General features: G+C 67.2%; 53 protein-coding genes, 1 tRNA gene and 1 pseudogene (1 of these 55 cut by a window edge). 26 read left to right on the top strand and 29 right to left on the bottom strand.

From position 1 onward, the window contains the following. Positions 1-1,350: the 5' portion of a potassium-transporting ATPase subunit KdpA gene (gene kdpA, locus G3N64_RS14760; protein ID WP_205784614.1), read on the bottom strand. It extends 354 nt beyond the left edge of the window; the window shows 1,350 of its 1,704 coding nt (coding positions 1-1,350); it begins with the start codon at positions 1,348-1,350; the stop codon falls past the left edge of the window. Here kdpA and G3N64_RS39740 point away from each other — a divergent pair. The 4 genes from G3N64_RS39740 to hutC all read left to right on the top strand — a co-directional run bounded on the left by G3N64_RS39740 (position 1,330) and on the right by hutC (position 4,405). Continuing rightward, positions 1,330-1,695: a hypothetical protein gene (locus G3N64_RS39740; protein WP_241020973.1), complete on the top strand. Its 366-nt coding sequence runs from the start codon at positions 1,330-1,332 to the stop codon at positions 1,693-1,695. The genes kdpA and G3N64_RS39740 overlap by 21 nt on opposite strands. 210 nt (positions 1,696-1,905) lie before the next feature. Then, on the top strand, positions 1,906-2,220 hold the full coding sequence (locus G3N64_RS14750; protein ID WP_241020972.1) for a hypothetical protein: 315 nt from the start codon (positions 1,906-1,908) through the stop codon (positions 2,218-2,220). Between the two features lie 179 nt (positions 2,221-2,399). Then, positions 2,400-3,527: a porin gene (locus G3N64_RS14745; RefSeq protein WP_205784613.1), complete on the top strand. Its 1,128-nt coding sequence runs from the start codon at positions 2,400-2,402 to the stop codon at positions 3,525-3,527. A gap of 182 nt (positions 3,528-3,709) precedes the next feature. Continuing rightward, positions 3,710-4,405, top strand: a complete 696-nt coding sequence (hutC, locus tag G3N64_RS14740; RefSeq protein ID WP_205784612.1) for a histidine utilization repressor — start codon at positions 3,710-3,712, stop codon at positions 4,403-4,405. A gap of 23 nt (positions 4,406-4,428) precedes the next feature. Here the strand turns inward: hutC and G3N64_RS14735 are convergent, their stop codons facing one another. Then, positions 4,429-5,670, bottom strand: a complete 1,242-nt coding sequence (locus G3N64_RS14735; protein ID WP_205784611.1) for a glycosyltransferase — start codon at positions 5,668-5,670, stop codon at positions 4,429-4,431. A 94-nt stretch (positions 5,671-5,764) separates the two neighbouring features. Here G3N64_RS14735 and G3N64_RS14730 point away from each other — a divergent pair, with 94 nt between their 5' ends. Continuing rightward, positions 5,765-6,412 carry a TetR/AcrR family transcriptional regulator gene (locus G3N64_RS14730; protein WP_205784610.1) on the top strand — a complete coding sequence of 216 codons (648 nt, stop codon included), beginning with the start codon at positions 5,765-5,767 and terminating at the stop codon, positions 6,410-6,412. A 100-nt stretch (positions 6,413-6,512) separates the two neighbouring features. On the opposite strand, the pseudogene G3N64_RS14725 reads toward G3N64_RS14730, so the two are convergent. Next, positions 6,513-6,699, bottom strand: a pseudogene (locus G3N64_RS14725) (TetR/AcrR family transcriptional regulator); the annotation flags it as partial. 509 nt (positions 6,700-7,208) lie between these two features. Between G3N64_RS14725 and G3N64_RS14720 the strand changes: the two are divergent. Then, complete coding sequence (locus G3N64_RS14720) at positions 7,209-7,562, top strand: hypothetical protein (RefSeq protein ID WP_205784609.1); 354 nt, start codon at positions 7,209-7,211, stop codon at positions 7,560-7,562. Between the two features lie 34 nt (positions 7,563-7,596). Here G3N64_RS14720 and G3N64_RS14715 read toward each other — a convergent pair whose 3' ends face one another. The 5 genes from G3N64_RS14715 to G3N64_RS14695 form a co-directional block, all read right to left on the bottom strand. Then, complete coding sequence (locus G3N64_RS14715) at positions 7,597-8,487, bottom strand: alpha/beta hydrolase (RefSeq protein ID WP_205784608.1); 891 nt, start codon at positions 8,485-8,487, stop codon at positions 7,597-7,599. A 109-nt stretch (positions 8,488-8,596) separates the two neighbouring features. Beyond that, positions 8,597-9,514, bottom strand: a complete 918-nt coding sequence (locus tag G3N64_RS14710) for a LysR family transcriptional regulator (RefSeq protein ID WP_021157347.1) — start codon at positions 9,512-9,514, stop codon at positions 8,597-8,599. A 178-nt stretch (positions 9,515-9,692) separates the two neighbouring features. Then, complete coding sequence (locus G3N64_RS14705; protein ID WP_011355988.1) at positions 9,693-9,938, bottom strand: DUF3717 domain-containing protein; 246 nt, start codon at positions 9,936-9,938, stop codon at positions 9,693-9,695. Positions 9,939-10,202: 264 nt separating this feature from the next. Continuing rightward, the gene (locus tag G3N64_RS14700; RefSeq protein WP_205784607.1) at positions 10,203-11,738 is read right to left on the bottom strand and encodes an amino acid permease; all 1,536 of its coding nucleotides are present in this window, start codon (positions 11,736-11,738) and stop codon (positions 10,203-10,205) included. A gap of 408 nt (positions 11,739-12,146) precedes the next feature. Next, positions 12,147-12,389, bottom strand: coding sequence for a hypothetical protein (locus tag G3N64_RS14695; RefSeq protein ID WP_205784620.1), 243 nt, complete (start codon positions 12,387-12,389; stop codon positions 12,147-12,149). On the opposite strand from G3N64_RS14695, the gene G3N64_RS14690 reads away from it, so the two are divergent. The 5 genes from G3N64_RS14690 to G3N64_RS14670 all read left to right on the top strand — a co-directional run bounded on the left by G3N64_RS14690 (position 12,328) and on the right by G3N64_RS14670 (position 18,598). Beyond that, positions 12,328-13,860 carry a sensor domain-containing diguanylate cyclase gene (locus tag G3N64_RS14690; RefSeq protein ID WP_205784606.1) on the top strand — a complete coding sequence of 511 codons (1,533 nt, stop codon included), beginning with the start codon at positions 12,328-12,330 and terminating at the stop codon, positions 13,858-13,860. The two genes, G3N64_RS14695 and G3N64_RS14690, sit on opposite strands and share 62 nt — an antisense overlap. Positions 13,861-14,023: 163 nt before the next feature. Further along, complete coding sequence (locus G3N64_RS14685) at positions 14,024-15,094, top strand: FUSC family protein (RefSeq protein WP_205784605.1); 1,071 nt, start codon at positions 14,024-14,026, stop codon at positions 15,092-15,094. A 318-nt stretch (positions 15,095-15,412) separates the two neighbouring features. Further along, on the top strand, positions 15,413-16,747 hold the full coding sequence (gene argG / locus G3N64_RS14680) for an argininosuccinate synthase (protein WP_085040753.1): 1,335 nt from the start codon (positions 15,413-15,415) through the stop codon (positions 16,745-16,747). A 222-nt stretch (positions 16,748-16,969) separates the two neighbouring features. After that, positions 16,970-17,467, top strand: coding sequence for a shikimate kinase (locus G3N64_RS14675; RefSeq protein ID WP_205784604.1), 498 nt, complete (start codon positions 16,970-16,972; stop codon positions 17,465-17,467). 336 nt (positions 17,468-17,803) lie between these two features. Then, positions 17,804-18,598: a polysaccharide lyase family 7 protein gene (locus tag G3N64_RS14670; RefSeq protein ID WP_205784603.1), complete on the top strand. Its 795-nt coding sequence runs from the start codon at positions 17,804-17,806 to the stop codon at positions 18,596-18,598. Between the two features lie 77 nt (positions 18,599-18,675). On the opposite strand, the gene G3N64_RS14665 is transcribed toward G3N64_RS14670, so the two are convergent. Both G3N64_RS14665 and G3N64_RS14660 read right to left on the bottom strand, forming a co-directional pair. After that, positions 18,676-19,986, bottom strand: a complete 1,311-nt coding sequence (locus G3N64_RS14665; RefSeq protein WP_205784602.1) for an MFS transporter — start codon at positions 19,984-19,986, stop codon at positions 18,676-18,678. A 232-nt stretch (positions 19,987-20,218) separates the two neighbouring features. Continuing rightward, a complete protein-coding gene (locus tag G3N64_RS14660; RefSeq protein WP_205784601.1) occupies positions 20,219-21,301 on the bottom strand; it encodes a tartrate dehydrogenase in 1,083 nt (360 codons plus the stop codon). 108 nt (positions 21,302-21,409) lie between these two features. Here G3N64_RS14660 and G3N64_RS14655 point away from each other — a divergent pair, with 108 nt between their 5' ends. After that, positions 21,410-22,318, top strand: coding sequence for a LysR substrate-binding domain-containing protein (locus tag G3N64_RS14655; RefSeq protein WP_205784600.1), 909 nt, complete (start codon positions 21,410-21,412; stop codon positions 22,316-22,318). Positions 22,319-22,339: 21 nt separating this feature from the next. Continuing rightward, positions 22,340-22,618, top strand: a complete 279-nt coding sequence (locus G3N64_RS14650) for a hypothetical protein (protein ID WP_205784599.1) — start codon at positions 22,340-22,342, stop codon at positions 22,616-22,618. 25 nt (positions 22,619-22,643) lie between these two features. Here G3N64_RS14650 and G3N64_RS14645 read toward each other — a convergent pair whose 3' ends face one another. From G3N64_RS14645 to G3N64_RS14635, 3 genes are all read right to left on the bottom strand, one after another. Next, on the bottom strand, positions 22,644-23,639 hold the full coding sequence (locus tag G3N64_RS14645; RefSeq protein ID WP_346778817.1) for a LysR family transcriptional regulator: 996 nt from the start codon (positions 23,637-23,639) through the stop codon (positions 22,644-22,646). A 95-nt stretch (positions 23,640-23,734) separates the two neighbouring features. Continuing rightward, positions 23,735-24,154, bottom strand: coding sequence for an ATP--cob(I)alamin adenosyltransferase (locus tag G3N64_RS14640; RefSeq protein ID WP_205784598.1), 420 nt, complete (start codon positions 24,152-24,154; stop codon positions 23,735-23,737). 125 nt (positions 24,155-24,279) lie between these two features. Further along, complete coding sequence (locus G3N64_RS14635) at positions 24,280-25,080, bottom strand: helix-turn-helix transcriptional regulator (protein ID WP_205784597.1); 801 nt, start codon at positions 25,078-25,080, stop codon at positions 24,280-24,282. 180 nt (positions 25,081-25,260) lie between these two features. On the opposite strand from G3N64_RS14635, the gene G3N64_RS14630 reads away from it, so the two are divergent. Both G3N64_RS14630 and G3N64_RS14625 read left to right on the top strand, forming a co-directional pair. Beyond that, on the top strand, positions 25,261-25,887 hold the full coding sequence (locus G3N64_RS14630) for a LysE family translocator (RefSeq protein ID WP_205784596.1): 627 nt from the start codon (positions 25,261-25,263) through the stop codon (positions 25,885-25,887). A 13-nt stretch (positions 25,888-25,900) separates the two neighbouring features. Then, on the top strand, positions 25,901-26,662 hold the full coding sequence (locus G3N64_RS14625) for a class I SAM-dependent methyltransferase (RefSeq protein WP_205784595.1): 762 nt from the start codon (positions 25,901-25,903) through the stop codon (positions 26,660-26,662). A 24-nt stretch (positions 26,663-26,686) separates the two neighbouring features. Here G3N64_RS14625 and G3N64_RS14620 read toward each other — a convergent pair whose 3' ends face one another. From G3N64_RS14620 to G3N64_RS14605, 4 genes are all read right to left on the bottom strand, one after another. Further along, the gene (locus G3N64_RS14620; RefSeq protein ID WP_205784594.1) at positions 26,687-27,376 is read right to left on the bottom strand and encodes a DUF2848 domain-containing protein; all 690 of its coding nucleotides are present in this window, start codon (positions 27,374-27,376) and stop codon (positions 26,687-26,689) included. Positions 27,377-27,448: 72 nt separating this feature from the next. Further along, positions 27,449-27,835, bottom strand: a complete 387-nt coding sequence (locus tag G3N64_RS14615) for a cupin (protein WP_205784593.1) — start codon at positions 27,833-27,835, stop codon at positions 27,449-27,451. Positions 27,836-27,878: 43 nt separating this feature from the next. Beyond that, positions 27,879-29,357, bottom strand: coding sequence for a 4-hydroxyphenylacetate 3-hydroxylase family protein (locus G3N64_RS14610; RefSeq protein ID WP_205784592.1), 1,479 nt, complete (start codon positions 29,355-29,357; stop codon positions 27,879-27,881). Between the two features lie 36 nt (positions 29,358-29,393). Then, on the bottom strand, positions 29,394-29,921 hold the full coding sequence (locus G3N64_RS14605; protein ID WP_241020970.1) for a flavin reductase family protein: 528 nt from the start codon (positions 29,919-29,921) through the stop codon (positions 29,394-29,396). Between the two features lie 275 nt (positions 29,922-30,196). On the opposite strand from G3N64_RS14605, the gene G3N64_RS14600 reads away from it, so the two are divergent. Beyond that, on the top strand, positions 30,197-31,408 hold the full coding sequence (locus tag G3N64_RS14600) for an IscS subfamily cysteine desulfurase (protein ID WP_205784590.1): 1,212 nt from the start codon (positions 30,197-30,199) through the stop codon (positions 31,406-31,408). 58 nt (positions 31,409-31,466) lie between these two features. On the opposite strand, the gene G3N64_RS14595 is transcribed toward G3N64_RS14600, so the two are convergent. After that, positions 31,467-32,009, bottom strand: coding sequence for a MarR family winged helix-turn-helix transcriptional regulator (locus G3N64_RS14595; RefSeq protein ID WP_205784589.1), 543 nt, complete (start codon positions 32,007-32,009; stop codon positions 31,467-31,469). Positions 32,010-32,137: 128 nt separating this feature from the next. Here G3N64_RS14595 and G3N64_RS14590 point away from each other — a divergent pair, with 128 nt between their 5' ends. Further along, positions 32,138-32,731: a nuclear transport factor 2 family protein gene (locus G3N64_RS14590; RefSeq protein ID WP_205784588.1), complete on the top strand. Its 594-nt coding sequence runs from the start codon at positions 32,138-32,140 to the stop codon at positions 32,729-32,731. Positions 32,732-32,794: 63 nt separating this feature from the next. On the opposite strand, the gene rtcR is transcribed toward G3N64_RS14590, so the two are convergent. Beyond that, the gene (rtcR, locus tag G3N64_RS14585) at positions 32,795-34,411 is read right to left on the bottom strand and encodes an RNA repair transcriptional activator RtcR (RefSeq protein WP_205784587.1); all 1,617 of its coding nucleotides are present in this window, start codon (positions 34,409-34,411) and stop codon (positions 32,795-32,797) included. 335 nt (positions 34,412-34,746) lie between these two features. Here rtcR and G3N64_RS14580 point away from each other — a divergent pair. The 5 genes from G3N64_RS14580 to G3N64_RS14560 all read left to right on the top strand — a co-directional run bounded on the left by G3N64_RS14580 (position 34,747) and on the right by G3N64_RS14560 (position 39,788). Then, positions 34,747-34,817: transfer RNA gene (locus tag G3N64_RS14580), tRNA-Phe, on the top strand. A gap of 258 nt (positions 34,818-35,075) precedes the next feature. After that, on the top strand, positions 35,076-36,215 hold the full coding sequence (locus tag G3N64_RS14575; RefSeq protein WP_205784586.1) for a slipin family protein: 1,140 nt from the start codon (positions 35,076-35,078) through the stop codon (positions 36,213-36,215). A gap of 62 nt (positions 36,216-36,277) precedes the next feature. Next, entirely contained in the window at positions 36,278-37,501 is a 1,224-nt protein-coding gene (locus G3N64_RS14570; protein ID WP_277399107.1) for an RtcB family protein, read from the top strand. 55 nt (positions 37,502-37,556) lie between these two features. Further along, positions 37,557-38,369 (top strand): nucleotidyltransferase domain-containing protein, encoded by an 813-nt coding sequence (locus G3N64_RS14565; protein ID WP_205784585.1) that lies wholly within the window; start codon positions 37,557-37,559, stop codon positions 38,367-38,369. A gap of 258 nt (positions 38,370-38,627) precedes the next feature. Continuing rightward, positions 38,628-39,788: a DUF1176 domain-containing protein gene (locus G3N64_RS14560; protein WP_241020969.1), complete on the top strand. Its 1,161-nt coding sequence runs from the start codon at positions 38,628-38,630 to the stop codon at positions 39,786-39,788. A gap of 9 nt (positions 39,789-39,797) precedes the next feature. On the opposite strand, the gene G3N64_RS14555 is transcribed toward G3N64_RS14560, so the two are convergent. Then, positions 39,798-40,466, bottom strand: coding sequence for an O-methyltransferase (locus G3N64_RS14555; RefSeq protein ID WP_205784583.1), 669 nt, complete (start codon positions 40,464-40,466; stop codon positions 39,798-39,800). A gap of 132 nt (positions 40,467-40,598) precedes the next feature. On the opposite strand from G3N64_RS14555, the gene G3N64_RS14550 reads away from it, so the two are divergent. Together G3N64_RS14550 and G3N64_RS14545 are read left to right on the top strand one after the other, a co-directional pair. Beyond that, positions 40,599-41,894, top strand: a complete 1,296-nt coding sequence (locus G3N64_RS14550; protein WP_205784582.1) for an aminotransferase class I/II-fold pyridoxal phosphate-dependent enzyme — start codon at positions 40,599-40,601, stop codon at positions 41,892-41,894. Positions 41,895-42,080: 186 nt separating this feature from the next. Beyond that, positions 42,081-42,254, top strand: a complete 174-nt coding sequence (locus tag G3N64_RS14545; protein ID WP_205784619.1) for a hypothetical protein — start codon at positions 42,081-42,083, stop codon at positions 42,252-42,254. 22 nt (positions 42,255-42,276) lie between these two features. On the opposite strand, the gene G3N64_RS14540 is transcribed toward G3N64_RS14545, so the two are convergent. Then, positions 42,277-42,789 (bottom strand): hypothetical protein, encoded by a 513-nt coding sequence (locus G3N64_RS14540; RefSeq protein WP_205784581.1) that lies wholly within the window; start codon positions 42,787-42,789, stop codon positions 42,277-42,279. Between the two features lie 65 nt (positions 42,790-42,854). After that, on the bottom strand, positions 42,855-43,130 hold the full coding sequence (locus tag G3N64_RS14535; RefSeq protein ID WP_205784580.1) for a DUF4148 domain-containing protein: 276 nt from the start codon (positions 43,128-43,130) through the stop codon (positions 42,855-42,857). 316 nt (positions 43,131-43,446) lie between these two features. On the opposite strand from G3N64_RS14535, the gene G3N64_RS14530 reads away from it, so the two are divergent. Beyond that, a complete protein-coding gene (locus G3N64_RS14530; RefSeq protein ID WP_205784579.1) occupies positions 43,447-44,607 on the top strand; it encodes a porin in 1,161 nt (386 codons plus the stop codon). A gap of 202 nt (positions 44,608-44,809) precedes the next feature. Here G3N64_RS14530 and G3N64_RS39735 read toward each other — a convergent pair whose 3' ends face one another. Further along, a complete protein-coding gene (locus G3N64_RS39735; RefSeq protein WP_241020968.1) occupies positions 44,810-45,205 on the bottom strand; it encodes a hypothetical protein in 396 nt (131 codons plus the stop codon). 141 nt (positions 45,206-45,346) lie between these two features. Here G3N64_RS39735 and G3N64_RS14520 point away from each other — a divergent pair, with 141 nt between their 5' ends. Beyond that, positions 45,347-45,631 (top strand): DUF4148 domain-containing protein, encoded by a 285-nt coding sequence (locus G3N64_RS14520; RefSeq protein ID WP_205784578.1) that lies wholly within the window; start codon positions 45,347-45,349, stop codon positions 45,629-45,631. Positions 45,632-45,724: 93 nt separating this feature from the next. Here the strand turns inward: G3N64_RS14520 and G3N64_RS14515 are convergent, their stop codons facing one another. The 6 genes from G3N64_RS14515 to G3N64_RS14490 all read right to left on the bottom strand — a co-directional run bounded on the left by G3N64_RS14515 (position 45,725) and on the right by G3N64_RS14490 (position 55,442). Further along, complete coding sequence (locus tag G3N64_RS14515) at positions 45,725-47,155, bottom strand: heavy metal sensor histidine kinase (RefSeq protein ID WP_205784577.1); 1,431 nt, start codon at positions 47,153-47,155, stop codon at positions 45,725-45,727. Beyond that, positions 47,152-47,835, bottom strand: a complete 684-nt coding sequence (gene irlR / locus G3N64_RS14510) for a heavy metal response regulator transcription factor IrlR (RefSeq protein WP_021157388.1) — start codon at positions 47,833-47,835, stop codon at positions 47,152-47,154. The genes G3N64_RS14515 and irlR overlap by 4 nt, the downstream gene beginning before the upstream one ends. After that, positions 47,835-51,047: a CusA/CzcA family heavy metal efflux RND transporter gene (locus G3N64_RS14505; protein WP_205784576.1), complete on the bottom strand. Its 3,213-nt coding sequence runs from the start codon at positions 51,045-51,047 to the stop codon at positions 47,835-47,837. The genes irlR and G3N64_RS14505 overlap by 1 nt, the downstream gene beginning before the upstream one ends. A gap of 137 nt (positions 51,048-51,184) precedes the next feature. Continuing rightward, positions 51,185-52,660: an efflux RND transporter periplasmic adaptor subunit gene (locus G3N64_RS14500; RefSeq protein WP_205784575.1), complete on the bottom strand. Its 1,476-nt coding sequence runs from the start codon at positions 52,658-52,660 to the stop codon at positions 51,185-51,187. A 34-nt stretch (positions 52,661-52,694) separates the two neighbouring features. Continuing rightward, on the bottom strand, positions 52,695-54,008 hold the full coding sequence (locus G3N64_RS14495; protein ID WP_205784574.1) for a TolC family protein: 1,314 nt from the start codon (positions 54,006-54,008) through the stop codon (positions 52,695-52,697). Positions 54,009-54,251: 243 nt separating this feature from the next. After that, positions 54,252-55,442, bottom strand: coding sequence for a phosphotransferase (locus G3N64_RS14490; RefSeq protein WP_205784573.1), 1,191 nt, complete (start codon positions 55,440-55,442; stop codon positions 54,252-54,254). Between the last annotated feature and the right edge of the window lie 110 nt (positions 55,443-55,552).

The raw sequence follows: 55,552 nt of genomic DNA, 5'->3' as shown, positions 1-55,552 counted from the left end.
GTTCGCGAGGCTGTCCATCGTCGTATGCAGCATCGACGCCAGCGCGGTGAAGCCAAGGATGCTGAACGGATGCGCGAGCACCGCGAGCATCACGAACTTCATCTCGCGCGCCTCGATCTTCTTGCCGAGGAATTCCGGCGTGCGCCCGATCATCATCCCGACGAGGAACACCGTGAGGATCGCGAACGTGAACAGGTTGATCAGCCCGACGCCGTCGCCGCCGAACACGTTGTTCAGCATCATCTGCGCGATCGGCACGAGCCCGCCGAGCGGCGTCAGCGAGTCGTGCATCGCGTCGACCGACCCGGTGGTCGCGGCCGTCGTGACGGTGGCGAACAGGCTCGTCTGCGCGATGCCGAAGCGCATCTCCTTGCCTTCCATGTTGCCGCCCGGCTGCACGGCGCTCATCTGCGGGTCGACGCCGAGCCCGGTCACGAGCGGATTGCCGTGCTGCTCGGCCGAATAGATCACCGCGAGGAAGCCGACGAACATCACGACGAACGCACCGAGGATCACCCAGCCCTGGCGGCGCCGGCCGATCATCGTGCCGAGCGTGTACGTCAGCGCGGACGGAATCAGCAGCATCGACAGCATGTGCAGCGTGTTGGTGAGCGGCGTCGGGTTTTCGAACGGATGCGCGGCGTTCATGCTGAAGAAGCCGCCGCCGTTGGTGCCGATATGCTTGATCGATTCGAGGCTGGCAACGGGCCCCATCACGATCTGCTGGCGCGCGCCTTCGAGCGTGGTCGCCCATGCATCGGACGCCAGTGTCTGCGGCATGCCCTGCCATACGTACACGAGCGCCATCACGAAGCTGAGCGGCAGCAGCACGCGATAGGTCACGCGCGTGAAGTCGACCCAGTAGTTGCCGAGGTCCGCCGCGCGCTTGCGGCTCAGCCCGCGGATGAAGCCGCCCGCGGCCGCGACGCCCGTTGCCGCGCTGACCACCATCAGGAACGTGATGACGGCCATCTGCGAGAAGTTCGACAGGCTGCTCTCGCCCGCATACGCCTGCCAGTTCGTGTTCGTGACGAACGACGCGGCGGTGTTGAACGCGAGGTCGGGGCTTTGCGCGGCGCGCTGCAGCGCGTCGAACGGCAGCGCGTCCTGGATGCGCAGCAGCAGGTAGCCGACCAGCATCATCCCGGCATTGCTGAGCAGCAGCACCATCCCGTAGCGCTGCCACGACATCGCTTCGTCGGGATTCACGCCGAGCAATGCATAGGTCCGGCGTTCGACCCACGCGTGGCGCGGGCTCGTAAAGGCGTGCGCGAGCCATTTCCCGACGATGGGCACCAGCGCCAGCATGATCGCGAGAACGATCGCGAATTGAATGAGATTGTTGAACATGTCGACGCTCGCTCAGATCCGGTCAAGGCCGGCGATGAAACCGGCCGTCAAGGCAAAGAACGCGAGCGTGAACAAAATGAAAAGCAGATCGCTCATGACATTCACCGATATTTTCGAATTCCTGTTGAATCGCGCCGATCAATACCGCTCGGGCTTGATCAAGGCATGAAACAGATAGATAAAGAGCGCGAGCGACAATGCGCCGGTGATCCACAACATGGCTTTCCCCTTTTTTCGTATGCGCGGCAACGCCGCGCGATCGTCGGCGTATCGGGCCTTGCCGTGCCGGCGCAGGCCCGTATGACGCCCCCATGCTCATCTGGCGAATGGGATGCGACAGTGTAGAAATCCGCGTATCAAAGCGGTGTTCAATTTCTTTACAAGGAATAAAAAAGCTGTAAAGACGAAAGCCGGTGGCGATGGCGTTTTTATGCGTTCTTTTCAGGGCCGGTTCGAGTCTATACACCGTATCGTCACCGCGATTCCTAGAATGGGCGGCATGTCCAAGACGAAATCTCCGCGGTGCGGAGCACGATGCGACCCGGGGGTGCCAGCATGAAACCGACCAGAACCGAATCCACCCGTTCACGCGCACTGCCGCCTGTTCGTTCGCGGCGCCGGTACCCTGCCGACGAACGCGTGCTGCTGTCGATCCGCGTCGAATCGGACAACCTCGCCGTCGTGCGGCGCCTGCTGCATCAGGCCGTCGGCGCCGCGCTCAATTTCTACACGGCCGCGATCGACAACCGCACCGGGCGCGCCTGCATCGAACTCGAAGTCGCGCGATCGCAAGCGTCGCCGGCCATCCTGTCGATCCTCCGCCTGCTGCCGGCCGCCGAGTTCGGCACGATCCGCCTGCTTCAGCACTAGCCGGCGTCCGTTGCGGCCGCGCGTGACACGCGTCACGCGCCCGCTCCCCTTTCATCGATTCGAACGCGCGTCTCCGGTGCGAGCGCGCGCGGTTCGTCACGAGCCGCGCCCGTTCGCCGCCGGTGCGCGCAACGGATCGCCGTTCCCGTCGCTACGGGCCTTTCCAGGAAGCATAGACAATGAAAAAAGCAGTCGTCGGTACCCTCTCCCTCGCGTTCCTCAGCGCCGCCGCGCATGCGCAAAGCAGCGTCACGCTCTACGGGATGCTGGATGCCGGTATCGCCTATACGAACAACCAGTCGGGCAAAAGCGCATGGCAGCAAGGCAGCGGGCTGCTGTCGAATACGGTCTTCGGGCTGAATGGCAACGAGGATCTCGGCGGCGGCCTGCATGCGCTGTTCCGACTCGAAAGCGGCTTCAACCTGAACAACGGCACGCAGTCCTACCGGAACACGATGTTCGGCCGCCGCGCGTACGTCGGCCTGCAGAGCGACCGATACGGCACGCTGACGCTCGGCCGCCAGTACGACGCCGTGGTCGACTATCTCGGCCCGCTCGCGATGGCGAACAACGGCGACGGCAACAATCTCGCATCGCATCCGTTCGACAACGACAACATCGACGATTCGTTCTACATCGACAACGCGGTGAAATACACGAGCCCGACGCTCGCCGGCTGGCAGTTCGGCGGCCTGTACGGGTTCAGCAACGCGGCCGGCGGCTTCGCGAACAACCGCGCGTACAGCGCGGGCGTGTCGTATGCGAACGGGCCGGTCAGCCTCGGCGCCGCGTACCTGCAACTCAACCGCGGCGGGCTGACGGCCGGCGGTGCGCTGTCGACCAACGACGGCCCGAACTTCCCGGCCGTGCGCCAGCGCGTGATGGGCGCGGGCGGCAGCTACGCGTTCGACCGGCTGACGGTCGGCGCGCTGTGGACGCATTCGATGTTCGACGAAACGGCCGCCTCGTCGCTGCCCGGCGCGCTGAATGCGCTGCGCTTCGACAACTACGAACTCAACGCGCGCTATGCGCTGACGCCGGCCGTCTCGTTCGCGCTCGCCTATACGTTCACCAACGGCCGCTACGACGACGCAACCGGCAGCCACCGGCCGAAATGGCACCAGGTGACGTTGATGGCCGACTACGCGCTGAGCAAGCGCACCGACGTGTATGCGGAAACCGTCTACCAGCACCAGTTCGGCGTGCCGTCGGGCGCGACGCTCGGATTCGCGAACGTCACGGGGCTCGCGGCTTCGTCGACCAATACGCAGGTGGTCGCGACGGTCGGCATCCGGCATCGGTTCTGACCGCGCGCCGGCCGTTGACGGCCGGCCGCTCTGTGCAATCCCGCATGGACGCGCGCCGGCCGAACAGGGATCATTCGGGAAATCCGGGCCCGCGCGCCCGCGAAACCGGTACACTCGGCGCCGGGCGCGCGCCGGATCGGCATTCGGCGGCGGGCCGCTGCCGACTCTGGAATCGTGATCCCATGACCACACCGATCTATCAGGAAATCAAGGACTTCATCCTCTCGCGCATTCATGCCGGCGAATGGGCGGAAGGCGACCAGGTGCCGTCGGAGAACGAGCTCGCGCGCGAATTCAACGTCGCGCGGATGACCGTCAACCGCGCGCTGCGCGAGCTGACCGCCGAGCAGGTGCTCACGCGCACGCGCGGCTCCGGCACGTACGTCGCATCGCCGAAGTACGAATCGACGCTCGTCGCGATCCGCAGCATCTCGGACGAAGTCGCCGCGCGCGGCCACGGCTATCGCGCGCAGGTGCTGCTGGTGGGCGCGGCCGTCGCCGATGCGAAGCTCGCCGACGAGCTGCAGCTCGACACGGGCAGCCCGATCTTCCATTCGCGCGTGCTGCACTTCGAGAACGACACACCCGTGCAGCTCGAGGAACGCTGGGTCAATCCGGCGTGTGCGCCCGAATACGCGTTGCAGGACTTCACGACCACGACGCCGAACCAGTACCTGACGCGCGTCGCGCCGCTGCAGCGCGTCGAATACCGGATCGAGGCCGCGATGCCCGACACCGAAACGCGCCGCCATCTGACGATGGACGACCGCGAGCCATGCCTGCTGCTGCATCGGCGCACGTGGTCGCAAGGGTTGGTCGCGTCGATCGCCAATTTGTGGCACCCGGGCAGCCGTTACCGGTTCACCGGGCACTTCTGAATTTCTGAGGTGAATGCGCGGGCTTACCGCGCGCCCGGCTGCCCCCATCGCTCGATCGCACTGACGGCCCGCTTCAAACCTTTCTCTTGCGCGATGCGCGCGCCGAGTTCCAGCGCGCGCGCTTTCGTGTCGCCCCGTTCGGCAAACGCGATGGCCCGCGCCAGCGCGGCAGCACCTACGCGCCGCCCCGCGACCGGCGCATCGGCCACGCCGAGCCGCTCCAGCCGGTTCGCCCAGAAGAACTGATCGCCCGCGAACGGCACCACGACCGACGGAATGCCGGCCCGCGCAGCCGAGTGCGCGGTGCCCGATCCGCCGTGATGGATCGCCATCGACACGCGCGGGAACAGCCGGTCATGCGGCGACTCGCCGATCACGTGAACGTGCGCCGGCAGCATCGACGCGTCGATATCGCTCCAGCCCGGGTAGAACAACGCTCGCCGGCCGGCGAGCGCGTGCACGAGCGCATCGACCATCGCGGCGCGATCGAAGCCGGCCATGCTGCCGAAACCGATATATACGGGTGGATCGCCCGCCTCAAGAAAAGTCGAGAGTTCAGGCGGCGGCGCCCAAGCATCCGCATCGATTCGCCACTGACCACAGGCGAGCACCTGCGAAGGCCAGTCTGCCGGGCCCGACAGCAGTGCCGGCGACACGCCGTACAGCATCGGATGATCGGTCCACACATGCCTGCGCGGCGGCAACCCGCACACGCTGGCGCGCGCCGCATTCGTCGCCCTTTTGAACGCTTGCCACAACAGTGCGTTCACGAACCGATGGCTCGCGCGGTTCAGCCAGCGCGGCAGCTTTCCCGGCGGCAGGAACGGCGACGCGAATGCGGTAGTGGGCGTGATCGGGATCATGCCGGTGCCGATCGCCGGCACGCCGCGAAACTCGGCGGCCGACAAGCCGACGAACGATGCGAGCCCCGACACGAGGATCGCATCGCAGCCTTCCGACGCGTCCGCGATTTCCCGCATCCACGCGGCCGTGTTCGCATTGGCGATCGCCGCGAGCGCCTTCGACGTGTCGTTGAAGCCGCCGCGCCCGCGCACCGCATCCGCCAACGTGCCATCCGGCGCAATCGCACGGCGGATATCGCCGGACAACGGCGCCGACGGCACGCCGAGCGCGGCAGCCGCCCCGAGCGTCGCCGCGTCGGCCAGCAGCCGGACATCGTGGCCGGCATCGATCAGCGCGCGGCCGAGCGCCGCGAGCGGGCGCGTGTCGCCTTCGGTGCCGTAGGTGGCGATGACGAGCTTCATGGGCAACTCCTCGTGCACGGCGGCAATGGGTGGATTCATAAAAATGCACGTCGTATACTAATGCAACTCGTACACTTTCAGTCAATCCCCCTCCATGCCGACTCCGACCGACGATCCGGGCCGCCGCGCGCGCAAGCGCATCCAGATGCTCGCGCATCTCGCCGCCACCGGCGCACGTCTGTTCGACGCGCACGGCTACGAAGCCGTCACGATGGAGCAGATCGCCGCGCAGGCCGATGTCGCGAAACGCACGCTGTACAACCACTTTGCGACGAAGGAAGCCGTGCTCGCGTACTGGCTCGAAGGTGAACTCGCACGCGATCTCGCGCATCTGCAGCGCGATGTCGCGCGACGCAAGACCTTCGCGTCGCGCATCGGCTGCGTGCTCGATGCGTCGGCCGCGTGGTGCGATCAGCATCCCGCGTACCTGCTCGCGTATTTGCGCCATCGCTTCCTGAGCATCGGCGCGATCGAACCGGCGAGCGGTGGAGAGAACGGCAGCGATATCGCGCTCGTATGGCAGCAACTGATCGTCGCCGGGCAGCAATCCGGCGAACTGAACGGCACGTTGCGCGCCGACCAGCTCGCGACGTGGTTCCATCACCTGTATCTCGCGGCGATGCTGCGCTGGCTGACCGTGCCGGGGTTGTCGCTGAAACGGGAGTTCCAGGCGGTCGCGAAGCTGTTTGTCGAAGGCGCGGAAGCGAAAAGCCGAGCGGCGCCGGTGGCCGGGGCCCGGTGACCAGTCAAGTGCTCACCGGATCACAAGCGCCCGGGCACGACCGCGAGCAGCGAGCGCCCGAAGCGGGCGACCGCCATCCCGCAGGCGACGAACGCGCGCTTCATTTCTTCCGCGACGATTTCGCGGCCTGCGCGGCAGTGGGCGCCACCCGACGGCCATTGCGTCCCGTCGAGCAGCCGGTCGAACAGCCGCGCCCGCTCGTCGGCCGACAGCGCGCACGGCCCGAACATCGCCGATAGCGCGAGCCCCCGGGCCGCCTTCCAGCACAGCAGCGCAAGATCGGGATCGCCGGGCGCGGATCTGAACGCAGCGCTCGTGAATACCGATGCGCTGTTCAAGCAACGCGATACCGAACTCGCACCGCATGCACGCGCACGCGTGCGCTGGGCACCGCGCGGCAATCATTCGCGGCCGTGCAGACAATGCGCGTACAACAAGGTGCCGATACATCTAACGTTCGCCGCACGCCGACGCAATTCGCGCGAACCTCAAGCGCGCTGCGCGCGTTGGCCGGCGATCTGGAGCAACATCCGGAGTGGTGGCTGCCGAATGCATCGGGTGCCACAGAGCCGGCCGGCGCAGCGCATCGGGCGAATACGGCGAATACGACGCGATGAACGCGTCGCACGGCGCAGATGCATTTTTACGACGAACGCACACATCGCATGCCAAATTTCCCGTGCAGCAGTATGCTGATGTCGTACGGCCGCGCACGACGCCTCGGGTAATCCCTTCATTGACACGTTGTCGCGCCGCCGTCGCGACCGTAATCATGCGTTGCAAGGAGGGATTCGTGATGGCCACCACGCATCAGCACTTCCACCTCGAACTACGGCACGCCACCGCGCCGACCTATTTCATCAGCTACCTGTTTCCCGCCCTGCTGTTCGTGTACGAACTGCTGCGCGTCGGCCAATGGATCCGCGATCACGGGATGCAATTCGCCGCGTTCAAGCAGATGGGTTACGAGTATCTGCTGATGCTGCTGTTCATCGGACTGCAGATCGTTGTCGAGGCGATCTTCCTGCTCGGCGCCGCGATGCGCCGCGACAATCGCGACTTCGAGCACCGGCTGCCGAACGTGGTTCTCGGTATCGGCTGCTCGATCGCACTGCTTGCGATCGATCTCGTGATCCAGCTCGCGTTCTGATGGCCGGCGGGCCCACGCCCGCCGGCAGCCGCGCTCAGGCGAGCGCGTCGCGCAGGAACGTCGTGACAGCGGCCAGCACGTCGCCGGTCCGCTCACGGTGCGGCATGTGCCCGCACTGCCCGAGCAACAGATACGACGACGGCCCCGCGACGCGCGCGGCGATCCGCTTCGGATGCACGTCGGACCCGTATTCGTCGTCTTCGCCGTGAATCGCGAGCGTCGCGCATTGCACATGCGGCAATTCGCCGTCGAGATTCCAGTCGCGGAAAGCCGGCGACAGCCACGTGTCGACCCACGCGCGCAGCACCCACTCGGCCTTGTCGCCGTGATAGCGCGCGAGCCGGTCGAGCTGCCCAGGTTCGTCGAACTGCTGCCCCGCGTCGCGAATACCGGCCAGCGTGCGATCCTCGACGAACGCCTGCGCGGCGATCGTCACGAGTGCGCGGCAACGCGCCGGATGCGCGGCGGCACATCCGACCGCCATCCCGCCACCGACGCTGTGCCCGAACGCGACGAACGCATCGACGCCCAGTTGCTCGAGCAGTGCCGCGAACGCATGATCGGCCTCGTCGCGCACGAACGTCGTGCCGAGTGTCCCCGGATGACGATCGGAACGACCGAAGCCGAGGCGATCGTATGCGATCACGTCGCGCTGCGTGGCACGCGCGAGCTGCGCGGGGAAGTCGCGCCACAGTTCGACGCAGCCGAGCGAATCATGCAGCAGCACGATCGGCGCGGCCGGCTCAGGCGCGGCCGGCTCAGGTGCGGCCGACCCAGGTGCGGCCGGCCCAGGCGCAGCCGGCTCAGGTGCATTCGCCTTCGGCACACCCGCCGCCTGTTGCGCCGGGCCGTCGCGCCAGCGTTTCGCAAAGAGGCGCCCTTGCGGCGTCTCGACGGTTGTCTCCTCGATCAGGATGTCGGTCATGTGTCGGTCGTCTGCATGAAGGCGGCCGCCCCTCGGCGGCCGTATCGGATCCTGCGATGTTGGCCCGCGCCCGCCCGCAGCGTCAAGCAAGCCCCCACCGCCCGCGCGTTCATTCGGGCTGCGGCGGCAGATACTCCATCTGCGCCTCGTCGTACAGCCGGTAGATCAGCGCCTGCATCGCGCGGATGTCCTCCGATTCGTCGAGCATCCGCATGCTCATGATGATCGGCGACACGAGGTTCGGATCGTCGAGCGGCTTGTAGCTGATGTCGTCGCGCTTCAGCCCGTACACGCTGTGCGGCACGACCGACACGCCCTCGCCCATCGCGACGAGGCCGAGCGCGATCTGCAGTTCGCGCGTCTCGTAAATCTTGCGCGGCTGCAGTGCGCGATCGTGGAAGGCCGCGAGCACCTGGTCCGCATAGCTCGGGCGCGGCGCTTTCGGAAAGATGATCAGCGTGTCGTTCACGAGATCGTGCAGCGACAGCACGGGCTTCGCGCTGTCGAGCACATGGCCGACCGGCAGCGCGACGATCATCCGCTCCTCGCGCAGCACGACGCGCCGCACGCTCGGATCCTCGTGGCGGATGCGCCCGAACCCGACGTCGATGCGCCCTTCCTTCAGCGCCTTGATCTGGTCCATCGTCGACATCTCGTGCAGGCTCAGTTCGACGGCCGGATATTCGCTGCGAAAGCGCCGGATGATCTTCGGCAGCATCCCGTACAGCGTCGAGCCGACGAAGCCGACCGACATGCTGCGTTCGATCTTGCCGACCCGCTTCGTCATCGATTCGAGCTCGGTCGTCTGCGCGAGCAGCTGCACCGCGTGCGAATAGAAGAAGCGCCCCGCGTCGGTCAGCTTCAGCGGCCGCGCGTTGCGCTCGAACAGCGGCACGCCGAGCGCTTCCTCGAGCTGCTGGATCTGCCGGCTCAGCGGCGGCTGCGCGATGTGCAGCCGTTCGGCCGCCCGCGTGAAATTCCGCTCTTCGGCGACCGCGACGAAGTAGCGGAGGTGTCTCAACTCCATGTTCGATGCCTCCCGGACAGCGATCCGGCGTTCAACCCCGGCCGGATGATGTCATCACGATACCGCAGGCGGCGCAAACCGCCACGCATGACCCAGCGCCGCCCAAAGCAAAACGGGAAGCCCGCGAGCTTCCCGTTGCTTCATCGACGCCGCGGCACGGCGGCGTCACGACCGCCGGTCACACCTCGGTCGCGTAGAGCGCGTCGCGCTGTTCGTCGCTCAGCGAGTCGAGCGGCACGTCCGGCAGTTTGTAGCAGATCATCGTGCCGTACAGCTCCGCGAGACAATTGCTGCCGGCGTCGAGCGCGTAGCCGTCCTCGCCGTCCGGCGCCGGCGGGTACACTTCGCGCCACGCGTTGATCGCGGCTTCGAGTCGCACGATGGAAACGGGTCCGGCCTTCCGCTCGGCGGGTGATGCGCTCATGGATTCCTCTGGGTTGCGCGCTCCGCGGGCCGTATCGGCCCGGATGGAACGATGAAAACGCCGGGCATCTCGCCGGCCGGCGCACCTCGCGCGCGCCGGATGCCGATCCGCGCTGCGCGCCTCGCGCCGGCCGGGCCGTGGCCCGGTAGGGTCGGGCAATATAACCGGCTTTGACCCCGTGCAGGCAAAAGCCGGGCAAAAAAAACGGGAAGCGCGAGGCTTCCCGTTTCGTCGCACGTCACGCGGCTGCCGGCCGCACCCGCGTCAGCCCGCGGTTTCGCGGTTCGCCACCGGCTGCCGCTGCGCGCCGCGGCTCGCGGCGATCCACGGCGCGATGTCCATGTCTTCGTAGCGCACGAAGCGGCTCTTCTTCAGGAACCGGAAGCCGAGCCACACGACGAGGAACAGCGGAATGCCGACATAGGTCGCGGCCACGCCCGCCCAGTCGATCCGGTTCGAGAGGAACGCCTGATAGTCCTGCCCGAGCGCGATCACGAGGCACAGCACGAACGCGAACAGCGGGCCGAACGGGAACCACTTCGACTGGTACGGCAACTGGTCGAGCGCGTAGCCCTGCTTCACGTAGCCCTTGCGGAACCGGTAATGGCTGACCGCGATGCCCAGCCACGCGATGAAGCCCGTCATCCCCGACGTGTTCAGCAGCCACAGGTACACGGTCTTGTCGCCGTACAGCGACGTGAAGAAGCACAAGGCGCCGACGGCCGTCGTCGCATACAGCGCGTTGCGCGGCACGCCGCCGCGCGACAGCTTCGCGAAGATCTTCGGCGCACGGCCTTCGGTCGCGAGGGTGTAGAGCATCCGCGTGGACGCATACATGCCCGAGTTGCCGGCCGACAGCACGGCCGTCAGGATCACCGCGTTCATCACGCCGGCCGCGAACGCGAGGCCCGCGTGGCGGAACACGAGCGTGAACGGGCTCACGCCGATGTCGGTCACGTCCGTCTTCAGCAGGTTCGGGTCGGTATAGGGAATCAGCACGCCGATCACGAAGATCGCGAACACGTAGAACAGCAGGATCCGCCAGAACACCTGGCGCACCGCGCGCGGGATCGTCGTGCGCGGGTTTTCCGATTCGCCGGCCGCGACGCCGATCAGCTCGGTGCCCTGAAACGAGAAGCCCGCGATCATCGCGACGCCCATCAACGCCGGCAGGCCGCCGGCGAACGGTGCGTCGCCGATCGTCAGGTTGCCCCAGCCGTTGCTCGGCGCGCCCTTCAGAATGCCGAAGATCATCAGCAGCCCGACGCCGATGAACGCGACCACGGTGACGACCTTGATCAGCGCGAACCAGTATTCGGCTTCACCAAAGCCGCGCACGGTCAGCGCGTTGAGCAGGAACATCACGCCGAGGAACGCCGCGCTCCACCACACGCCCGGCACGTCCGGAAACCAGTAGTGCATCACGAGCTGCGCGGCGACCAGTTCCACCGCGATCGTCACGGCCCAGTTGTACCAGTAGTTCCAGCCGAGCGCGAAGCCGAAGCCTTCGTCCACGTATTTCGCGCCGTAGGTCGCGAACGAGCCCGACACGGGCATGAACGCGGCCATTTCGCCGAGGCTCGTCATCAGGAAGTAGACCATCAGGCCGATCAGCATGTACGCGACCATCGCGCCGCCGGGGCCGGCCTGCGAGATCGACGCGCCGGACGCGACGAACAGGCCGGTGCCGATCGAACCGCCGATGGCGATCATCGTCAGGTGGCGCGCCTTCAGCGCGCGATGAAGCTTGGGTGGGTTCGCTGGCGAACCGGGTGGGTCGGATTTCGGAATTGCGGACATAAACGAGACGAACGTTGAGCGGGCCGGCATCCGTAGCCAGCGCATGCGGAATCGGAGCGCGGTGCGCGTCCTGCGATGCATTCGATGCGGCCCCGATTCGCGTTGCGCGGCGGGCGCCTGCGGCGAAGCGCGGATTCTACCTGATTCGTCACGGGGGCAGCTCAGGTGCCGCCGCCCGCCGCCGCCGTGGAGAATTCGCAGAATCAAGGAGTTGGCGCGTCGAAGCGGGCCGTGGCCGCATGCCGCCGTCAAAACCACGCGCCATGGATGGCTATCCGGTTTTCCGATCCGCCCGGTGTTTCGCCGCCGCCCTGTCGCCATCCTCCCGATACCGCGCCGACGTACAAAATCACCGGGTAATCACGCCATTAGTCAGACAAAACACCCGATATCGCCACTTGATTCAAATCAAATCGCCCATCCGCAAAGCGGTAACGATGCGTAACCGTTTCGAATCGCCGAATCCGCATGCGTGTTTTGCATGCGCGCACGAATATCAGGAATTCGCGAGATAATGCGGCTCAATTCGAAATAAGCAGCGTACGGAATCGCCAACGACGCGAGAATCCGCCGCCCCCCACCCCCGAGGATGAAGTCATTCACGCTGCCCGCCGCGCTGCGCCGCCATACCGCGTCGATCGTGGCACGCATTCTGTCGCCCCGCGGCGTACTCGTTGCGGGGATCGTGCTGTTGACCTTCAGCTGGGGGCTTTCCACGTCGCTGTTGATCGAGACGCGGCGCGATGCATATGGCCATGCGGTCGAAAATGCACGCAACCTGATGCTGCTGATCGAACGTGATATCGCGCGCAATATCGAACTCTACGATTTGTCGCTGCAGAACGTCGTCGACGGCATTGCCGACCCGGAACTGATGACCCTGCCGCCGCGCCAGCGCCACCGGCTGCTGTTCGACCGCGCGTCGACCGGCGAATATCTCGGGTCGATCTTCGTGATGGACGCGCACGGCAATATCGTGATCGATTCGAGCACGTCGCCCGCGCGGCAAGGCAATTTCGCCGACCGCGACTACTTCGGCGTGCATCGCGACGGGCTCGCGCAGGGCCTCTACATCAGCCGGCCGTATGCGTCCCGGCTGCGCGGCGGCGCCCTGACGATCGCGCTCAGCCGCCGGATCAACCGGCCCGACGGCACGTTCGCCGGCATCGTCGTCGGCACGCTCAGCATCGACTACTTCCGCGCGCTGCTCGACGGCCTCGCGGTCGGCAAACACGGCAGCGCGGCGATCGTCGAGGACAACGGCGCGCTCGTGTCCCGCCTGCCGTACGACGCGCGCGTGGTCGGCCTCGACCTGCACAACTCGCCGCTGTTCATCGAATCGCAACGCGCCCGCAACGGCGCGCTGACCGGCACCGGCGCGATCGACGGCGTCCGGCGCGTCTATGTTTACAAGCATCTCGCCGGCCTGCCGCTGATCGTCGACGTCGCGCCCGCCGAGATCGACATCTACGCGCCGTGGCGCCACCGCGCGATCTGGACCGTCGTGCTGATGTGCCTGTTCACCGGGTTCATCGCGTGGGGGTCGCTGGCGCTGTCGCGCGAACTGAAGCGCCGGCAGGTCGCCGAATCGAAGCTGTACCACCTCGCGCGCACCGATGCGCTGACGGGCCTCGACAACCGCGGCACGTTCGACACGGTGCTCGCGAAGGAGGCGCAGCGTGCGTCGCGCAGCGGCCGCCCGCTGTCGGTGCTGTTCGTCGACGTCGATCACTTCAAGGCGTTCAACGACTACTACGGCCACCCGGCCGGCGACGACGTGCTGCGGCGCGTCGCGCAGACCGCGTCGCGCTGCCTGCGCCGCGACAGCGATCACGTCGCGCGCTACGGCGGCGAGGAATTCGTCGTCACGCTGCCCGACACCGATGCGCAAGGCGCGTTGACCGTCGCCGAGGGCATCCGGCGCGCGATCGCGGAACTTGACATCGAGCACGTGCAAAGCCCGTACGGGCGTGTCACCGCGAGCATCGGCGCGGCGACCGCCGACGACGGCCGCCTGAGCGCCGCGACGCTGCTGGGGCGTGCCGACGAGGCGCTGTACCGCGCGAAGTCCGGCGGCCGCAACCGCGTGCTGGAAGCGCAGCCGAGCAGCGCGGGCGCATGACTTCACCATGACGGGGTGCGGAGTCGCGCGACGGCCGGCCAGGCCGGACGACCGCGCCGTGGACAGTCCTGCCGCGTTCGGCTAGCGTTACGTCTGCTGCGCATGCGGCGCGGCGCCGGCCCGCGCACGCCGCCGTGCGCGTTCCGGCCACTCCAGCTCCACCATGACCACCCCGTTCCCTACCCGGCTGCCGCCGCTCCTGCGCAACGTGCTCCGCCCGTTGCTCGACCCGTACCGCCGCTACCGGCACGCGAAGCTGATCCATGCGGCGCGCGTCGCGCTCGCCATTCTCGCGTCGATCGCGCTGTCCACGGGGCTGAACGTGCCGCATGGCGAATGGTCGACGATCACCGTGCTGATCGTCGTCGGCGGGCTGCAGCACCACGGCAACATCCGCAAGAAGGCGGCCGAGCGCGCGCTCGGCACGTCGATCGGCGCACTGGCGGGGCTCGGGCTGATCCTCCTCTACTCGTTCCTGCACGCGCCGTTCGCGATCTACCTGCTGATGGCCGTTGGGTGCGGTATCTGCGCGTATCACGCGATCGGCAAGGCCGGCTACATCGCGCTGCTGTCGGCGATCACGATGGTGATCGTCGCTGGGCACGGCGACAACGAGATCGTCGACGGCCTGTGGCGCGCGGTGAACGTGCTGGTCGGCATCGTGATCGCGCTGGCGTTCTCGTTCGCGTTGCCGCTCTACGCGACCTATTCGTGGCGCTACAAGCTCGCCGACGCGCTGCGCGCATGCGCGGCCGTGCATGCGCGGCTCGCGGGCGACCGCCACGTGAGCGACGACGCGCACCTGAAGGAAATGGCCGCGCTCAGCGCGCTGCTCGTGCAGTTGCGCTCGCTGATGCCGTCGGTGTCGAAGGAATGCGATATCCCGGTCACGCAGCTCGAGGCGATTCAGCGCGGCCTGCGCCTGTGCATCGGTTATCTGGAGATCCTGTCGAGCGCGCTGCCGGCCGCCGACGACGTGGCGGCCCGCGAATACACCCGGATCGAGATGAAGGGCGTGCACCGGCGCATCCGCGACACGCTGGTCGGCGCGAGTCGCGCGCTCAAGTTCGGCACGCCGAGCCGGCTCGCCCCGCGCCGCCGGCCGACGGACGTGCCGCACGACGCGCCGCCGCCGCAGTTGTCCGGCTACGTGTCGATCACGGCCAAGCTGGCCGGGGAAGTCGACCAGTTGCGCGACCGGCTGCTCGATACCGCGCAGGCGTGGAATATCTGAGGTTCCGGTTTCGCGCGCCAGCCTTTCATATATCTTTCTATGCGGCGAGGCGGCGCACTGGCGAGTGCGACCCGGGTTGACGGCCGATCCGGCCCCGGAAATCCGGCCGGCGCCCGGTGCGTCCGCGCGTGTTTCGGCGGCGATGCAACGCCGTCCGGCATGGCGTTCTCCACCCGGTTAACCGCCCGCCAGGCCCGCCGCGACAGGCCGGACGACGGTTCCGCACGAAAATCAGCCCTTGCCCCAACCTCCCGGACAGCCGATACTCGCATATTCCGCGAAATACGATCCCACCGGCTTCAATCCACGGTAATTCCTATGAGCACGATTCTCGAAAGCCTCCCGACCGGCCAGAAGGTCGGTATCGCCTTCTCCGGCGGCCTGGACACCAGCGCAGCGCTGCACTGGATGAAACTCAAGGGCGCCGTCCCGTACGCATACACGGCGAACCTCGGCCAGCCCGACGAAGACGATTACGACGCGATCCCGAAACGCGCGATCGAATACGGCGCAGCCGGCGCCCGCCTGATCGACTGCCGCGCGCAGCTCGTCGCCGAAGGCATCGCGGCGCTGCAAAGCGGCGCGTTCCACATCACGACGGCCGGCGTCACGTACTTCAATACCACGCCGATCGGCCGCGCCGTGACGGGCACGATGCTCGTCGCCGCGATGAAGGAAGACGGCGTCAACATCTGGGGCGACGGCAGCACGTACAAGGGCAACGACATCGAGCGCTTCTACCGCTACGGCCTGCTCGTGAACCCGGATCTGAAGATCTACAAGCCGTGGCTCGACCAGACGTTCATCGACGAGCTCGGCGGCCGTGCCGAAATGTCCGAATTCATGAACCAGGCCGGTTTCGCGTACAAGATGTCGGCCGAGAAAGCCTACTCGACCGATTCGAACCTGCTCGGCGCGACGCACGAAGCGAAGGATCTCGAAAGCCTCGAAAGCGGCATCAAGATCGTGAACCCGATCATGGGCGTCGCGTTCTGGCGCGACGACGTGAAGATCGCCGCGGAAGAAGTGACGGTGCGCTTCGAAGCCGGCCAGCCGGTCGCGCTGAACGGCGTCGAGTTCACCGACCCGGTCGAGCTGCTGCTCGAAGCGAACCGCATCGGCGGCCGCCACGGCCTCGGCATGAGCGACCAGATCGAGAACCGCATCATCGAGGCGAAGAGCCGCGGCATCTATGAAGCCCCGGGCCTCGCGCTGCTGTACATCGCGTACGAGCGTCTCGTCACCGGCATCCACAACGAAGACACGATCGAGCAATACCGCGAGAACGGCCGCCGCCTCGGCCGCCTGCTGTACCAGGGCCGCTGGTTCGACCCGCAGGCGATCATGCTGCGCGAAACCGCGCAACGCTGGGTCGCACGCGCGATCACCGGCGAAGTGAAGATCGAACTGCGCCGCGGCAACGACTACTCGATCCTGAGCACGAAGTCGCCGAACCTCACGTACCAGCCGGAACGCCTGTCGATGGAGAAGGTGGCGTCGACGTTCTCGCCGCGCGACCGGATCGGCCAGCTGACGATGCGCAACCTCGACATCACCGATACCCGCGACAAGCTGCGCGTGTATTCGCAAGTCGGCCTGCTGACGCCGGGCGAATCGTCGGCGCTGCCGCAGATCAAGGGCGACGACAAGTAAGTCGCTCCGCTCGACGCCGTGCCGCATCGCTCGATGCGGCACGGCCGGGCAGGTTGCGTGGGCGTATCCTCTTCGCGCACGCAGCCTGCCGCTCCCTCCGCCTCTCCCCCGCCGTTCCGCTTCCCCTTCCGCAATCGCATCACACCGCTCGACGCACCAACGGCCCTGCACCACCGCGCCAGTCATGGCAAGCTGCGAGTCTTCCGATTCCAGCGCTCATTCATGACCGCCCTTACCGTCATCCACCTGAACGGCCCGATCAACAGCGGCAAGACGACCATCGGTCTCGCACTCGCACGCGTGCTGCCCGACGCGCGCTTCATCGACGGCGACGATCACGATGCGCCCGAAGATGCACCGTTCGACGTGCAGTGGGCGATCGCGCTCGAACGTCTCGTCACGCAGATCACGGCAGCCCGCGAGCGTCACCTGGTCATCGCCTATCCGATCGGCGAAACGGAATTCGAGCGGCTGCGCGCCGCCTGCGATGCGCGTGATGCGCGGTTGTTCGTCGTCACGCTCGCGCCGCCTGAAGCGATCGCCGCGTCCGATCGCGGCTCGCGTGCATTGACGGACTGGGAGCGGAACCGGATCGCCGAGATGTATCGCGAAGGCTATGCGTCGCGGCCATTCAGCCAGTTGGTGCTCGATACGTCCGACGCGACGCCCGACGCTTGCGCGGCGCGTATCGCGCAGCACGTCACGGCGACGAAGTCGTAACGCCCGCACGCGCACGTCACGCCGATACACGAATCGCGCTTGCCGCGACCCGGCGGCAAAGCGCTACATTACCCAAGAAGGAAAACGTTTACTCTTTTAGCGCCTCTTGCTAGCATCGTTCCCGATCGGCCGATCCAGACACCCGGAAAGCCGATCGAAAGCTCCATTATCCGCGATACGCTGCATCTTTTTTATTCACCGTCGAGCCACACCCGCTTTCTGTATTTTGGAGTGCTTTCTACGGGCGACCGATCTCGTTTCGACGATCGCACGCCAAAAAAGGAAAACGTTATCCACAACGTGGCGCCCAGCCACGGACCATCAGAGAGAGACACCATGAAGAACAGGATCATCCCGTGCGCCGTCGCCGTTCTGTCCGTTGCGTGCCTGTCCGCGTGCGGCGGCGACGATCCGGCCAGCCCGGCTACCGCCGCCCGCCAGCAGGCCACCGCGATGGCGCTCAGCCCGTCGAACCCGCCCGGCTCGAACTTCAACCTTGCGCCGTTCACGCTGCAGTTGCCGACCGGCTCGTCCGGCAAGGTCGACACGGTGAGCGGTTCGTCGCTCGCGGGCGGCTACGTGAACCCGACGTATTTCTACACGGACGCCAGCGACGGAGCGATGGTGATGATGGACCCGACGCAGGGCTGGACGACGTCCGGCTCGCTGCATCCGCGCACGGAGCTGCGCGAGAACGCGATCTGGCCGACCTCCGGCACGAACCGGCTGAATGCGACGGTGGCCGTCACGCAGGTGCCCGATCACACGGCGATCGGCCAGATCTTCCAGGGCACCGGCCCGAGCAAGCCGCTGTGCGAGCTGCAGTTCACGTCCGGCGGCGTCGTGCAGCTGCTGCTCGAAAGCACCAACCAGGGCGGCAAGTCGACGACCACGCCGATCACGACGGTCGGTGTCGGCAAGCAATTCAGCTACGCGCTGAGCCTGAGCGGCACGACGATCACCGTCACGGTGAACGGCACGACCAGGACTTTCACGATGGATTCGAGCTTCGACGGCGAAAGCTTCTACTTCAAGGCAGGCGACTACGACCAGACCGCCGTGTCCGGCACGCCGCTGACGACGCCCGGCACCGTCGTGAAGTTCTATGCGCTGACGCTCACGCACAGCTGATCGAGCGGCACGACGCGTGAAGCCGGACGGGCGCACGTCATGCGCGACCGTCCGGCGTTTCGATGCAAGCGTCGCGCCTACGAGTGATGCCGCACGCCCGACGCGACCGATTCCCTGGCGCCCTTGCGGCTCAGCATCAGCGTGACGACCGCCGACACCGCGAGCGTGCCTGCCACCACGTAGAGCCCCGCCGCATACCCGCCCGTCACATGCTTCAGCCAGCCGATCGCGAACGGCCCGACGAACCCGCCGAGATTGCCGATCGAGTTGATCATCGCGATGCCGGCCGCCGCGCCGGCACCGGACAGGAACGCGCTCGGCATCGCCCACAGCGGCGCCTTCGCGGCGCTGATGCCGATGTTGACGACGACCAGCGCGAGCACGGTCAGCAGCGCGGTGCTCGCCTGCCCCGCGAACACGAAGCCGATGCATGCGAGCACGCACGGAATCACGACGTGCCACGTGCGCTCGCCGGTACGATCCGAGTGCCGCGCCCAGACGATCATCGCGACGACGGCGGCGATGCTCGGAATCCCGGTGAGCAAACCCGTCTGCAGCGCGGTGAAACCGAACTGCTTGACCATCAGCGGCGCCCACAGGCCGAGCGTGTACAACCCCGCCGACGTGCCGAAGTAGATCAGCGCAAGCGCCAGTACGCGCGGGTCGCGCAGCGCCTGCCACGCGCCGGCCGTATGGCCGGCATGCGTGTGGCGCGCATCGGCTTCGGCTTTCAGCTTCGCGACCAGCCAGTCGCGCTCGTCCGCCTGGAGCCACGCGGCCTTCGACGGCGAATCGGTCAGGCACCTGAGCACGACGAAGCCGAGCACGACCGCCGGCAGCGCTTCGATGATGTACAGCATCTGCCAGTCGGCGAGCCCGAACATCGGCGGCATCTGCATGATCGCGCCCGACAGCGGCGAACCGATCGCGGTCGAGATCGGCGCGGCCGCCATGAACCACGCGGCGGCCACCGCGCGCTGCTTCGCGGGAAACCACAGGCTCAGGTACAGGATGATGCCGGGAAAGAATCCGGCTTCGGCCATGCCGAGCAGGAAGCGCAGCACGTAGAAGCTCGTCGGGCCGGCTGCGAACGCGGACACGGCCGACACGATCCCCCACGTGATCATCACGCGCGCGATCCAGATGCGCGCGCCGACGCGATGAAGAATCAGGTTGGACGGCACTTCGAACAGGAAGTAGCCGATGAAGAACAGGCCGCCGCCGAACCCGAACGCGGTCGGCGACAGGCCGATCGCCTTGTTCATCGTCATCGCGGCGAAGCCGACGTTGACGCGATCGAGAAAGCTGACGAAGTAAAGCAGCATCACGAACGGAATGATGCGCCACATCAGTTTCCGCGCGACGCGCGTTTCCAGATCCGCTTGCATGTGTCTCCTCCTTCGAGGTCGAGCCGTCGAGTCGTCGAGTCGTGCTCTGTGTGAATGCACGCCGGCGCCGCGGCGAAGCGCGCAGGCCGGCGCCCGGCTCGCGTCGGATGCGCGAGTCGCGGGCAGGAAAATCCGGGGGACGATGAACAGGCGACGGCCGGTTGCCGGTTGCGCACGCGCGCCGCCGCGAGCCGCTACGTCGCGGCCCGCCTGTACATCGCCGCCCGTGTCGTCAGGCTGCGACCGCCGCGTGCGCGACGCGCTCGCAGACGGCCGCCGTCACCTGCACGGTCGTCGCGCTGCCGCCGAGATCGCGCGTATGCAGCGACGGGTCGGCCGTCACCGCCTCGATCGCCTGCATCACGCGCGCGGCGGCATCCGTCTCGCCGAGATGCTCGAGCAGCATCACGACCGACCAGAACGTGCCGACCGGATTCGCGAGCCCCTTGCCCATGATGTCGAACGCGGAGCCGTGGATCGGCTCGAACATCGACGGATAGCGGCGCTCGGGATCGATGTTGCCGGTCGGCGCGATGCCGAGGCTGCCGGCGAGCGCGGCCGCGAGATCGCTGAGGATGTCCGCGTGCAGGTTGGTCGCGACGATCGTGTCGAGCGATGCCGGCCGGTTGACCATGCGCGCGGTCGCCGCGTCGACGAGTTCCTTGTCCCAGGTCACGTCGGGAAATTCCTGCGCGACCTGCTTCGCGATCTCGTCCCACATCACCATCGCGTGCCGCTGCGCATTGCTCTTCGTGATCACGGTCAGCAGCTTGCGCGGGCGCGACTGCGCGAGCCGGAACGCGAAGCGCATGATGCGTTCGACGCCGGCACGCGTGAGAATCGACACGTCGGTCGCGGCTTCGATCGGATGCCCCTGGTGCACGCGCCCGCCGACGCCCGCGTACTCGCCTTCGGAATTCTCGCGGACGATCACCCAGTTCAGGTCGCCGGGCCCGCAGCGCTTCAGCGGCGCGTCGATGCCGGGCAGGATGCGCGTCGGGCGCACGTTCGCGTACTGGTCGAAGCCCTGGCAGATCTTCAGGCGCAGCCCCCACAGCGTCACGTGATCGGGCACGTCGGGGTCGCCCGCCGAGCCGAACAGGATCGCGTCCTTGCCGCGCAATGCGTCGAGGCCGTCGGCCGGCATCATCGCGCCGTGCTGGCGGTAGTAATCGGCGCCCCAGTCGAAATCCTCGAACGCGAACGCAAAGCGGTCGCTGCCGCGGGCCAGCGCTTCCAGCACCTGCTTGGCCGCAGGCACCACTTCCTTGCCGATCCCGTCGCCGGGAATCGTTGCGATACGGTAGGTCTTCATGCGCACATCCTCGATTGATCGTCAGCGTGGATGCACTTTACCGAACCAGAAATGCGGGAACCGGTGCTAGACTCAAAGCATCTTTAACTTCAATTCACGAATTCCGTCATGACGGATACCGTCCAGCCGGCCGATCTCGGCTTCTTCTCGACGCTGGCCGCGTCGGGCAGCCTGAGCGCGGCCGCGCGCGAACTCGGGCTGACCGCGGCGGCCGTCAGCAAGCGGCTCACGCAGATGGAGCGGCGCGCGGGCGTGACGCTCGTGAACCGCACGACGCGGCGGATGATGCTGACACCCGAAGGCGACGTGTATCTCGATTACGCGCGCCGGATCCTCGACCAGATGGACGAACTCGGCGAACTGCTCGGCAGCGCGAAGCAGCGCCCGAAGGGGCTGCTGCGCGTGAACGCGACGCTCGGCTTCGGGCGCGGCCACGTCGGCCCCGCGATCTCGCGCTTCGTCGCGCGCTATCCGGAAGTGTCGGTGCAACTGCAGTTGTCGGTGATGCCGCCGCCGCTCACCGACGACGCGTTCGACGTGTGCATCCGCTTCGGCGAGCCGCCCGATACGCGCGTCGTCGCACGGCGGCTCGCGCCGAACCGCCGGCTGCTGTGCGCGGCGCCCGCGTATCTCGCGCGGCACGGCACACCCGGCACGCCGCATGACCTGACGCGGCACAACTGCATCGGCATCCGGCAAGGCGACGAGAGTTACGGCGTCTGGCGCCTGACGAGCGGACGCGGCGCGGCACGCCACACGGAGGCCGTGAGAATCAACGGCAACCTGACGACGAACGACGGCGAGATCGCCGTGAAGTGGGCGCTCGACGGGCACGGGATCCTGATGCGCGCGGAATGGGATCTGCGCGACTATCTCGCCGACGGCCGCCTGGTCGTCGTGCTGCCCGACCACGAAACGCCGAGCGCCGACATCTATGCGGTGTACGCGCAGCGCCACCAGATGTCCACACGGATTCGGGCGTTCGTCGATTTTCTGGCGGGGGAGCTGGGAGGGTAAGCGGGACGCAGGAAACAATGCATGTCGATCCGGGAGAGACAGGCGTGCATCTCGATCAAAAGAGCCAATATTTCAGCTATTTCGTCAAAAAAAGCCAGGATATTGGCTCTTTCATATGAACCGGCAGCCGCGCGAAACCGCACGTGGCTTCCACCGACCGCGTCCCCAAGGCAACCCGACGAGCTCATCGACAGCTTCCACAACATCGTCGATCAATGGGGAACACTGGCGACGGGATTCGGGCTTTCCGCCCGCGAGCAGGAACGCATGAGCCCCGCGTTCCACCTTGCAAGCGATTGAACCCGCCTGATTCGATGCTCGCGGCTCAAGCGAGGGCCACCTCCTCATCCACCCGATCGACTCCGCCCACAGCGTCAGCCATCGGCCGCCACACCCGTGCAGCGACCATGCCCACATGGTCGCTTACCGCCGCTTCGAAACGCTCGGCGATCCAGTCGACGAACGCGCGCACGCCGGGCGACACGTGCGGGCGCTTCACGTAGACGGCCGACACCGCGATCGCGTCGGGCTGCCAGCGCGGCAGCACTTCCCGCAACCGTCCCGCGTCGATCAGCGGCTGCGCGGCGACGCGCGGCGGCTGGATCAGCCCGAGACCGTGCACGCCGCACGCCAGATACGCCTGCTCGTCGTCCACGCTGACGATCCCGTCGAGCCGCACCTTGCGCACCGCGCCATCGACGAGGAAATCGAGTTCGGCCATGCGCTGGCCCGAAACCGCCGACGCGCTGACCGTGCGATGCACCGCCAGATCGTCGAGCGTGCGCGGGGCACCGTGGCGGTCGAGATACGCGGGGCTCGCGCAGGTCACGCGCTCGAGCATGCCGAGCCGGCGCGCGACGAGCGACGAATCGGGCAACTCGCCGAGCCGGACGCTGCAGTCGACCGCGTCGCCGACGCGATCGGCCGCGCGCCCGGACACGCCCAACATCAGCATCAGATCGGGATGCCGGGCATGAAACTCGCCGAGCGCCGGCAGCACGATCGCGTCCGCCACCGCCGCCGGCAGCTCGACACGCAGCGGCCCGCTCGGATGCAGCGCGGCGCCGCGGATGCTGGCTTCGAGCTCGTCGACGTCCGCCGTGATGCGCACGCAGCGCCGGTAATACGCGTCGCCTTCGGGCGTCGCCCGCAGCGCGCGCGTCGTGCGCACCAGCAAAGGCATGCCGAGCGCCGTTTCGAGCTCCTGCACGGTCCGCGTCGCGGTAGCGCGCGAAATGCCGAGCGCCTGCGCCGCGCGCGTAAAGCTGTTCATTTCGACGATGCGCGTAAAGATGCGCATCGCGCGGATCGGATTGTCCACCGGACACCCCTGCAAGTTTGACGCATGCCCCGGCGCGCGCTTGCGCGCCGGGCGTGCGTGTCGAGGAACGCCGCGCCGCCGGCGCGGCAGACGGTTCAGCCGTTCGCTGCCACGGCGCCGCGCACCGGTGCGTCGAGCAGCCGCCGCGCCAGCGCGAGCGCGTCGTCGCGGGTTGCTGCCGCGTTCAGCGGATAGCCCCACACCTTCTCGAACGCGCCAGAAAACGCATTGAGCGCCACGCGCCGCGCCGCATCGGGCTCGATCGCGATCATCGCGGGGATCCATTCGCGCGACTGCGCGCGGTTGGCCTTGCTCCACTTCGCGAGTTGCTTGCGCAGTTCGTGATCGTCGGCACCGCGATCGTCGCCGGACGGCGCATCGTCGGTCAGAAGAACGAACGGTTCGCGACGCGCCAGCAACGCGTCGAGTTCGGCGATCAGGCGGGCGGGGTCGGTGTACGTCGAACCGGTGTAACGCAACCAGACAAACGGGAATTCGGTCGTGAAGATCTGCATGTCGGCCTCCAGATGAGAACGATTCTCATTTTACGGAGCGAGGCCCGGCGCGTCATTTATCGTCCCGGCCAACCGCTTGCTCAATCCGGCCAATCGCGCACATATCGCGACGCGGACTTCAACGTTCAGCGTTGCCGGTCGGTCAGGAATTGCGTCGGCGACTTGCCGGTCGCCTTGCGGAACATCGTCACGAAGCTGCTTGCGCTCTCGTAGCCGAGATCGATCGCGATCTGGTGCACGCGGCGGCCGGTCGTCAGCATCCACAGCGACAGCGCGACATGCAGCCGCCGGCGCCAGTCGCCGAGGCTCATCCCGAGCTCTTTCGCCGCGAGCCGCGTCAGGCTGCGCTCGCTGACGCCCGCGCGCCGCGCGAGTTCGGGCAGCGGCGACTTGTCGGCCGGATCGTCGAGCAGATGGTCGATCAGCTTGCGCAGCCGGCGATCGGACGGCATCGGCAAGTACAGATCCTCGACCGGCGCCGCCACGAGTTCGTCGAGCAGCGTCGCGATCAATCGCCCCTGCGGACCGTCGACGTCGTACAGGTTCGGAAAGCTCGCCGCCTTCAGCAGCAGCTCGCGCAGCAGCGGCGACACCGACAGCGTGCAGCAGCGCGCGGGCAGGTCGAGCGCGGCGTCCGGTTCGACCAGCACCGCGTAGAACGTCGCACCGGCCGAGCCGCGCGCCGCATGCGGGACATCGCCCGGAATCCACACCATGCATTGCGGCGGCGCGCTCCACACGCCGCCGTCGATCTCGCAATAGATGACGCCGCTCAGCGTGTAGAGCAGTTGCGCCTGCGGATGGCTGTGCCGCTCGAGCCGCCATTCGGGCTCGACGACCGAGCCGCCGAACACGACGAGCGGGCGCGGCACGTGGAAGACTTCGTCATCCGCTGCGGGATCGGTGGTCGGAGGAAGCTTGCGCATGAAACGGTGGACGATGGAGGAAGCCGGACGCGCTGCCCGCGCGCCCTTTCGTGCTTATACCAGAAAGGTGCCGGTGCGGCCCTGCCACCGGGACGCTGCCCGTGCCGCGTCGGCAGCCGCACGCCGAAGCGAATACAATGCCCCGATCCCCCGCCGCTGCGCCCACCTGCCGGAGCCGCCATGTTCGACCTGACCACGCTGACCACCTTCACTGCCGTCGTCCTGGGCCTGTTCCTGATCCCCGGCCCCGCCGTGCTGCTCGTGCTGAGCCGCACCGTGCAGGGCGGCCGCAAGACCGGCATCCTGACCGGTCTCGGCGTCGCGAGCGGCGACTTCGTGCATACGCTGTTCGCGGCCGTCGGTTTGTCGGCGCTGCTGATGACGTCGGCGCTCGCGTTCAACGTCGTGAAGGGTGTCGGCGCCGCGTACCTGATCTACCTCGGCGTGCGCGCGCTGCTGGAGAAACCGTCCGATCCGTCGCTGCCGAGCGTATCGCCCGTCACGCCGCTCAAGGCGTACCTGCAGGCGATTCCCGCCGAAGTCCTGAATCCGAAGACCGCGCTGTTCTTCCTCGCGTTCATGCCGCAGTTCGTGCATCCGGAACGCGGCTCGACGTTCGTGCAGTTCGCCGTGCTCGGGCTGATCTTCGTCGTGCTCAGCTCGCTCTACACGACGCTGATCGCGTGCTCGATCCGCCCGCTCGGCCGCATCGTGAAGCGGCTCACGTGGCTCACGCGCTGGCAGGGGAAGATCATCGGCTCGATCTTCATCGCGCTCGGGCTGCGGGTGGCGGTGCAGCAGCGTTGACACGCGTAGCCGCATGACGTCCGCCGCGGCGCCCGCCGGCGAAGCCCTCTATACCGACCCGCGCCTCGTCGCGGCGTACGACCTGTTCAACGCGGGCGATCGGGATTTCGCGTTCTACGCCTCCGAGATCGGCGCCGCGCGGCAACGCATCCTCGATCTCGGCTGCGGCACCGGCACGTTCGCGCGCCGGCTCGCGGCGGCCGGGCACGACGTCGTCGCGATCGATCCCGCACCGGCGATGATCGAATACGCCCGACGCCAGCCGGGCGCCGACGCCGTGCGCTGGCTCGCGTGCGGGCTCGACGGCCTGCCGCCCGGCGCGCGGTTCGATGCGGTCGTGATGACCGGGCATGCGTTCCAGTGCCTGCTGACCGACACCGAAATCGATACGACGCTGCGCGGCGTGCGGCGCGTGCTTGCCGAAGGCGGCCGTTTCCTGTTCGAGACCCGCAACCCGCGCATCGCGCCGTGGCGCACATGGACGCCGGCGCATTCGGCACGCAGCGTCGAATCGCGCGAATCGGGCATCGTCGACCTTCATCATGCGGTGCGCTCCGTAGACGGCGCGGTCGTGACGTTCGCCACGCACTACCGCTTCCGCCGCGACGATACGGTGCTCACGAACACGAGCCGGCTGCGCTTCATCGCACAGCCCGAACTGCAGGCGCGCGTGATCGCAGCCGGATTCTCGTCAGCCGGCTGGTACGGCGACTGGCAGCACGCGCCGTTCGACGACGCAACCAGCGCGGAGATCATCGCAATCTGCCGCACGTGAACGCGCGTGCGTTCTTCTACCGTGTCAGCCCGCCACGGGCAGCGTGTCCACCGCGTACGCATGCCGCAGCGTGCGGCCCAGCACCGGATCCTCCAGCTCGACCTCGAAACGCTCGGCCGGCCGGATGCCGCCGATCGCAGCGAGCGTGCCGCACAGCATCGCGGTGCCGTCGACGAAGCGGCCGTCATGGCGCGCGAACTGCGCGAGCAGATCGTCCGGTGCACGCATCGCGGTCACCTTGCCTTCCTGATAAAGCACGCGCTCGCCGTCGATCGTCGCGTAAGCGCGCAGCACGAGCTGATCCCAGTGCCCGGCCACGTCGTCGAACTTCCACAGCGTGTTCGCGCACGGCTTGCCGCACATCTGCTTCGACACGGTGATCCCGTAGGTCTCGACCTCGCGGTCGGTGTGGTCGGACGCGATGCCGACGAACGTCTCGCCACCGTCGCGCACCAGCACGAATTCCGCTTCGCCGCTGCTCTGCCCGCCCGATACCTGGATCGCGGATGACGGATCGAGACGATCGGCCGCGACGCGGTAGAACACGGGCGTCGTCGCCGGACGCCTGACGCCGAGCTCCTCCAGCTCGCGGATGTGCTTCTCCATGGCGACCGTGTCGCGGCCGGTCCAGCCCGCGATTACGAGCGTATCGATCGCGATCGCGCGCTCGGTGCGGCCGTCGCGACCGTCGATCGCGAACGTGATGGTTTTCATCGAATGCTCCTCGTGGCGGGCAGCGCACGCACTGCGTGCCGCCGCCCGCCGTGTGACGTTGATCGGCCGTGCTTACGCCGGGTCGTAGTAGTGGATCTCCAGCAGCACGCAGCCGCCGTTCGACTTGAACGGGCCGTGCCACGCGCCGGGCGGACGCACCGCATACGTGTAGCCCTTGAACGGCGTGCCGCCGTTGCCGTGCTCGTCGTTGCCGACGGTCAGGTCGCCCTCGACCAGAAACACCTCTTCCCAGTAGTCGTGCACGAAGGGCTTCTTCGTGTGCAGCCCGGCCGGCAGGCGCAGCAGGCGCGTGCGGCTGCCGCGCTTGCGCTCGGTGTCGAGCGCGCCGGACAGGATCAGCTCCTGCGCGCCGGATGCCGGGTCATAACCTTCCGGCAGCCGCCAGTCGCGCTGCATGTCCAGCGGATGGAATTCGTCGTGAAGCTTGTTGATGGCCATCTGTCTCTCCTGTAGCGATAGCGGTTGAGTCGGGCGCGGCGCGTCAGGCGGCGCGCGGCGTCGACAGTTCCTGGTTCAGCGAATAGCTGCCGAGCATCGAATCGACGAGATGCGACGCGCGCTGCCAGTCGTACGTGCGATACGCGTGCCCCTTCGTGACGAACGACGCGCCGGCATAGAACAGTTCGTACTGGTTGTGGCGCGATGCGAATTCGGAGCCGACCGCATCCCACGCGAGCTTGAAGAACTTCACGCGTTCCTCGGACGAGCACACGGGCGACTTCTGCGTCTTCTCGATGATGCGCAGCAGGTCGGGGTTCTCGAAGTCGCGCACGCTGGACGGCAGCATGATCATTCCGCCGCCGGCGAGCTCGCGCAGCGTGTTGAGCACCTTCGAATAGAGCTGCTGCGTGACGACCTGAGAGCCGTACAGCATGTTGCGGTCGGGCACGTAGAAGCCGTTGACGACGGTGCCCTTCGCTTCCATCCCGACCACCCACGCCTCGACCATCGACGCCTCGGCCGCGAGCTGCCCCAGCGTTTCGCGCACCTGCGGAAACGCGTTCGTGCCGTTGACCTCGGAGATCTTCAGGCCGAGCCCGACGAGGAAGCGCAGCTTCGTCATCAAGCGCACCTGGCATTGGTAGTTCTGGTACACGTGCGCGGGCGTCGCGTGGAACTGCTTCGCGCACATCGCCGTGTTGCCGGCGACGAAGATCCGTTCCCACGGCACCTTCACGTCGTCGAAGTACAGCACCGCGTCGTTCTCGTCGAAGCGGCTCGACAGCGGGTTGTCGAACACCGACGTCGCGTTCTCCTCGTACGACTTGCGCGACAGGATCTTCATGCCCTTCGCGTTCATCGGCACCGCGAACGACAGCGCGTACATCTCGTCGCCTTCGCGCAGCGGCTGGATGCAGCTGCAGAACACCTCGTTCGCCATGATCCCGCTCGTCGCGAGCATCTTCGCGCCGCGCACCGTGATGCCTTCGGCATCCTGATCGACGATGCCGACCGCGAGGTACTTGTCCTCCTGCTCGTGTGCGGCCTTCGACTGGTTCGCCTGCGGATTCACGATCACGTAGGTCAGGAACAGGTCGTTGTCGCGCGCATAGCGGTAGTAGTCGCGCAGCGCGCCCGCACGCGCCGGATCGTATTGCTCGAACACGTCGGCGCCCATATACATGCCGGACAGGCACGACGCGACATGGTCGGGCGAACGACCCATGAAGCCGTAATGCAGCTCCGACCACGCCTCCATCGCGGCACGGCGTTCGACGAGTTCGTCATAGGACGTCGGCAGTTGCCAGATGCGGCTGACGCGGTTGCCCGAATCGGACGATACGAACGTCATCTTCTCGATGTTCTCGTCGCGCGCCTGGTAGTCGTACAGGCTCGCGTAGCTGCGGATCGAATTGCGGAATGCCGCGTGCGCGGTCACGTCGCCGACCGGCTGGCCGTTCAGGTAGACCTGCCGCCCGTCGCGCAGCGACGCGATGTGCTGAGTCCCGTTCTTGATCATGATGTCCTCCAGGGTGGAATGAAGCGTGGGTTGCATTCAGGCAGACGGCGCGTGCATGCCGTCGAGCGTGCGGTAGCGGCCGCCGAAGAAGATCAGCGGGCGCCCTTCCGAGCGCGCGCGGTGCCGCGTCACGCGACCGACGAAGATCACGTGATCGCCGCCGTCGTACTGCGCATAGGGTTCGCATTCGAACGTCGCGAGTGCGTCGGGCAGCAGCACCGCGCCGTCGTCATCGGCCGCGTCGGCACGCCAGCCCCACTTGTCGCCGTTCGCTTTTGCAAAACAGTTCGACAGGTGCTGTTGCGTCTCGTCCAGCACGTTGACCGCATAGCCGCCCGCGCCGGCCAGGTCGCCGAGGCTCAGGCTGCGACGATCGACCGAGAACAGGATCAGCGGCGGGTCCAGCGACACCGAATTGAACGACGCGACCGTGATGCCGATCGGCATCCCCTCCTTGCGCGGGGCGGTAATCACCGCGACGCCCGTCGCAAACATCGACAGCGCAGTGCGAAAGCGCCGCTGCGCATCGGCGCCCGCACCGGTTCCGTCATGGTTCTCGCTCATCTCGTCCTCCTTGGGTTGCATCGCCGGATTCATAGTGGAATCCGGCCCAACAAAGCACCGCTATTTAGCTTTGTTATTTAGCTTTTATTAAATGTAAACGCAAAGGCAGGTTCAAGTTGTCGTAAACCCTGACCTTGAAAGCTTTGTTTGAAAGACAACCCTACTGGCGAGATGGATGTTGCGCGACCTCCGCGAATGTCCACGTACACTGCGACTACCCTGTTCCCCGGGGCTTTCGTGCACCGCGGGACACACCGCTTTCCGGAGCCGCAGCGATGCAATCCCGTCCGATCTACATGGACTACAGCGCGACGACGCCCGTCGATCCGCGCGTGGTCGACAAAATGGTGCCGTTCCTGCACGAGCAGTTCGGCAACCCGGCTTCACGCAGCCACAGCTACGGCTGGGATGCCGAGCAGGCCGTCGAGGAAGCGCGCGCGCACGTCGCCGCGCTGCTCGGCGCCGATCCGCGCGAAATCGTGTGGACCTCCGGCGCGACCGAGGGCAACAACCTCGCGATCAAGGGCGCCGCGCACTTCTATCAGGGCAAGGGCAAGCATCTCGTCACGGTGAAGACCGAGCACAAGGCGGTGCTCGACACGTACCGCGAACTCGAGCGCCAGGGCTTCGACGTCACGTACCTCGACGTGCGGGAAGACGGCCTGCTCGATCTCGATACCGTGCAGCAGGCGCTGCGCGCCGACACGATCCTGGTGTCGGTGATGCTCGCGAACAATGAAACGGGCGTGATCCAGCCCGCCGCCGAGATCGGCGCGCTGTGCCGCGCGCGCGGCATCGTGTTCCACTGCGATGCCGTGCAGGCCGCCGGCAAGATTCCGGTCGACGTGAATACGTTGAACGTCGACCTGCTGACGGTCACCGCGCACAAGGTCTACGGCCCGAAGGGGATCGGCGCGCTGTACGTGCGCCGCAAGCCGCGCGTGCGGATCGAAGCGCAGATGCACGGCGGCGGCCACGAGCGCGGGATGCGCTCGGGCACGCTGCCGACGCACCAGATCGTCGGGATGGGCGAGGCGTTCCGGCTCGCGAAGGAAGAGATGGTGGAAGAAAGCCGCCGCGTCGGTGCATTGCGCGACCGGCTGCTGGCCGGCCTGTCGACGCTCGACGAGGTTTACGTGAACGGCGATCTCGCCCGCCGGATTCCGCACAACCTGAATGTCAGCTTCAATTTCGTCGAAGGCGAATCGCTGATCATGGGGATCAAGGGGGTCGCGGTATCGTCAGGCTCCGCGTGCACGTCGGCCTCGCTGGAGCCGTCGTACGTGCTGCGCGCGCTGGGCCGCAGCGACGAGCTCGCGCACAGCTCGATCCGCTTCACGCTCGGCCGCTTCACGACCGAAGCCGAAGTGGACAGCGTGATCGCGCAGGTGCGCGACACGGTCGGCAAGCTGCGCGCGCTGAGCCCGCTGTGGGACATGCATCTCGAAGGGGTCGACCTGAATACGATCGAGTGGGCCGCGCACTGAGCGCGGCCGAAGCGTCAGGCCGGCCGGCGATCGCGGGCGGGCCTGCGGCTCGCGCGCGTCAGCCTTTTTCCTGGCGCGCGATCAGGTGCGCGAGATCGAGCGTCGCGCGGTCGCCGTTGGTGACGAGGCGATCGATCACCGAGCAGAGTGCCTTGAATTCGGTCTTCGTCACGCCCTCGAACAGCACGTTGTTGATGCGCTGCTGCGTCTCGGTGAGCGCCTTCAGCAGCTTCGAACCGGCCGACGTGACCGTGAGCCGCATCTTGCGCTTGTCGTCGGGGTCCGAGCGTTTGTCGATCAGGCCGAGCTTCTTCAGCTTGCCGGTCTCGATCGTGACGAATGCGCCGCTCAGGTGCAGGTGATCGGCGAGGCGATTGACGGTCACGACGTCGTCGTGCGACAGATGCGCGACCGAGATGAGCAGCGAATACTGAATGCCGGTGAGGCCGATCAGCGAGCCGAAGCCGTCGCGCACCGACAGCAGGCGGGCCGCGAACGGCAGCAGCCCGTTGATCAGATGGCGAAATTCCGTGTCCGTGCCGTCGATCAGGCAGGCCGGGTTGGTAATGGTCAGAACGGACTCCTCTTGCTGCTTGGCCATGACTTCGACGCTCCGTACGGTCATGCGAATTTAGCTTTGAAACGAAATTATACGGCAAAGGCACATGTGCCCCTGGCCGGCCCCGGCCGGTGCATGCGGCCCGATTTCCCGATACTGGAGGCTCGTCCATGCCCTTCCCGCTTCACCCCGCATCGGTTCGCGCGCTGCTCGAATGCTATCTGCGCGCAAAGGACCTGAACCGGCCCGCGCTGATCGCCGACTGCTTCGCGGCCGATGCCGAGCTGAGCTTTTCGCTCGCGAACGACGACATCGATTTTCCGCCGCGCGTGACGGGCGCGGCCGCGATTGCACGCACGCTGGTCGAGGAATTCGGCGAGCGGTTCGAGCGGTGCCGGACCTATTACGTTTGTACGGAGCCTGACGTCGACGCGCACGGCGTCAGCGGAATGTCGTGGCTCGTCGTGATGCGGCAGAAGGACAACGGCGCGCTGCGGATCGGGCATGGCACCTACCGCTGGCAGTTCGCGGGCAACGGCGAAAGCGAAGACGCCGCGCGGATTGCCGCGCTGCATATTCATATCGCACGAATGGATACGATCGACGATCCGAAGTCGGCGAAACTCGATGCGCTGCACGCGGCGTTCGGGTACCCGTGGCTGCCGGCGCACGCGTTCGCGAGCGGGCTCGCGGAGGTCGCGGCAGCGCAGCCGGAGTGGGCGTTTCTGGCGGCATTCCAGCAGGCAGCAACGGCGGCGGCGTAACCGATCCCGTCGGCCGCGTGCAGGGCCTTCCGGCTCCACGCGGCGTCAGCGCCGTCGTACTCGTCATCCCCCGTCGAGCGCCTGCCGCACGCCGTCCCAATCCAGCCCGAACCGCGCAAGATACTTGCGCAGCCGGTCCGCATCGTTCGGCTGCTTCTTGCTCTGCCGCGATACCGCGAACAGCGTGCGCCCGGCTTCCGACAGGGTTGCCGACACGCGGCACACGTCGAGCACGCGTTCGAGCTGCGCGCGGTCGAACAGGTCGAGTTCGGCCGCACGCGCGCCGAACACGGTGTCGACGCATGCATCGGACGCACCCGTGCCGCCCGGCGACGACCACGTGCGCGTCAGCCGTTCGACTTCCTGTTCGGCAAGCGCCTCGGTGATCCGCCCCGCATCGGCCAGCGTCGCCATCCGCGTGACCGACGCGGACAGCTCGCGGAAATTGCCGGCCCACGCCGCGCGCGGCGACGCGGCGAACGCGAGATAGCGCCGCTTCGCCTCGACGTTGAACCGCACCTGCTCGCCCTGCTCGCGGCCGAAACGGTCGAGCTCGAATTCGAGGTTCGGCTCGATGTCCTCGCGGCGCTCGGCCAGCCCCGGCAATTCGTATGTCCACAGGTTGATCCGCGCATAGAGATCCTCGCGGAACGTGCCGGCCGCCACCATCTGCCGCAGGTCGCGGTGCGTGCCCGCGATCAGCTCGAAATCGCTGGTTGCCTCGACGTCCGCGCCGACCGGCAGGAAGCGCTTCTCCTCGATCGCCTTCAGCAGCATCGCCTGTTCGTCGAGTCCGAGTTCGCCGATCTCGTCGAGAAACAGCAGGCCGCCGTCCGCCGCGCGCAAGAGCCCCGCACGTGCCGACTGTGCGCCCGTGAACGCGCCCTTCACGTGACCGAACAGCGTCGACATCGCCGCATCGCCGCGCAGCGTCGCGCAGTTGATCTCGATGAACGGCCCCGCGAGCCGATGGCGGCCGCGCTTCAGCTCGTACACGCGTTTCGCGAGAAACGACTTGCCGGCACCCGTCGGCCCGACCAGCAGCATCGGCGCGCGCGAACGCACGGCCACGCGCTCCAGTTGCTCGATCAGCGCATTGAAGCGCGCGTTGCGCGTCGCAATGCCGGCCTTCAGGAACGACACGGTTTCGTCGCGCTCGCGCGTGAAGCGTTGCGCGATGCGGTTGTAGCGTGACAGGTCGAGATCGATCACCGACATCGTGCCGGGCCCGCTCAGTCCTTCATCGGTCTTCTGCGGCGGCGCCGTTTGCGCGAGACGCGCAGGCAGGTAGCGCGCCTCCGCCAGCAGGAACCAGCAGATCTGCGCGACGTGCGTGCCGGTCGTGATGTGGATCAGGTAGTCCTCGCGGTCGAGATCGAACGGGTAGGCGCGCGCGAAATCGTGCAGCGTCGCGTAGACCTCCTCGAAATCCCACGGATCGCGAATCTCCATCGGGATGAGCCGCACGTCGGTGTGCGGCGACACGCGCTCCAGATCCTGCTTCACGCGGTTCGCGAGCCGCGCATAGTTCGGCGCGTGGAGCAGTTCGAGCCGGTCGATCGGCGTGTCGCGCTGCTCGCAGAGCGAAATCGTCGGTCGCCAGTTGCGCCAGCGGCGCTGCGAACCGCCGCCCTGGTCGAGCACGGTGCCGAGAAAACCGATTGCGACGGTCTTGCGCATGTTTATCTCACAAGATAATAAGCGATCTTATTTTATCGAATTTCCCGGATCGAGCCCCAGCCAGATTTTCATGCCTCGCCCGTCACGCCCAATAATTTCCTCTTTTACTTCAACGGCTTGAGATTTTTTTCGAGCATCAAGCCGCCCGCTGGCACGCTCCTCGCTCAATAGAAAGCGCCGGATGTCCCGCTGGCCCGCGAGCCAGGGCTCGCAAAGCCCTGCTGGTGCGCCGCCGCCGAACCTCGTTCGTTGCGGTCGCGTATGCCGCCATGGGCAGACGAAGGCAAATGGGCGCGCAAGGCGCTTCGCCGGGGTTCGAGTCCCGGGGCGCCCTCCGTTCGGAAGCTCATAGGTAGAGCAGCCGGCGAAAGCCGGTGTGTAGCGGGTTCGAATCCCGCTCGAACACTGTCCGCAAGGACAGTCTCTTGATAGAAGCAGTACCCGCCGGTGCGGGCCGCAAGGCCCGCCGCGCGTCGGACCGGTTGCGGTTCCGCGCAATCGGCCGGACGGCCGCACGGCCCGCGCGAAGGCGCACGACGACGCGATGCAGGATGCGTCGCCGCGCCCTTCGGCGCCGGGCCGGCGCGCCGCCCGCCCGGTTGCGTCGCCCCGCGATCCGCACGATGCGCGTCACCCGGCGGCCATTGAAGAAAAGGACAAGAATATGTGGATGCGACACGTCGTGAAAAAGAACGAACGCGCGCTGCTGATGAATGAGGGCGATTTCGTGAAGGTGCTCGAACCGGGCGTGTTCAAGGCCTTCGATCCGTTCAAGCGTTTGTCGGTGCAGACCGCGCGTCTCGACGCGCCGCTCGCGGACGTGGCATTGGCCGACTACCTGCGTCACGACGCACCGGACGTGCTCGCCCGGCACTTCGTCGCGATGGATCTGGCCGACGATGAAGCGGGCCTGCGCTACGAAGACGACGTGCTCGTCGAGATCCTGGCGCCGGGCACGCGCCGGCTGTACTGGCGCGGCCTGACCGCGCACCGTCTCGAACGCGTCGATCTCGCGCAGGACAGCCTGCTGCCGGCCGCGCTCGTGAAGCGCATCGCGCAACCGGCGCTGCGTGCACGCGGCGTCGCGGGTCTCGCGGGCGTGCTGCTGGCGCAGGTGCCGGCGTACCACGTCGGTGTGCTGAAGATCGACGGCAAGATCGAGCGGCTGCTGGACGCGGGCGTAGCGGCGTTCTGGCGCTTCAACCGCGACATCGCGGTCGAACTCGTCGACCTGCGCGTGCAGGCGCTCGAAGTCGGCGGACAGGAAATCCTGACGCGCGACAAGGTCGCGCTGCGGCTGAACCTGTCGGCGACGTGGTGCTATGCGGACGTGCTGCATGCGTTCGGCCAGCTGCAGAAGCCGGTCGAGCACCTGTATCGCGAGCTGCAGTTCGCGCTGCGGGCGGCCGTCGGCACGCGCTCGCTCGACGAACTGCTGGAAGACAAGCAGTCGATCGACGATGTCGTGATCGCGCAGGTGCGTGCCCGCCTCGGCGATTCGGGCGTGGAGGTGCGCAGCGTCGGCGTGAAGGATATCGTGCTGCCGGGCGACATGAAGACGATCCTCGCGCAGGTGGTCGAGGCGGAGAAGGCCGCGCAGGCGAACGTGATTCGCCGCCGCGAGGAAACGGCGGCCACGCGTTCTCTGCTGAATACCGCGAAGGTGATGGAAGAAAACCCGACCGCGCTGCGGCTCAAGGAGCTGGAAACGCTCGAGCGCGTGGCGGAACGGATCGACCGCATCTCGGTGTTCGGCGGTCTCGATCAGGTGCTGAACGGACTCGTCAGCATCAAGGGCGCGTAATGAACGATCGGGCACGGCGCACGGGCGCCGTGCCTCATGAACGAAGTAGCAAGGTGATGAACATGAGTGACATGGACTACCAGGTGATGGAACTGGCGAACGGCAAGCCGGTGAAGATGTGGACGCAAGGCGTCGCCGTCGAGGACGAAGCGCGCGCGCAACTGCGCAACACCGCGCAGATGCCGTTCATCTTCAGCCACGTCGCGGTGATGCCGGACGTCCACCTCGGCAAGGGCTCGACGATCGGCAGCGTGATTCCGACGAAGGGCGCGATCATTCCGGCCGCGGTCGGCGTCGACATCGGCTGCGGGATGATGGCCGCGCGCACGTCGCTGACGGCATCCGACCTGCCGGATTCGCTCGCGGGCCTGCGCAGCGCGATCGAACGCGCGGTGCCGCACGGCCGCGCGCCGGGCCGCCGCGATCCGGGCGCGTGGGGCAACCGCACGCCGGCCGCCGTGACCGAATCGTGGAAGTCGCTGCAACCGGGCTTCCAGCGGATCGTCGACAAGTATCCGAAGCTGGAAAAGACGAATCACTACGCACATCTCGGCACGCTCGGCACCGGCAACCACTTCATCGAAGTGTGCGTCGACGAGGCGGACCACGTGTGGTTCATGCTGCACAGCGGCTCGCGCGGCGTCGGCAATGCGATCGCCAGCCTGTTCATCGAACTCGCGCAGGCCGACATGCGGCAGCACATCGCGAACCTGCCGGATCGCAACCTCGCGTATCTCACCGAGGGCAGCCGGCACTTCGACGACTACGTCGAAGCGGTCGGCTGGGCGCAGGACTACGCGCGGCGCAACCGGCAGGCCATGATGGATGCGGTGATCGGCGCGGCGCGCGGCGCGATCGCGAAGCCGTTCTCGGTCGACGAACACGCGGTGAACTGCCACCACAACTACGTGCAGCGCGAACGCCACTTCGGCGAAGACGTGTTCGTGACGCGCAAGGGCGCGGTGTCCGCGCAGAAGGGGCAGCTCGGGATCATCCCGGGCTCGATGGGTGCGAAGAGCTTCATCGTGCGCGGGCTCGGCAACCCGGACAGCTTCTGCTCGTGCAGCCACGGTGCGGGCCGGGCGATGAGCCGCACCGAAGCGAAACGCCGCTTCACGGTCGACGACCAGGTGAAGGCAACCCAGGGCGTCGAATGCCGGAAGGACGCGGGCGTCGTCGACGAAATCCCGATGGCCTACAAGGACATCGACGCGGTGATGGCGGCCCAGCGCAGCCTCGTCGAAGTGGTGCATACGCTGCGCCAGGTGGTGTGCGTGAAAGGATAGCGCGGTGCGCGGCCGATGGCCGGCGGCCGCGCGCAACGAAAGGGAAACAACAACAATGAAAACGGAAAAATTGACGACCGTGCGCAGCGCGCATCCGGTCGACCCGGCCGTGCGGGCGCGCGTGATGGCGGAGCTTGCGGCAATCGAGCGACGCCACGAGGTAAGCGTGCTGTTCGCGTGCGAATCGGGCAGCCGCGGCTGGGGGTTCGCGTCGCCGGACAGCGATTACGACGTGCGCTTCGTGTATGCGCACCGGCGCGACTGGTACCTGAGCGTCGAACCGCAACGCGACGTGATCGAGCGGCCGCTCGACGACGAGCTCGACGTCAGCGGCTGGGAACTGCGCAAGGCGCTGCAACTGCTGCGCCGCTCGAACCCGACGCTGCTCGAATGGCTCGACTCGCCCGTCGTGTATCGCGAAGACGCGCGCTGGGCGCCGCGGCTCCGGTCGCTGGCGTCGGCGTTCTTCTCGCCGGTGCGTGGGCGTCATCACTATCTCGCGATGGCGAAGAAGAACTTTCGCGGCTATCTGCAAGGCGACACGGTGCGTTACAAGAAGTACCTGTACGTGCTGCGGCCGCTGCTCGCGGTACGCTGGATCGACTCGGGGCTCGGGATGCCGCCGATGCGCTTCGCGGATCTCGTCGACGGCACCGTGCACGAGCCGGCGGTGCGCGCGGAGCTCGACGCATTGCTCGCGCTGAAGATGAGCGCGAACGAAAGCGAATACGGGCCCCGCCGGCCGGCGATCCACGCGCTCGTCGAGACGATGCTCGCCGATGCCGAACACGATCGCGAATACAAGCGGCCATGGGGCGACGCGGCGATGCTCGACGCGTTCCTGCGCGACGTGGTCGACGGTCGATGAAAGGTGAACGGCGCGATGCCTGCGGGCGTCGCGCCGTTTTCGCATTCGCACTCGTCCGATCAATGCCGGCCAGCAATGGTCGTGCCCGCACACGATGCGTCGTCGCCGCGATCGCAGCCCATTGCGGCGGTATACTCGATGCCGTTCGGTAACGCGCGCCGCCGCATGCGCCGCAGCCCTCGACCTGCCCCGCTTGCTGACGATGCGCTTGCAGTCCGACGTCTTCCGCCCGCCCATCCACAGCCGATCCGAACCGTCATGTCGCACCGCCTTTCGCTCGCCATCGCCGCCCTCCTCGCCGTTTCCCCGATCGTTGCCCAGGCTCGCCCGCTCGCGCGGCCGCCGGTCGAGCGCAACTTCAAGAACTGGTCGGTCGTCTGCGACAACGGCAACCGTTGCATTGCCGAAAGTCACACGGACGATATCGACGACGCACGCACGCGCCTCATCCTGCGCGTGACGCGCGATGCCGGGCCGGACGCACAAGCATCGCTCGATCTCTACGCGACGGTGCCGCTGGACCTGCGCACCGCACGCGTCGACGGCCGGCCGTTCGATGCGGCTCCCGCTCAATGGCGGGCGTCCGGCGACAAGAATGACGACGCGCCCTCGTTCTGGACACGTGCCCGGATGCGGACCAGCGATCCGGCAACGGTTGCCGCCTGGCTCGCCGCATCGCGCAACGGGCAACTGCTGAGCTTCGGCGATCCCGCATCGGCCCATACCGCCCGCACGCCGTTGTCGGGATTGAGCGCCGCGCTGCTGCTGATCGACGACACACAGGGCCGTGTCGGCACGGTCACGGCGCTGCTGCGCCCCGGCACCCGGCCCGCGTCGTCGGTGCCGGCCGCACCGGTACTACCGCCCGCCGTCGTGCCTGCGCCGATCCCGGCCGCCGCCGTGTTGGCCGCCGAACAGGGCCCGCTCGTCGACGCGGTGCTCGCGAAATTCGGCAGCGACGTGAAGCAATGTGCCGCCGACGTCGAAGACGAAATGTCCGCCAGCGATCGCAGGAAGGCGTCGTCCGCCTTCGCGATCTCCGCCGACGAGGCGCTCGTCTCGATTCCGTGCCAGACCAGCAGCCTGTATAACCACACCGACCTGTGGTATCGCGTGCGACGGGCGGCACCGTTCATGCCGACGGCGATGAATTTCGGCGAGAACGCGAATGCGGGACTCGATTCGGCGTCCTTCGCGAACGAACTGACCGACGCCGGCTACGCCACGATCGGCGCGATGCTGTCGAGCAAGGTCAGGCTGCGCAGTGCCGGCGATTGCGGCTCGACCGCAACGTGGACCTTCGACGGCCGGCACTTCATGCTCAGCGACATCGCCACGCACGGCACCTGCAACGGCCTGTCCGACGATCAGTGGCCACGCCTGTATCGACGAGCCGATGCGGCAGCAAACCCGCGCTGACGCCGCACGTCACGCACCGACGATCGAAATCGAGAACCCGTCCCAGCCCTTCTGCCCGACCGTCTGCACGGCCGTCGTCGTGAGGTTCGGGTCGGCCGCGAGACGCGCGAACCCGTCGCGCACGCCGACCACGTCGGGCTCGCGATTGTCCGGATCGGCCACGCGCCCGCCGCGCACGACGTTGTCGACGACGATCACCGTGCCGGGCCGCGACAGCTTCAGCGCCGCGTCGAGATAGACCGGGTTGTTGTCCTTGTCGGCATCGATGAAGATGAAATCGAATGGCGCTTCACCGGCATCGACGAGCCGTGCGAGGCTGTCCTTCGCGCTGCCGACCACCACCGTCACGACTTCCGCGAACCCCGCACGCGCGATGTTCCGCGTCGCGACCTTTGCATGCTCGGGGTTCAGTTCGAGCGTCACGAGCGTGCCGCCCGGCGGCAACGCGCGCGCGAGCCAGATCGTGCTGTAGCCGCCGAGCGTGCCGACTTCGAGGATCCGGCGCGCGCCGCGGATCGTCGCGAGCAGTTGCAGCAGCTTGCCCTGGTTCGGCGCGACGTTGATCGCGGGCAGCCCGGCCGCGTCGCTCGCTGCCAGCGCGGCGTCGAGCGCGTCGTCGGACGGCACGAGCGTCGCGGAGAAATACGCATCCACCTGGTTCCAATAGTCCTGATTCATCGCGCACCCCCTGTTTGCGGAACAGGCATTTTATGCGCCGCCCCGCCATAAGCAACAAACCATTCGTTCTAAGGGCAGGTGCGCACGTGCTCCTATAATCGCTCGACCACCACAACAACAGACGGAGCACCCATGACCGATCAGGCCGCATCGAACTGGCGCCTCGAAACCATCGCCGTGCACGGCGGTTATCGTCCCGACCCGACCACGCGCGCGGTCGCCGTACCGATCTACCAGACCGTTGCGTACGCATTCGACGACACGCAGCACGGCGCCGACCTGTTCGACCTGAAGGTCCAGGGCAACATCTACACGCGGATCATGAACCCGACGACGGACGTGCTCGAGCAGCGCATCGCCGCGCTCGAGGGCGGCATCGGCGCGCTGGCGCTTGCATCGGGGCAATCCGCTGTCACGTACGCAATCCAGACGATCGCCGAAGCGGGCGACAACATCGTGTCCGCGAGTTCGCTGTATGGCGGCACCTACAACCTGTTCGCGCATACGCTGCCGCAATACGGGATCACGACGCGCTTCGCCGATCCGCGCGACCCCGCATCGTTCGAGCCGCTGATCGACGCGCGCACGAAAGCGATCTTCGCGGAATCGGTCGGCAACCCGCTCGGCAACGTCACCGACATCGCCGCGCTCGCGGAAGTCGCGCATCGCCACGGGATTCCGCTGATCGTCGACAATACGGTGCCGTCGCCGTACCTGCTGCGCCCGTTCGAGCACGGCGCGGATATCGTCGTGCATTCGCTGACGAAGTATCTCGGCGGGCACGGCACGAGCCTCGGCGGCGCGATCGTCGATTCGGGCAAGTTCCCGTGGGCCGAGCATGCGGACCGCTTCAAGCGGCTGAACGAGCCCGACGTCAGCTATCACGGCGTCGTCTACACGGAAGCGTTCGGGCCGGCTGCCTACATCGGCCGCGCGCGCGTGGTGCCGCTGCGCAACATGGGTGCGGCGATCTCGCCGTTCAATGCCTTCCAGATCCTGCAGGGCATCGAAACACTGGCGCTGCGCGTCGAGCGGATCAGCGGCAACGCGCTGAAGATCGCGCAGCATCTCGCGCGTCACGAAAACGTCGAATGGGTGAACTATGCGGGCCTGCCCGATCACCCCGACCATCCGCTCGTCGCGCGCTACCTGTCGGGCCGCGCGCCGGGCATCCTGACGTTCGGCGTGAAGGGCGGCCGCGACGGCGGCGCGAAATTCCAGGACGCGCTGAAGCTGTTCACGCGGCTCGTCAACATCGGCGACACGAAATCGCTCGCGACGCACCCGGCCTCGACGACGCACCGGCAACTGTCGCCGGCCGAACTCGCGAAGGCCGGCGTGAAGGAAGAAACGGTGCGGCTGTCGATCGGCATCGAGCATATCGACGATCTGCTCGCCGATCTCGACCAGGCGCTCGCGCAGCTTTGACCGGCACGGGCGCGCCGGCTTGCCGGTGTGCCCTGCATCGAATGCGTTGACCTTGAAGCCGCTTCAAGGTGTTCAATCCCCGGTTGAAGCCGGGGCAACGCCCGGCGTGTACGAACCATTCGTACCATGCAGCCGGGCAGCAAGACGCCGAGCCCGCCACGGTACGCCAACCGTCCGAGAGGCCTCATGACACCGACCGCGAAGCTCGCGCTACTCGCGTTACCGCCCGTGCTGGCAGCCTGTTTCAGCGCCCTCGCGGCCGCCTGGCGCGCACCCGGCCCGAAAACGTCGAGCGTCATCCAGCATTTCACCGGCGGCATCGTGTTCTTTCTGATCGAAGGATCGGTGAAGGCCGGATAAGCCGGGCGTGGCCACGCACCGGCTACCACGTCGTCGCGCCCGTCGGATACGTATCGACGATGCGCGTGCCGTTGACGGGCGTCACGCCTTCGTTGCGCAGCGCGGCCCACAGGTCGATCGCATGTTCGCGCGACTTGCGGCTGCCGTCGTCGGTCAGCACGTTCAGCGCGATCACTTCGTCGCGTGTCGTCAGTTGCAGTTGCTCCTTCAGCTTGCGTGACTGATGCGACGCGGTACGGATGTCGCCGAGCAGGATCCGCTTCTCCGCGACGTTCGCGTTGCCGCCAGCATCGGCCGGCACGAACGTCAGCCGGCCGTCGTCGACCTCGCATTGCCCTCGCGTGAACGTCGCGCTCCATTCGCCGGCCGGCACGGCCGCGAACTCGCAGCGCATCCGCTCGTTCGCGCGCCGGCCGACATCATGCGCCGATGCATGCGACAGCGCGCGTTCCGGCCAGCCGGCCGCCATCGCGGCCGTCGCGGCCGTCGACATCAAGCTCGCCGCGAGCACGATTCCTTTCGCGAAATTGCGCATGGCACGCTCCTCTTCATAAGGGATGCGGCCGGCAAGCACCGCGCCGGTCGGCCGCGAATGAACGTTCAACGAACCGCAAAGCGGTTGTCGTGCGCATCGACCAGCGGCGCCGTCTCGCCGCGATGCACCGTCGCACGATGGATCTCCTGGTTGCGCGCGACGGTAGCCGGGCTCGCCGGGTAGTCGTGCTTCGGGCTCGGGATCACGCCGTCGTGGCGCGCGCGCACCAGCTCCTGGCGGACTTCCTGCCGGGTCTTCTGCTGCGCGGCCGCTGCCTGCGAGAAGGCCGCAATCGACAATGCGGCAACGACGATGACGATCATCGGTCGCGGAAGGTTCATGTTGTTCGCTCCTTGCTGGAAATCCGTGACAGGCGCCTTTACTTTGATCCGGCGGCGGTGCGGAACCGTGATCGCAACATGACGGTTTCGTCACCGCTGCGACATCCCCTGCATCGCACTGCGAACTAACCTTTTTCTTGAGCTTCCGCGTCCATGACGCGTCGATGACATTTTTCTCATTTGTCCCTCACCGTCACGATCCGAACGCTTTCCAGAATCGGCAGCGCGATTGCGATATTCCGCGCTCGCCAGCACAACGCGCGGCGCGAAATCGACCCGTGCACGAAACGATCATCTTGAATCTCAGGGGAAAACCATGAAAACTCCAGTTCGGCTCGCCATGATGTCGGGTGCGCTGCTCGCGACCGTTCACGCGGCACACGCGTCGGAAGTGACGCTATACGGCCTGTTCGATACGTCGCTGACTTACGTCTGGAACGCCAACGCGGACGGCAGGAATCTCGTCGGCCTCGGCAACGGCAATCTGCTCGGCAACCGCTTCGGCGTGAAGGGCTCGGAAGATCTGGGCGGCGGGCTGAAGGCGATCTTCACGCTGGAAAACGGCTTCAATCCGAACACCGGCGCGCTCGGGCAAGGCAACCGGATGTTCGGCCGGCAGGCATTCGTCGGCCTCGAAAGCGCGCGCTGGGGCACGCTGACGCTCGGCCGCCAGTACGACGCGCTCGCGGATGTCGCGTGGCCGGTCACCGGCGACTTCTACTTCGGCAGCGTCTACGCGACACCCGGCGACGTCGACAACTACGACACGTCGTCGCGCACCGACAACGCGGTGAAATACACGTCGCCCATGATCAACGGACTCCAGTTCATCGGCATGGTCGCGCTCGGCGGCGTGGCCGGCAAGAGCGGCGCCGGGCAGACCTGGTCGGCCGGCCTGTCGTACAGCAACGGCCCGGTCGACGTGGCCGGCGGCTACTACTACGCAGCCAATCGTGCATCGCTCGCCAACGGCATCCGAACCGGCTGGAACGGTACCTCCGACGGCACATTCGACGGGTCGTTGGTCAACGGCGGCTATATCTCGGCGAAATCGATCGGCATCGCGCGCGGTGCGTTGCGCTACAACTTCTCGCCGTTCGCGGTCGGCATCGATTACAGCAATGCGCTGTACAAGGCCGATGCGATGTCCGCGTTTCGCAGCACGCAGAAATACGACACCGCGCGCGGCTTCTTCAACTACCAGGCGACACCCAGCCTGCTCGTCGGCGTCGGCTACAGCTACACGCGCGCCCGCGGCGATACGAGCGCGACCTACCATCAGGTGTCCGCCGGCGCCGATTACGTGCTGTCGAAGCGCACCGATCTTTACGCGGTCGGCGCATGGCAACGCGCGAACGGCGAACAGCGCACGCTCGACGGTGGCACGCAAACGGCGCAGGCATCGATCGGCTCCTATGGCTACGGCGGCACGCGCACGCAAGGCATCGTCAATCTCGGGTTGCGCCACCGGTTCTGATCGCGGCGGCCATCCGCGCGCCACGTGACGAAAATTTCATGTTCCGATCAGGTTCGCGAAGCGTCGTATCGCTACGATCGGAAACGTGACGGGCAGTGCCCGTTCCAGACCACGCAAGCGGGTCGCTGCCGCACGGCACGTCACGCGTTAGGCCCGGACACGTCGAGTGCCGGGCCATTTTTTTTGGTCGCGTTCCCGACGATCAGCGCGCTGAATTGCGCTGCGGAAACAGGCACGTATGCGTTTTTACATACAGGTTCGGATTGCCGCAGCGATGCCCGGCATAGTCGATCTGCTCGCCGGGCATGAGGTCGGCCGGCACCGCCTTGCGCACGGCGCCGGGCGCAGTCGAAGCGGCATCGGAACGTGTCGATGCGCAGCCCGCGAACAATGGGACGATCAGGACTGCGATCAAGGCTAGGCGAATGGCGGGACGATGCACTGTTCGATCCGGTGTGAAAGGCAGGACAGGGCCGCCCGCTTTCCATGCTGCTGTTGCGAACGGCGTGAATGCCGCAGGCCACGTCGGCCGTCGGCAGACTTCATGTTCCGCTTGCCGCTCATCGCGCGCATGACCCGAAGATGACGATTGCGTCATGTCGGTCGCGTCCGAACGGCGCATCTCCGCGTGACGCAATCTGACGCATTTTTCATCTCGCGATCACGATCACGCACGGCTGCTTTCGCATACTGGGCACAGGGTTCGCCACCCGGCGGCCCTGATCAAGGAGAGCACTCAATGAAAACGGCACAACTCGCAGCACTGTTCGTCACCGCCACGCTGTCGCTCGGCATGGCCACGCAGGCCGCGTTCGCGCAGACGCAAACGCAAGGCAAGACCCGCACGCAGGTCGTCAATGAACTGAAGCAGGCGCAGCACGACGGCATCGTGCCAACGAGCAAGACGCAATACCCGCCGAGCGGCGAGCTCGTCGCACGCAACCGGGAGCTTCACGGGATTTCGGTGCATGGCGGCGAGAAAAAGCCGCAGACCGACAATCACGACACCCTGACCGCGCGGTAATGACGCCCGGCCACACGACCGCGGGCCGTGCGCCGCGCGCGGCCGCCTCATGGCGAACGCGCGGCGAACGCGCGGGCATGCCCGCCCGCGGTGTCAGGTGCTGATGGCCGCCGGGCGTTTCAGCTCGGCCGGCTGGCGCGGAAAGCGCAGCCAGAACGTCGTGCGGCGGCCGGGGTCGCTGTCGACACCGCATTCGCCGTCGTGGTTGTCCATGATCGACCGGACGATCGCGAGGCCGAGCCCCGTCCCGGACGCCGAATCGTGCCGCGACGGATCGACGCGATAGAAGCGCTCGAAGATCCGCCCGACATGCTCCGCGGCAATGCCGGGCCCGGTATCCGACACGGCAATCGTCGTCGCGCCGCCCTGCTCCACGCAGTCGATCGTCACGACGCTGTCGCGCGGCGCATAGGCCAGCGCATTGGACAGCAGGTTGCTCAGCGCGCGCTGGTACAGCGTCAGATCCGCATCGACCCACGCGTGGCCGTCGACTTTCACCGTCACGCCTGCATCTTCCGCAAGCGGCTCGTAGTAGCCGGCGACCCGCCCGGCCTCCTCCGCCGCATCCAGCCGCCGCACGTCGATCGACGTGCCGGCCTGTTCCGAGCGCGCCAGAAACAGCATGTCCTCGATCATCCGCGACAGCCGCTGGTATTCGTCGATGCTCGACTCGATCACGCCCCGGTATTCCTCCGCGCTGCGCGGCTGCGACAGCACGACCTGCGCGGCCGCCTGCAGGTTCGTGAGCGGCGTGCGCATGTCGTGCGCGAGATTCGACGAGAACTGGCTCAGCCGCGTGAACGAATCGTTCAGCCGCCCGAGCATCCCGTTGAACGCATGCTCGAGCTCTTTCAGCTCGCCAGCCGTATCGAGTTCCGGCAACGAATGAGCGAGCCGGCTCGTCGACATCTGCTCGGCGCGCGCCGCGAACCGCCGCAGCGGGCTCAGCCCGAGCGCCGCAATGCCGTATGCGATCGCGGCCGCCAGCACCACGCCGAACACCTCGATCACGACGATCGTATAGGCGTGCGTGCGCAGCAGCAGCACGTCGGCGCTGCGGTCGTACTGCACCGCGACGCGCACCGCCGGCGCGCCTGCGCCCGAGCCGGCCAGCGGCACATTCGTCACCAGATACTGGTGCCGCGCGCCGGGCGGCGCGACGCCGACCGGTACGCGCCCTGCATCCAGCGACATCAGCGGCGCATACGAGCGGAAGCCGGGCGTGCCGACCAGGCGCGTACCCGTGGCATCGAAGATTGCAAGATCCATGTTCGGATGGCCGTGCAACTGGTCGATCCAGACGTCGGCGTTGCGCGCGACGTCGGCCGTCGAGCGCGCTTCGGTCAGATGCTCGCCCAATGCGGCGGAAATGCCGGCCATCTGCTCGGCCGCCGTCGTCTCGACGCGATTGCTCAGCGCTTCATAGAGTGCAACACCGCTCGACGCGAGGATCACCGACGTCGACAGGATGATCAGCGCGGTCAGGCGTCCGCGCAGCGTGCGCGGCAGCAGGCGCGCGATCATGCCGCCGCGCCGCCGCGCGCCTCGAGCACGTAGCCCATCCCGCGCACGGTGTGGATCAGCTTCGGGTCGTACGCGTCGTCGATCTTCGAGCGCAGGCGCCGGATCGCCGAATCGACGACGTTCGTGTCGCTGTTGAAATTCATGTCCCAGACTTGCGATGCGATCGTCGCGCGCGGCAGGATCTCGCCCTCGCGGCGCATCAGCAGCCACAGCAGCGCGAATTCCTTCGCGGTCAGCAGGATCGTGTCGCCCTGCCGCGTGGCCTTGCGGCGCGTCAGGTCGAGTTCGAGGTCGGCCACGCGCAGCGTGTTCGAATCGCGCGGCTGGCCGCGCCGCAGGATCGACTTGATGCGCGCGGTCAGCTCGACGAAGTCGAACGGCTTCGCGAGATAATCGTCGGCGCCGAGCTCGAGCCCCTTCACGCGATCGCCGACATCGTCGCGCGCGGTCAGGAACAGCACGGGCGTCGACTTGCTGCGCCGCAGGTTCTGCAGCAGCGTCCAGCCGTCCTGCCCGGGCAGCATCACGTCGAGCACGAGCAGGTCGTACTCCTCGGTCTCGGCCTGGTGCTGGCCCGTGATGCCGTCCTCGACCCAGTCGACGACATAGCCGGCCTCGGTGAGACCCTTGCGCAGGTACGCACCCGTCTTCGGTTCATCTTCGACAATCAGAATTCGCATCACGCATTACCCTTGAAGAAACCCAGCCGGCGCAGCACGCCCGAGCCGAAGCCGCCGCGCAACGCGGCGCGCCACGACACCGCATGGCTGACGCGGTACAGCACGGGCAGCACCAGCAGCGTCAGCGCCGTGGACGACAGGATACCGCCGATCACGACCGTCGCAAGCGGGCGCTGCACCTCGGCGCCGGTGCCGGTCGCGAACGCCATCGGCAGGAAGCCGAGCGATGCGACGAGCGCAGTCATCAGCACCGGCCGCAGCCGCGTGAGCGCGCCTTCGCGCACGGCGGCCTCGAGCGGCATCCCTTCGTCGCGCAGGTTGCGGATGAACGAGATCATCACGAGGCCGTTGAGCACGGCCACGCCCGACAGCGCGATGAAGCCGATCGCCGCCGTGATCGACAGCGGAATCCCGCGCAGCCACAGCGACACGACGCCGCCGCTCAGCGCGAACGGAATGCCGGTGAACACGAGCAGCCCGTCCTTCACGTTGTTGAACATCACGAACAGCAGCACGAACACCATGAACAGCGCGAGCGGCACGACGAGCTTCAGGCGCTCGCTCGCGCTCTGCAACTGCTCGAACTGCCCGCCCCACGACACCCAGTAGCCGGCCGGCACGCGCACGTCCTGCTGCAGCTGCTCGCGCGCATCGGCGACGAACGAGCCGACGTCGCGGCCGCGCACGTTCGCGCTGACGACCACCCGCCGCTTGCCGTCCTCGCGGCTGATCTGGTTCGGGCCCGGCGCGACGTCGATCGTCGCCAGTTCCGCGAGCGGCACGTACGGCGCCGCCGCGAGCGGTGCGCTGGCACCGGCGGCCGGCGCGGGCAGCGCGATCGGCAGCCGCTTGATCGCTTCGATGTCCGAACGCAGCTCGTCGGGCAGCCGCACGACGATGTCGAAGCGGCGGTCGCCCTGGAACAGCGTGCCGGCTTTCTGCCCGCCGACGGCCGCGGCCACCGAGTCCTGCAGGTCGGCGACGCTCACGCCATAGCGCGCGAGCTTGTCGCGGTCGAGGTTGACGGTCAGCACCGGCAGGCCGGTGGTTTGCTCGACCTTCACTTCGGACGCGCCCGGCACCTTCTGCAGCGCGGCCGCGATCTGCTCGCCGGTCTGGTTCAGCACGGCCATGTCGTCACCGAAGATCTTCACCGCGACGTCGCTGCGCACGCCCGAGATCAGTTCGTTGAAGCGCAGCTGGATCGGCTGCGAGAACTCGTAGGCGTTGCCCGGCAGCTCGGCGAGCGCTTCCTCGATCTCGCGCACGAGCTGGTCGCGCGGCTTCTTCGGGTCGGGCCACTTGTCGGCAGGCTTCAGCATGATGTAGCCGTCCGACAGGTTCGGCGGCATCGGGTCGGCCGCGATCTCGGCCGTGCCGGTGCGCGCGAACACGCGCTCGATCTCGGGGAAGCGCGCCTTCAGCGTCTTCTCGATCGACTTCTGCATCTCGACCGATTGCGACAGGCTCGTGCCGGGAATCCGCAACGCGGCAACCGCGAGGTCGCCCTCGTTGAGGCTCGGAATGAACTCGCTGCCGAGCCGCGTGGCAAGCCCGAGCGTGGCCAGCACGATCGCGCCCGCGCCGATCATCACGCGCGCCGGGCGCGTCATGAACGCGGCAAGCGCCGGTTCGTACGCGCGCCGCGCCCAGCCCATCAGACGGTTCTCCTTCTCCTCGACGCGCTCGCCGATGAACAGCGCGACGGCCGCAGGGATGAACGTGACGGTCAGCACCATCGCGGCCGCAAGCGCCATCACGACGGTAATGGCCATCGGATGGAACATCTTGCCTTCGACGCCGGTCAGCGCAAAGATCGGCAGGTACACGACCATGATGATCAGTTGCCCGAAGATCAACGCGCGGCGCGCCTCCTGCGATGCGCCGAACACCTCCGCGAAACGCTCGTCGCGCGTGAGCGGCCGACCGGCCGCGGCCTGCGCATGCGCGAGCCGCCTCACGCAGTTCTCGACGATCACGACCGCGCCGTCGACGATGATCCCGAAGTCGAGCGCGCCGAGGCTCATCAGGTTCGCGCTCACCTTCGCGTTCACCATGCCCGTGAAGGTCATCAGCATCGACAGCGGAATCACGAGCGCGGTGATCAGCGCCGCGCGCATGTTGCCGAGGAACAGGAACAGCACGGCGATCACGAGAATCGCGCCTTCGAGCAGGTTCTTCTTCACCGTCGCGACGGCCTTCTCGACGAGCACGGTGCGGTCGTAGACGGGAATCGCCTTCACGCCGGGCGGCAGCGTGCGGTTCACGTCCGCCATCTTCGCGGCGACGGCCTTCGCGACCGTGCGGCTGTTCTCGCCCATCAGCATGAAGACCGTGCCGAGCACGACCTCCTCGCCGTCCGACGTCGCCGCGCCGGTGCGCAGCTCGCGGCCGATGTCGACCAGCCCGACCTCCTTCATTCGCACCGGCACGCCGCCGACGTTGGTCAGCACGATGTTGGCAATGTCGTCGACGGTGCGCGCCTGGCCCGGTACGCGCACGAGATACTGCTCGCCGCGCTTCTCGATGTAGCCGGCGCCGACGTTGTCGTTGTTGCGTTCCAGCGCACGCACGACATCGGCGAGCGTCAGCCCGTACGACATCAGCTTTGCCGGGTTCGGCGCAACGCGGTATTCCTTCACGTAGCCGCCGATCGAGTTCACCTCGGTCACGCCGCGCACGTTCCTGAGCTGCGGCCTGACGACCCAGTCCTGCAGCTCGCGCAGGTCGGCCGCGGTATAGCGCGTGCCGTCGGGCTTGCGCGCGGCCGCGTCGGCTTCGACGGTCCACAGGTAGATTTCGCCGAGGCCCGTCGACGTCGGCCCCATCGCGGGCGCGATGCCGGTGGGCAGCTTGTCCTTCGCTTCCTGGATGCGCTCGTTGACGAGCTGTCGCGCGAAGTAGATGTCGGTGCCGTCCTTGAAGATCACGGTGACCTGCGACAGCCCGTAGCGCGAGATCGAGCGCGTCTGCTCGAGGCCCGGCAGGCCGGCCATCACGGTCTCGACCGGATAGGTGATGCGCTGCTCGGCCTCGAGCGGCGAATAGCCGGGCGCGGCCGTGTTGATCTGGACCTGCACGTTGGTGATGTCGGGCACCGCGTCGATCGGCAGCTTCTGGTAGCTGAACACGCCCAGCGCGGCCACGGCCGCGATCGCCAGCATCACGAGCCAGCGGTGCGCAATCGCAAAGCGGATCAGGCGCTCAAACATGACGGGATTCCTTGAAACGGGGCACGGTCACTTTCGACGGACGGGCCGCCCGGCCGGTCACCCGGCGGGCCGGAAAACGAGCCGGAGAGCGGGCCGCATATCGGGCCGCAAATCGTGCGACGACGCACACGTCACGCTTATTCATGTTCCGCGCTCCCCTTGCCGAGTTCGGCCTTCAGCACGAAGCTGTTCGCCGCCGCGTATTCCTGGCCCGGCTTGAGCCCCTTCAGCACTTCGGTCGCCCGTTCGTCGCGCCGCCCCGTCTCGACGGCCTGGGCGACGAAGCCCTTCGGCGAGCGCACGAAGACGGAAGGTGCGCCGTCGACGTCCTGCAGCGCGTCGCTCGCAACCGCGAGCGGCACGCCCTGCTTGCCCGCGTCGACCGACACGTTCACGAACATCCCGGGCCGCCACACGCCGTCCGGGTTCGGCAGCACGACGCGCGCCGGCGCGGTGCGCGTCTGTTCGCCGAGCAGCGAACCCACATACGCGATCGGGCCGCTCGAACGCGATTCGAACGCGGTCGCAATGACCGTCGCGTCGCGGCCGACCCGCACGTCGTTGAGCCGCTGCGCCGGCACGGCCATCTCGGCCCATACCGTCGACAGATCGGAGATCACGAACATGCTGGCATCCGCGGCGACCGCTTCGCCCGGCGTCGCATGCTTCTCGACGATCGTGCCCGCGAACGGCGCACGCAGTTCGTAGCGGTTCAACGCACCCGCGCCGGCCGGTGCATTCAGCGCGGCGAGCTTCTGCCGCGCGTTCTGCACGGCGATCTCGGCTTCACGCAACTGCACCTGCGCCTGCTGGTAGTCCTGCTCGGCCGAAATGCGCTCCTGCCACAGCGTGCGTTCGCGCTCGTAGGTCGCCCGTGCGCCAGAGAGCCGGCGCTCGGCCGTCAGCAGCTCGCTGCGCCGATCGGCGAGATCGGTGCTCGCGATCACGGCCAGCACCTGCCCCTTCGCGACGTTCTGCCCGAGCGACACCGACACCTGCTCGACGATGCCGGCCACGCGCGGCACCACGTGTGCAGTGCGGTCCTCGTTGAACTTGATTTCGCCCGGCAACTGGAACGGCGTCGCGATCTGCGCGGGCCCGGCCTTCGCCAGCGCGATCTTCGAGGTCGCGAGCTGCGCGTCGGTCAACGCGATTGCGCCGTCGGCGCGGGCGAACGGGAACGATGCGGCTTCATTGCCCGCCTTCACGTCGATCGTCGCATCGAACACGTGCGGCTTCGCAATCGACTGCGCGGACACGAACTTCTGGCCGGCCGCGTCGAATCGCAAGGGTTCATGCGAGCGGTCGTAGCGAACCAGCGTGCCGGACACGGTCACGCCCTTGTCGGCCGGCTTGCCGTCGACGAACGGATAGACGATGAGGCGCGCATCGCCGGGCTTTTCCGTCATCACGATTTCGACGGACAGCTTGCCGCGCTTGAGCACGACACCGCCGCGCTCGCCGGCGGCTTCGACGGACGAAGCGGCTTCGGCGGCCGCCGACGCGGACGCGCCGTTGCCCCCGCTGTTGCGCGTGACGCCGAGTGCGCCGAGGACGATCCCGGCACTGCCGAGCACGACCGCCGCGACGATCAGGATTCTGTTGCGTGACATAGTGATCCTTCAGGTAAAAGAGGCGTCTGTTGCGCTATTGCGCGACCGATGCGAGCGGCCTACCGACGAGCCGGCCGATGTCGGCGCGGGCCGTATGGGCATCGGCGAGGGCGCGCACGTATTGCGACTGGCCCTGGAACAGCGTGCGCTGCGCGTCGAGCACGTCGAGGAAGCTGAACTTCCCGAGTTCGTAGCCGCGCGACATCGCATCGAGCGCGAGGCGCGCGGCCGGCAGGATGTCGGCCTTCAACCGCTGCGCTTCCTGCGCAGCGGCTTCGAAATTCGCGTACGCCTGCGTGAGGTCCAGCCGCAGGCGCGTGCGTTCGCGATCGAGATCGGCATTCGCGCGCTCGGCCTTGTGCGTCGCCTCGAGCAGCGCGCCCTTGTTCGTGTTGAACAGCGGGATCGGGATCGACACGCCGACCACAGCCTGGTTGTCCGGCACGCCGCCCGTGGTCACGCGTTTCACGCCCGCACTGATCGTCACGTCCGGCATGCGCCGCGCGCGTTCGAGCGACACGGCCGCGTTCGAGCGCAGCATCTCGGCGCGCGCGATCCGCGCGAGCGGCGCATCGTCGAGCTGCGCGGTCAGCGCGGACAGCGGCTCGACCGGCGGCACGGCTTCGAGGTCGCCCTGCACGCCAAGCCGGCCGTCGCGTGCTTCGCCCATCACCGCGTTCAGCTTTTCGCGCGCGACCTCGACACGACCGCGCGCGTTCACGACTTCGATCTGCACGCCGGCCGCCGCCACATGCGCCTTGGTCGCCTCGACCGGCGACACCTTGCCGGCCTGGGCACGGCGGCTCGCGAGATCCGCGGAGCGTGCGGCGATCGCGGCCGATTCCTCGGTCACCTGAAGCTGGCGCTGCGCGGCGAGCAGCCCGTAGAACGCGGCAATCACGTCGGCGCGCACGGTGGCGCCCTGCTCGTCGAGCGATGCATTGGCCGCTTCCCTGCCGTACGACGCGACGTCGAGCCGCGCGCTGCGCTTGCCGCCGAGCTCGATCGTCTGGTTGATCAGCGCGGTCGACGTGCGTTCGGCACGACGAAACCCTTCCTGCAGGAACGACACTTCGGGATTGGGACGCGCTCCGGCCTGCATCAGCGTGCCAACCGACGCATCGACGTCCGCGCGCGCGCCGCGCAGCGCCGGATTGTTCCGGGCCGCGACCGACAGCGCATCGGCAAGCGTCAATGAGGTGGAAGGGAGCGCGTCGGGTGGCGGTGCGCCGATCGGCGCGGCGCTGCCGGCGGCAGCCGGGGCCGGCCCCGGCGACAGCGACGGCTGCGCATGAGCCGTCGCAGCCATCGCGAAGACGACGGCCACGGCGAGGTTGAGCTTGAGCATGTTCGGTTCTGCGGTAACGGTTCGCGACCGATGCTACGGTCCGGCCGCAGTGCGAACATGAGGCGAAGATGATATTTCCGTCATCTTGGGCGCAGCCGCGCGCACGCGTGCGGCGCCCTGCGGGAACGGCATCCTTTATGGGCGATCAGGAGGATTGGGTGAATGTGCAGCGCGATGGCCGCGAGGAAAACTGCGGAGGATCCGGGAATCGGCGTGTGTGCGCCGAAACCCCTGGCACGCGAATCAGGCAGTCCCTTGCTTCGCGCGCCGGCGCTGCACGAGCCAGTCGAGCAGTTGCCGCCCGTCGCGCTCGCCGAACCAGCGTGCGTGACCGATCAGATAGCCGTCGTACGCGATGTCGACGATTGCCGGTGCGTCGATGATGCAGCCGAAATACGCCACTTCCGACAGCGCAAACTCCGTATGCACGATCGGCAGCAGCGCGACCAGCGCCGCATAGGCTTCGTCGCTCAACGGTTCGAGCGATTCATACCCGTCGAGCAGCGCGTCGATCTGCGCGTACTCGACGCGGCGCGCATCGGCCGGCGCCATCCAGTCGACCGTATTGCGCTCGATCGCGAGCGCGAGGTCCATCACCGCGCAGGTGCGATCCGACAGCCCGAAATCGAGCACGGTCCGCACCTGCGCGCCGGGCCCCGCTTCGGTCCACAGCAGGTTCGACGCGTGCCAGTCCCCGTGCGTCCACAGCGGCGGCAGCGCGGGCAGGAGCGGCACGAGACGCGCGTGAAACGGGCCGATCGCATCGGCCACATCACCGCGCCAGTCGCGCGCGCCGAGCGCCCGCACGAGCAGCGGCTGCGCATCGACCCAGCGTTCGAGCGCGCCTGCCAGATCGGTGGACGACAGCACGCGAAAGCTCGACAGCAGGGTCCGCACGGGCCGCGCCGGCGCATCGTAGCCGGCCGACGCGCGATGCAGTTCGGCCAGCGCGCGGCCGGCCGCGTACGCGTGCGAGGAATGCGTGAAAGGCTGCCACGACATCACGCCGCGATACGGGTCGACGCCGGGTGCCCGCACGTGCACCTCGTAGGTCCAGTCGCCGGCAGCAAACGCGGTCGCGCCATCGCGATCCGCAAGAATGTCCACCACGGGCATCCCGCGTTCGCGCAGATGCGCGATGAAGCGATGCTCCTCCTCGAGCCCTTCGACATCTCGCAGGCTCACGTGATGACGCTTGACGAACAGCCCGCGCCCGTCCGTCATCTGCACCAGCACGGCCGCCGCGAACTGCCGCGGGCTGTGCCACGTCAGCCGTGCCGGCTCGCCGGCGCCGTCGATGCGCGCGAGCACCGCCGCCACCTCGTCGTGCGTCATCAGCGGCCAGTCGCGTTCGGCCTGTTCGCCGTCGACACCGAATTGCGGCGGCGCGACGTCACGCGACAGGGATCCGTCCGGCTCGAGTGGGAATGACATGAACGACGTTGCTCCGTGGTTGATTCAGATCGGCGCGTGGATCAGCGCGCGCCGCCGCCCGTTGCCAGCGCACCGCCGGCCGCCGCGCGCAGCGCCGCGGCCGTCCGGCT

It is taken from the genome of Burkholderia sp. Ac-20344 (genome assembly GCF_017104975.1).
Classification (GTDB): Bacteria; Pseudomonadota; Gammaproteobacteria; order Burkholderiales; family Burkholderiaceae; genus Burkholderia.
Note: the sequence above shows the minus strand (reverse complement) of the source record. Positions and strands in the feature narration are given on the sequence as shown.

What these genes read in the sequence shown, in the direction of transcription:
- G3N64_RS14750 (WP_241020972.1), top strand. Translation starts at nt 1,906, where the DNA reads ATGAAACCGACCAGAACCGAATCCACCCGTTCACGCGCACTGCCGCCT.
- G3N64_RS14745 (WP_205784613.1), top strand. Translation starts at nt 2,400, where the DNA reads ATGAAAAAAGCAGTCGTCGGTACCCTCTCCCTCGCGTTCCTCAGCGCC.
- hutC (WP_205784612.1), top strand. Translation starts at nt 3,710, where the DNA reads ATGACCACACCGATCTATCAGGAAATCAAGGACTTCATCCTCTCGCGC.
- G3N64_RS14735 (WP_205784611.1), bottom strand. Translation starts at nt 5,670, where the DNA reads ATGAAGCTCGTCATCGCCACCTACGGCACCGAAGGCGACACGCGCCCG.
- G3N64_RS14730 (WP_205784610.1), top strand. Translation starts at nt 5,765, where the DNA reads ATGCCGACTCCGACCGACGATCCGGGCCGCCGCGCGCGCAAGCGCATC.
- G3N64_RS14720 (WP_205784609.1), top strand. Translation starts at nt 7,209, where the DNA reads ATGGCCACCACGCATCAGCACTTCCACCTCGAACTACGGCACGCCACC.
- G3N64_RS14715 (WP_205784608.1), bottom strand. Translation starts at nt 8,487, where the DNA reads ATGACCGACATCCTGATCGAGGAGACAACCGTCGAGACGCCGCAAGGG.
- G3N64_RS14710 (WP_021157347.1), bottom strand. Translation starts at nt 9,514, where the DNA reads ATGGAGTTGAGACACCTCCGCTACTTCGTCGCGGTCGCCGAAGAGCGG.
- G3N64_RS14705 (WP_011355988.1), bottom strand. Translation starts at nt 9,938, where the DNA reads ATGAGCGCATCACCCGCCGAGCGGAAGGCCGGACCCGTTTCCATCGTG.
- G3N64_RS14700 (WP_205784607.1), bottom strand. Translation starts at nt 11,738, where the DNA reads ATGTCCGCAATTCCGAAATCCGACCCACCCGGTTCGCCAGCGAACCCA.
- G3N64_RS14690 (WP_205784606.1), top strand. Translation starts at nt 12,328, where the DNA reads ATGAAGTCATTCACGCTGCCCGCCGCGCTGCGCCGCCATACCGCGTCG.
- G3N64_RS14695 (WP_205784620.1), bottom strand. Translation starts at nt 12,389, where the DNA reads ATGCGTGCCACGATCGACGCGGTATGGCGGCGCAGCGCGGCGGGCAGC.
- G3N64_RS14685 (WP_205784605.1), top strand. Translation starts at nt 14,024, where the DNA reads ATGACCACCCCGTTCCCTACCCGGCTGCCGCCGCTCCTGCGCAACGTG.
- argG (WP_085040753.1), top strand. Translation starts at nt 15,413, where the DNA reads ATGAGCACGATTCTCGAAAGCCTCCCGACCGGCCAGAAGGTCGGTATC.
- G3N64_RS14675 (WP_205784604.1), top strand. Translation starts at nt 16,970, where the DNA reads ATGACCGCCCTTACCGTCATCCACCTGAACGGCCCGATCAACAGCGGC.
- G3N64_RS14670 (WP_205784603.1), top strand. Translation starts at nt 17,804, where the DNA reads ATGAAGAACAGGATCATCCCGTGCGCCGTCGCCGTTCTGTCCGTTGCG.
- G3N64_RS14665 (WP_205784602.1), bottom strand. Translation starts at nt 19,986, where the DNA reads ATGCAAGCGGATCTGGAAACGCGCGTCGCGCGGAAACTGATGTGGCGC.
- G3N64_RS14660 (WP_205784601.1), bottom strand. Translation starts at nt 21,301, where the DNA reads ATGAAGACCTACCGTATCGCAACGATTCCCGGCGACGGGATCGGCAAG.
- G3N64_RS14655 (WP_205784600.1), top strand. Translation starts at nt 21,410, where the DNA reads ATGACGGATACCGTCCAGCCGGCCGATCTCGGCTTCTTCTCGACGCTG.
- G3N64_RS14650 (WP_205784599.1), top strand. Translation starts at nt 22,340, where the DNA reads ATGTCGATCCGGGAGAGACAGGCGTGCATCTCGATCAAAAGAGCCAAT.
- G3N64_RS14640 (WP_205784598.1), bottom strand. Translation starts at nt 24,154, where the DNA reads ATGCAGATCTTCACGACCGAATTCCCGTTTGTCTGGTTGCGTTACACC.
- G3N64_RS14635 (WP_205784597.1), bottom strand. Translation starts at nt 25,080, where the DNA reads ATGCGCAAGCTTCCTCCGACCACCGATCCCGCAGCGGATGACGAAGTC.
- G3N64_RS14630 (WP_205784596.1), top strand. Translation starts at nt 25,261, where the DNA reads ATGTTCGACCTGACCACGCTGACCACCTTCACTGCCGTCGTCCTGGGC.
- G3N64_RS14625 (WP_205784595.1), top strand. Translation starts at nt 25,901, where the DNA reads ATGACGTCCGCCGCGGCGCCCGCCGGCGAAGCCCTCTATACCGACCCG.
- G3N64_RS14620 (WP_205784594.1), bottom strand. Translation starts at nt 27,376, where the DNA reads ATGAAAACCATCACGTTCGCGATCGACGGTCGCGACGGCCGCACCGAG.
- G3N64_RS14615 (WP_205784593.1), bottom strand. Translation starts at nt 27,835, where the DNA reads ATGGCCATCAACAAGCTTCACGACGAATTCCATCCGCTGGACATGCAG.
- G3N64_RS14610 (WP_205784592.1), bottom strand. Translation starts at nt 29,357, where the DNA reads ATGATCAAGAACGGGACTCAGCACATCGCGTCGCTGCGCGACGGGCGG.
- G3N64_RS14605 (WP_241020970.1), bottom strand. Translation starts at nt 29,921, where the DNA reads ATGAGCGAGAACCATGACGGAACCGGTGCGGGCGCCGATGCGCAGCGG.
- G3N64_RS14600 (WP_205784590.1), top strand. Translation starts at nt 30,197, where the DNA reads ATGCAATCCCGTCCGATCTACATGGACTACAGCGCGACGACGCCCGTC.
- G3N64_RS14595 (WP_205784589.1), bottom strand. Translation starts at nt 32,009, where the DNA reads ATGGCCAAGCAGCAAGAGGAGTCCGTTCTGACCATTACCAACCCGGCC.
- G3N64_RS14590 (WP_205784588.1), top strand. Translation starts at nt 32,138, where the DNA reads ATGCCCTTCCCGCTTCACCCCGCATCGGTTCGCGCGCTGCTCGAATGC.
- rtcR (WP_205784587.1), bottom strand. Translation starts at nt 34,411, where the DNA reads ATGCGCAAGACCGTCGCAATCGGTTTTCTCGGCACCGTGCTCGACCAG.
- G3N64_RS14575 (WP_205784586.1), top strand. Translation starts at nt 35,076, where the DNA reads ATGTGGATGCGACACGTCGTGAAAAAGAACGAACGCGCGCTGCTGATG.
- G3N64_RS14570 (WP_277399107.1), top strand. Translation starts at nt 36,278, where the DNA reads ATGAGTGACATGGACTACCAGGTGATGGAACTGGCGAACGGCAAGCCG.
- G3N64_RS14565 (WP_205784585.1), top strand. Translation starts at nt 37,557, where the DNA reads ATGAAAACGGAAAAATTGACGACCGTGCGCAGCGCGCATCCGGTCGAC.
- G3N64_RS14560 (WP_241020969.1), top strand. Translation starts at nt 38,628, where the DNA reads ATGTCGCACCGCCTTTCGCTCGCCATCGCCGCCCTCCTCGCCGTTTCC.
- G3N64_RS14555 (WP_205784583.1), bottom strand. Translation starts at nt 40,466, where the DNA reads ATGAATCAGGACTATTGGAACCAGGTGGATGCGTATTTCTCCGCGACG.
- G3N64_RS14550 (WP_205784582.1), top strand. Translation starts at nt 40,599, where the DNA reads ATGACCGATCAGGCCGCATCGAACTGGCGCCTCGAAACCATCGCCGTG.
- G3N64_RS14545 (WP_205784619.1), top strand. Translation starts at nt 42,081, where the DNA reads ATGACACCGACCGCGAAGCTCGCGCTACTCGCGTTACCGCCCGTGCTG.
- G3N64_RS14540 (WP_205784581.1), bottom strand. Translation starts at nt 42,789, where the DNA reads ATGCGCAATTTCGCGAAAGGAATCGTGCTCGCGGCGAGCTTGATGTCG.
- G3N64_RS14535 (WP_205784580.1), bottom strand. Translation starts at nt 43,130, where the DNA reads ATGAACCTTCCGCGACCGATGATCGTCATCGTCGTTGCCGCATTGTCG.
- G3N64_RS14530 (WP_205784579.1), top strand. Translation starts at nt 43,447, where the DNA reads ATGAAAACTCCAGTTCGGCTCGCCATGATGTCGGGTGCGCTGCTCGCG.
- G3N64_RS39735 (WP_241020968.1), bottom strand. Translation starts at nt 45,205, where the DNA reads ATGACGCAATCGTCATCTTCGGGTCATGCGCGCGATGAGCGGCAAGCG.
- G3N64_RS14520 (WP_205784578.1), top strand. Translation starts at nt 45,347, where the DNA reads ATGAAAACGGCACAACTCGCAGCACTGTTCGTCACCGCCACGCTGTCG.
- G3N64_RS14515 (WP_205784577.1), bottom strand. Translation starts at nt 47,155, where the DNA reads ATGATCGCGCGCCTGCTGCCGCGCACGCTGCGCGGACGCCTGACCGCG.
- irlR (WP_021157388.1), bottom strand. Translation starts at nt 47,835, where the DNA reads ATGCGAATTCTGATTGTCGAAGATGAACCGAAGACGGGTGCGTACCTG.
- G3N64_RS14505 (WP_205784576.1), bottom strand. Translation starts at nt 51,047, where the DNA reads ATGTTTGAGCGCCTGATCCGCTTTGCGATTGCGCACCGCTGGCTCGTG.
- G3N64_RS14500 (WP_205784575.1), bottom strand. Translation starts at nt 52,660, where the DNA reads ATGTCACGCAACAGAATCCTGATCGTCGCGGCGGTCGTGCTCGGCAGT.
- G3N64_RS14495 (WP_205784574.1), bottom strand. Translation starts at nt 54,008, where the DNA reads ATGCTCAAGCTCAACCTCGCCGTGGCCGTCGTCTTCGCGATGGCTGCG.
- G3N64_RS14490 (WP_205784573.1), bottom strand. Translation starts at nt 55,442, where the DNA reads ATGTCATTCCCACTCGAGCCGGACGGATCCCTGTCGCGTGACGTCGCG.